This is a genomic window from Cupriavidus metallidurans CH34, from assembly GCF_000196015.1.
Taxonomy (GTDB): domain Bacteria; phylum Pseudomonadota; class Gammaproteobacteria; order Burkholderiales; family Burkholderiaceae; genus Cupriavidus; species Cupriavidus metallidurans.
The window spans coordinates 2,516,738-2,573,432 of record NC_007974.2 but is presented as its reverse complement, the minus strand read 5'-3'; the positions used below and the strand labels follow the sequence as shown (position 1 = coordinate 2,573,432).

At 64.6% G+C, this 56,695-nt stretch carries 54 protein-coding genes (1 of these 54 only partly in view); 30 read left to right on the top strand and 24 right to left on the bottom strand.

Translation table 11 applies throughout. From position 1 onward, the window contains the following. The first annotated feature begins 134 nt into the window (after nt 1-134). Together RMET_RS29615 and RMET_RS29610 are read left to right on the top strand one after the other, a co-directional pair. Entirely contained in the window at nt 135-1,100 is a 966-nt protein-coding gene (locus RMET_RS29615; protein WP_011520204.1) for a YihY/virulence factor BrkB family protein, read from the top strand. Nucleotides 1,101-1,196: 96 nt separating this feature from the next. Further along, entirely contained in the window at nt 1,197-2,789 is a 1,593-nt protein-coding gene (locus tag RMET_RS29610) for a peptide chain release factor 3 (protein ID WP_011520203.1), read from the top strand. Nucleotides 2,790-2,863: 74 nt separating this feature from the next. Here the strand turns inward: RMET_RS29610 and RMET_RS29605 are convergent, their stop codons facing one another. Both RMET_RS29605 and RMET_RS29600 read right to left on the bottom strand, forming a co-directional pair. Further along, complete coding sequence (locus tag RMET_RS29605) at nt 2,864-5,008, bottom strand: TonB-dependent receptor family protein (protein WP_412854333.1); 2,145 nt, start codon at nt 5,006-5,008, stop codon at nt 2,864-2,866. Nucleotides 5,009-5,278: 270 nt separating this feature from the next. After that, nucleotides 5,279-7,432 (bottom strand): TonB-dependent receptor family protein, encoded by a 2,154-nt coding sequence (locus RMET_RS29600; protein ID WP_041240729.1) that lies wholly within the window; start codon nt 7,430-7,432, stop codon nt 5,279-5,281. A 316-nt stretch (nt 7,433-7,748) separates the two neighbouring features. Here RMET_RS29600 and RMET_RS29595 point away from each other — a divergent pair, with 316 nt between their 5' ends. The 3 genes from RMET_RS29595 to RMET_RS29585 all read left to right on the top strand — a co-directional run bounded on the left by RMET_RS29595 (nt 7,749) and on the right by RMET_RS29585 (nt 10,982). Continuing rightward, nucleotides 7,749-9,008, top strand: coding sequence for an MFS transporter (locus tag RMET_RS29595; protein WP_011520200.1), 1,260 nt, complete (start codon nt 7,749-7,751; stop codon nt 9,006-9,008). Nucleotides 9,009-9,079: 71 nt separating this feature from the next. Further along, nucleotides 9,080-9,997, top strand: a complete 918-nt coding sequence (locus RMET_RS29590) for a helix-turn-helix domain-containing protein (protein ID WP_011520199.1) — start codon at nt 9,080-9,082, stop codon at nt 9,995-9,997. A gap of 130 nt (nt 9,998-10,127) precedes the next feature. Further along, on the top strand, nt 10,128-10,982 hold the full coding sequence (locus RMET_RS29585; protein WP_011520198.1) for a mechanosensitive ion channel family protein: 855 nt from the start codon (nt 10,128-10,130) through the stop codon (nt 10,980-10,982). A 113-nt stretch (nt 10,983-11,095) separates the two neighbouring features. Here the strand turns inward: RMET_RS29585 and edd are convergent, their stop codons facing one another. Continuing rightward, complete coding sequence (gene edd, locus RMET_RS29580) at nt 11,096-12,922, bottom strand: phosphogluconate dehydratase (protein ID WP_029310203.1); 1,827 nt, start codon at nt 12,920-12,922, stop codon at nt 11,096-11,098. A 321-nt stretch (nt 12,923-13,243) separates the two neighbouring features. On the opposite strand from edd, the gene zwf reads away from it, so the two are divergent. The 5 genes from zwf to RMET_RS29555 all read left to right on the top strand — a co-directional run bounded on the left by zwf (nt 13,244) and on the right by RMET_RS29555 (nt 18,535). Continuing rightward, a complete protein-coding gene (gene zwf, locus RMET_RS29575) occupies nt 13,244-14,692 on the top strand; it encodes a glucose-6-phosphate dehydrogenase (RefSeq protein WP_024570298.1) in 1,449 nt (482 codons plus the stop codon). Nucleotides 14,693-14,773: 81 nt separating this feature from the next. Beyond that, nucleotides 14,774-15,454 carry a 6-phosphogluconolactonase gene (gene pgl, locus RMET_RS29570; protein WP_011520195.1) on the top strand — a complete coding sequence of 227 codons (681 nt, stop codon included), beginning with the start codon at nt 14,774-14,776 and terminating at the stop codon, nt 15,452-15,454. Between the two features lie 4 nt (nt 15,455-15,458). Further along, nucleotides 15,459-16,469 carry a glucokinase gene (locus RMET_RS29565; RefSeq protein WP_011520194.1) on the top strand — a complete coding sequence of 337 codons (1,011 nt, stop codon included), beginning with the start codon at nt 15,459-15,461 and terminating at the stop codon, nt 16,467-16,469. 6 nt (nt 16,470-16,475) lie between these two features. Next, entirely contained in the window at nt 16,476-17,204 is a 729-nt protein-coding gene (locus RMET_RS29560) for a response regulator transcription factor (protein WP_008646337.1), read from the top strand. After that, nucleotides 17,204-18,535 (top strand): HAMP domain-containing histidine kinase, encoded by a 1,332-nt coding sequence (locus RMET_RS29555; RefSeq protein WP_011520193.1) that lies wholly within the window; start codon nt 17,204-17,206, stop codon nt 18,533-18,535. The genes RMET_RS29560 and RMET_RS29555 overlap by 1 nt, the downstream gene beginning before the upstream one ends. A gap of 12 nt (nt 18,536-18,547) precedes the next feature. Here the strand turns inward: RMET_RS29555 and RMET_RS29550 are convergent, their stop codons facing one another. Then, nucleotides 18,548-19,483, bottom strand: a complete 936-nt coding sequence (locus RMET_RS29550; protein ID WP_029310204.1) for a 2-hydroxyacid dehydrogenase — start codon at nt 19,481-19,483, stop codon at nt 18,548-18,550. Between the two features lie 226 nt (nt 19,484-19,709). On the opposite strand from RMET_RS29550, the gene RMET_RS29545 reads away from it, so the two are divergent. After that, complete coding sequence (locus tag RMET_RS29545; RefSeq protein WP_029310205.1) at nt 19,710-21,470, top strand: OPT/YSL family transporter; 1,761 nt, start codon at nt 19,710-19,712, stop codon at nt 21,468-21,470. 9 nt (nt 21,471-21,479) lie between these two features. On the opposite strand, the gene RMET_RS29540 is transcribed toward RMET_RS29545, so the two are convergent. Beyond that, nucleotides 21,480-22,877 (bottom strand): aminotransferase-like domain-containing protein, encoded by a 1,398-nt coding sequence (locus tag RMET_RS29540; RefSeq protein ID WP_011520190.1) that lies wholly within the window; start codon nt 22,875-22,877, stop codon nt 21,480-21,482. 111 nt (nt 22,878-22,988) lie between these two features. Between RMET_RS29540 and cyoA the strand changes: the two genes are divergently transcribed. The 4 genes from cyoA to cyoD are packed head-to-tail and all read left to right on the top strand — an operon-like array spanning nt 22,989 to nt 26,973. Continuing rightward, complete coding sequence (gene cyoA / locus RMET_RS29535; protein WP_011520189.1) at nt 22,989-23,948, top strand: ubiquinol oxidase subunit II; 960 nt, start codon at nt 22,989-22,991, stop codon at nt 23,946-23,948. A gap of 3 nt (nt 23,949-23,951) precedes the next feature. Continuing rightward, complete coding sequence (cyoB, locus tag RMET_RS29530; RefSeq protein WP_011520188.1) at nt 23,952-25,928, top strand: cytochrome o ubiquinol oxidase subunit I; 1,977 nt, start codon at nt 23,952-23,954, stop codon at nt 25,926-25,928. Between the two features lie 2 nt (nt 25,929-25,930). Next, nucleotides 25,931-26,611 (top strand): cytochrome o ubiquinol oxidase subunit III, encoded by a 681-nt coding sequence (cyoC, locus tag RMET_RS29525; protein ID WP_011520187.1) that lies wholly within the window; start codon nt 25,931-25,933, stop codon nt 26,609-26,611. Next, nucleotides 26,608-26,973 (top strand): cytochrome o ubiquinol oxidase subunit IV, encoded by a 366-nt coding sequence (cyoD, locus tag RMET_RS29520; RefSeq protein WP_011520186.1) that lies wholly within the window; start codon nt 26,608-26,610, stop codon nt 26,971-26,973. Before cyoC ends, cyoD begins: the two co-directional genes overlap by 4 nt. Before the next feature lie 81 nt (nt 26,974-27,054). Here cyoD and RMET_RS29515 read toward each other — a convergent pair whose 3' ends face one another. Beyond that, on the bottom strand, nt 27,055-27,249 hold the full coding sequence (locus tag RMET_RS29515) for a DUF1059 domain-containing protein (protein ID WP_008648807.1): 195 nt from the start codon (nt 27,247-27,249) through the stop codon (nt 27,055-27,057). A gap of 238 nt (nt 27,250-27,487) precedes the next feature. Here RMET_RS29515 and RMET_RS29510 point away from each other — a divergent pair, with 238 nt between their 5' ends. Next, nucleotides 27,488-28,135, top strand: coding sequence for a DsbA family oxidoreductase (locus RMET_RS29510; protein WP_008648808.1), 648 nt, complete (start codon nt 27,488-27,490; stop codon nt 28,133-28,135). 82 nt (nt 28,136-28,217) lie between these two features. Here RMET_RS29510 and RMET_RS29505 read toward each other — a convergent pair whose 3' ends face one another. From RMET_RS29505 to RMET_RS29495, 3 genes are all read right to left on the bottom strand, one after another. Further along, the gene (locus RMET_RS29505) at nt 28,218-28,466 is read right to left on the bottom strand and encodes a hypothetical protein (RefSeq protein ID WP_011520185.1); all 249 of its coding nucleotides are present in this window, start codon (nt 28,464-28,466) and stop codon (nt 28,218-28,220) included. Nucleotides 28,467-28,528: 62 nt separating this feature from the next. After that, nucleotides 28,529-29,791 (bottom strand): serine hydrolase domain-containing protein, encoded by a 1,263-nt coding sequence (locus RMET_RS29500; protein WP_011520184.1) that lies wholly within the window; start codon nt 29,789-29,791, stop codon nt 28,529-28,531. Nucleotides 29,792-29,873: 82 nt separating this feature from the next. Then, nucleotides 29,874-30,062: a hypothetical protein gene (locus RMET_RS29495; protein ID WP_029308717.1), complete on the bottom strand. Its 189-nt coding sequence runs from the start codon at nt 30,060-30,062 to the stop codon at nt 29,874-29,876. Between the two features lie 160 nt (nt 30,063-30,222). Here RMET_RS29495 and RMET_RS29490 point away from each other — a divergent pair, with 160 nt between their 5' ends. Next, the gene (locus RMET_RS29490; RefSeq protein WP_011520182.1) at nt 30,223-30,501 is read left to right on the top strand and encodes a hypothetical protein; all 279 of its coding nucleotides are present in this window, start codon (nt 30,223-30,225) and stop codon (nt 30,499-30,501) included. A 28-nt stretch (nt 30,502-30,529) separates the two neighbouring features. Here RMET_RS29490 and RMET_RS29485 read toward each other — a convergent pair whose 3' ends face one another. From RMET_RS29485 to RMET_RS29460, 6 genes are all read right to left on the bottom strand, one after another. Beyond that, on the bottom strand, nt 30,530-32,191 hold the full coding sequence (locus RMET_RS29485; protein WP_011520181.1) for a cation acetate symporter: 1,662 nt from the start codon (nt 32,189-32,191) through the stop codon (nt 30,530-30,532). After that, a complete protein-coding gene (locus tag RMET_RS29480; RefSeq protein WP_011520180.1) occupies nt 32,188-32,493 on the bottom strand; it encodes a DUF485 domain-containing protein in 306 nt (101 codons plus the stop codon). The genes RMET_RS29485 and RMET_RS29480 overlap by 4 nt, the downstream gene beginning before the upstream one ends. A gap of 228 nt (nt 32,494-32,721) precedes the next feature. Beyond that, a complete protein-coding gene (locus tag RMET_RS29475) occupies nt 32,722-33,369 on the bottom strand; it encodes a hypothetical protein (RefSeq protein ID WP_011520179.1) in 648 nt (215 codons plus the stop codon). Nucleotide 33,370: 1 nt separating this feature from the next. Next, nucleotides 33,371-34,048, bottom strand: coding sequence for a VIT1/CCC1 transporter family protein (locus RMET_RS29470; RefSeq protein WP_029308719.1), 678 nt, complete (start codon nt 34,046-34,048; stop codon nt 33,371-33,373). Between the two features lie 105 nt (nt 34,049-34,153). After that, the gene (locus RMET_RS29465) at nt 34,154-34,519 is read right to left on the bottom strand and encodes a hypothetical protein (protein ID WP_008652207.1); all 366 of its coding nucleotides are present in this window, start codon (nt 34,517-34,519) and stop codon (nt 34,154-34,156) included. A gap of 135 nt (nt 34,520-34,654) precedes the next feature. Beyond that, complete coding sequence (locus RMET_RS29460) at nt 34,655-35,731, bottom strand: porin (RefSeq protein WP_011520176.1); 1,077 nt, start codon at nt 35,729-35,731, stop codon at nt 34,655-34,657. A gap of 509 nt (nt 35,732-36,240) precedes the next feature. On the opposite strand from RMET_RS29460, the gene RMET_RS29455 reads away from it, so the two are divergent. Together RMET_RS29455 and RMET_RS29450 are read left to right on the top strand one after the other, a co-directional pair. Beyond that, the gene (locus RMET_RS29455; RefSeq protein ID WP_011520175.1) at nt 36,241-36,576 is read left to right on the top strand and encodes a cupin domain-containing protein; all 336 of its coding nucleotides are present in this window, start codon (nt 36,241-36,243) and stop codon (nt 36,574-36,576) included. A gap of 23 nt (nt 36,577-36,599) precedes the next feature. Continuing rightward, nucleotides 36,600-37,625 carry a hypothetical protein gene (locus tag RMET_RS29450; protein WP_011520174.1) on the top strand — a complete coding sequence of 342 codons (1,026 nt, stop codon included), beginning with the start codon at nt 36,600-36,602 and terminating at the stop codon, nt 37,623-37,625. A gap of 39 nt (nt 37,626-37,664) precedes the next feature. On the opposite strand, the gene RMET_RS29445 is transcribed toward RMET_RS29450, so the two are convergent. Both RMET_RS29445 and RMET_RS29440 read right to left on the bottom strand, forming a co-directional pair. Continuing rightward, complete coding sequence (locus RMET_RS29445; protein ID WP_011520173.1) at nt 37,665-38,372, bottom strand: HAD-IA family hydrolase; 708 nt, start codon at nt 38,370-38,372, stop codon at nt 37,665-37,667. A 93-nt stretch (nt 38,373-38,465) separates the two neighbouring features. Continuing rightward, complete coding sequence (locus RMET_RS29440; protein WP_224444700.1) at nt 38,466-39,338, bottom strand: hypothetical protein; 873 nt, start codon at nt 39,336-39,338, stop codon at nt 38,466-38,468. Nucleotides 39,339-39,875: 537 nt separating this feature from the next. Between RMET_RS29440 and RMET_RS29435 the strand changes: the two genes are divergently transcribed. Both RMET_RS29435 and RMET_RS29430 read left to right on the top strand, forming a co-directional pair. Next, complete coding sequence (locus tag RMET_RS29435; protein WP_008652587.1) at nt 39,876-40,205, top strand: EF-hand domain-containing protein; 330 nt, start codon at nt 39,876-39,878, stop codon at nt 40,203-40,205. 157 nt (nt 40,206-40,362) lie between these two features. Then, nucleotides 40,363-40,791, top strand: coding sequence for a MarR family winged helix-turn-helix transcriptional regulator (locus RMET_RS29430; RefSeq protein ID WP_008652586.1), 429 nt, complete (start codon nt 40,363-40,365; stop codon nt 40,789-40,791). Nucleotides 40,792-40,848: 57 nt separating this feature from the next. On the opposite strand, the gene RMET_RS29425 is transcribed toward RMET_RS29430, so the two are convergent. Continuing rightward, the gene (locus RMET_RS29425; protein WP_011520170.1) at nt 40,849-41,625 is read right to left on the bottom strand and encodes an enoyl-CoA hydratase; all 777 of its coding nucleotides are present in this window, start codon (nt 41,623-41,625) and stop codon (nt 40,849-40,851) included. Between the two features lie 566 nt (nt 41,626-42,191). Here RMET_RS29425 and panE point away from each other — a divergent pair. Both panE and RMET_RS29415 read left to right on the top strand, forming a co-directional pair. Next, nucleotides 42,192-43,115, top strand: coding sequence for a 2-dehydropantoate 2-reductase (gene panE / locus RMET_RS29420; RefSeq protein WP_011520169.1), 924 nt, complete (start codon nt 42,192-42,194; stop codon nt 43,113-43,115). 169 nt (nt 43,116-43,284) lie between these two features. Next, nucleotides 43,285-44,868 (top strand): alpha/beta hydrolase family protein, encoded by a 1,584-nt coding sequence (locus RMET_RS29415; RefSeq protein WP_011520168.1) that lies wholly within the window; start codon nt 43,285-43,287, stop codon nt 44,866-44,868. An 87-nt stretch (nt 44,869-44,955) separates the two neighbouring features. Here the strand turns inward: RMET_RS29415 and RMET_RS29410 are convergent, their stop codons facing one another. Continuing rightward, nucleotides 44,956-46,590 carry an acyl-CoA synthetase gene (locus tag RMET_RS29410; RefSeq protein WP_011520167.1) on the bottom strand — a complete coding sequence of 545 codons (1,635 nt, stop codon included), beginning with the start codon at nt 46,588-46,590 and terminating at the stop codon, nt 44,956-44,958. Nucleotides 46,591-46,745: 155 nt separating this feature from the next. On the opposite strand from RMET_RS29410, the gene RMET_RS29405 reads away from it, so the two are divergent. Together RMET_RS29405 and RMET_RS29400 are read left to right on the top strand one after the other, a co-directional pair. Further along, entirely contained in the window at nt 46,746-47,441 is a 696-nt protein-coding gene (locus RMET_RS29405) for a Crp/Fnr family transcriptional regulator (RefSeq protein ID WP_029308725.1), read from the top strand. Between the two features lie 206 nt (nt 47,442-47,647). Continuing rightward, nucleotides 47,648-47,866, top strand: a complete 219-nt coding sequence (locus tag RMET_RS29400) for a hypothetical protein (protein ID WP_011520164.1) — start codon at nt 47,648-47,650, stop codon at nt 47,864-47,866. 50 nt (nt 47,867-47,916) lie between these two features. Here RMET_RS29400 and RMET_RS29395 read toward each other — a convergent pair whose 3' ends face one another. Continuing rightward, nucleotides 47,917-48,159 carry a hypothetical protein gene (locus RMET_RS29395; RefSeq protein WP_008643961.1) on the bottom strand — a complete coding sequence of 81 codons (243 nt, stop codon included), beginning with the start codon at nt 48,157-48,159 and terminating at the stop codon, nt 47,917-47,919. Between the two features lie 472 nt (nt 48,160-48,631). Between RMET_RS29395 and RMET_RS29390 the strand changes: the two genes are divergently transcribed. Continuing rightward, nucleotides 48,632-48,907: a hypothetical protein gene (locus RMET_RS29390; RefSeq protein WP_231138539.1), complete on the top strand. Its 276-nt coding sequence runs from the start codon at nt 48,632-48,634 to the stop codon at nt 48,905-48,907. 31 nt (nt 48,908-48,938) lie between these two features. Here RMET_RS29390 and RMET_RS29385 read toward each other — a convergent pair whose 3' ends face one another. The 3 genes from RMET_RS29385 to RMET_RS29375 all read right to left on the bottom strand — a co-directional run bounded on the left by RMET_RS29385 (nt 48,939) and on the right by RMET_RS29375 (nt 51,079). Further along, a complete protein-coding gene (locus RMET_RS29385) occupies nt 48,939-49,358 on the bottom strand; it encodes a hypothetical protein (RefSeq protein WP_227874013.1) in 420 nt (139 codons plus the stop codon). An 83-nt stretch (nt 49,359-49,441) separates the two neighbouring features. After that, nucleotides 49,442-49,957, bottom strand: coding sequence for a hypothetical protein (locus RMET_RS29380; protein WP_029310207.1), 516 nt, complete (start codon nt 49,955-49,957; stop codon nt 49,442-49,444). A 174-nt stretch (nt 49,958-50,131) separates the two neighbouring features. Further along, a complete protein-coding gene (locus RMET_RS29375; protein WP_011520159.1) occupies nt 50,132-51,079 on the bottom strand; it encodes a LysR family transcriptional regulator in 948 nt (315 codons plus the stop codon). A 116-nt stretch (nt 51,080-51,195) separates the two neighbouring features. Between RMET_RS29375 and RMET_RS29370 the strand changes: the two genes are divergently transcribed. From RMET_RS29370 to RMET_RS29355, 4 genes are all read left to right on the top strand, one after another. Further along, the gene (locus RMET_RS29370) at nt 51,196-51,999 is read left to right on the top strand and encodes a gamma-glutamyl-gamma-aminobutyrate hydrolase family protein (RefSeq protein ID WP_011520158.1); all 804 of its coding nucleotides are present in this window, start codon (nt 51,196-51,198) and stop codon (nt 51,997-51,999) included. A 12-nt stretch (nt 52,000-52,011) separates the two neighbouring features. Next, on the top strand, nt 52,012-53,121 hold the full coding sequence (locus RMET_RS29365) for a M14 family metallopeptidase (protein ID WP_011520157.1): 1,110 nt from the start codon (nt 52,012-52,014) through the stop codon (nt 53,119-53,121). A 49-nt stretch (nt 53,122-53,170) separates the two neighbouring features. Beyond that, the gene (locus RMET_RS29360; RefSeq protein WP_011520156.1) at nt 53,171-54,502 is read left to right on the top strand and encodes an MFS transporter; all 1,332 of its coding nucleotides are present in this window, start codon (nt 53,171-53,173) and stop codon (nt 54,500-54,502) included. Between the two features lie 226 nt (nt 54,503-54,728). After that, nucleotides 54,729-55,892 carry a porin gene (locus RMET_RS29355; RefSeq protein WP_011520155.1) on the top strand — a complete coding sequence of 388 codons (1,164 nt, stop codon included), beginning with the start codon at nt 54,729-54,731 and terminating at the stop codon, nt 55,890-55,892. Nucleotides 55,893-56,007: 115 nt separating this feature from the next. Here the strand turns inward: RMET_RS29355 and RMET_RS29350 are convergent, their stop codons facing one another. Next, on the bottom strand, nt 56,008-56,695 hold the 3' portion of the coding sequence (locus RMET_RS29350) for a class II fumarate hydratase (protein WP_231138541.1). It continues 488 nt past the right edge of the window; only the last 688 of its 1,176 coding nucleotides appear in the window; the start codon falls outside the window, past its right edge; the stop codon is at nt 56,008-56,010.

Sequence of the window (56,695 nt, the reverse complement as noted above, 5' to 3'; positions counted from 1 at the left end):
GACCGCGCGCACTATGATGAACTCACGCCCGGATGCCGATGACGGCGGTCGTATTCATCGTGGCGCGGCCGCACGACTTTGACGGTGCCGATCTCTCCACTTATGCTTGGCGAAGTTACCCAAGGATGAACGCCATGCCCCCTGAACACGCCCCAAACAACCCGGAGCAGGCTTCCTCGCAACGGGCGCCCAGGCGCTGGCTTCCAGACCGGCACACCGGTGGGCGCACCGTGCGCGTGGTGTCGGCCTCAATCAATTCGTGGCTGGACCATCGCGCCGCCAGCAAGGGCGCGGCGTTGTCCTTCTACATGCTGTTCTCGCTGGCGCCTATCCTGGTGCTGGTCATTTCCATCGCCGGACTGTTCTTCGGCGCCGAGGCGGCGCGCGGTGAGATCTTCGCGCAGATTCAGGATCTGGTCGGTGCCAAGGGCGCCGCCGCGATCGAGGGCATTCTGGCCGCCACGCATCGCGCTGGCGGCAGCGGTGTGGCGGCAGTCATTGCCACCGGCATCCTGTTCGTCGGCGCCACCAGCGCGTTCGCAGAGCTCAAGAGCAGCCTGGACGACATCTGGCATGCGCCGCCGCCGGCCGGCGCTGGCTGGCAGAAGCTGCTGCGGGCCCGGCTGCTGTCCTTCAGCATCGTTCTGGTACTGGCTTTCATGCTGCTGGTGTCGCTAATCGTGAACGCCGCGCTGGCCGTGATCGACCGTTTCTGGGGGCAGCTCTGGACGGCCACATGGTTCGCGCCGGTGGCTGAGGGCATCTCGACGCTGTTTTCGTTCGCCGTCGTTACCGCGCTGTTCGCAGTGATCTTCAAGATGCTGCCGAATGCGCGCATCGCGTGGCGCGACGTGATGATGGGCTCCGTCATCACGGCCTTGTTGTTTGCCGTGGGCAAGCGCCTGATCGGCCTGTACCTGGGCAACAGTGCGGTGGCATCGTCGTACGGGGCGGCCGGATCGGTCGTGGCGCTGATGCTCTGGATCTATTATTCGGCACAAATCTTCTTCTTCGGTGCCGAACTGACGCGCCAATACGCACTGCAATTCGGTAGTCTGCGCGGTCATGATCCCGCGCAGGAGCGCGAAACGGTAAAATAGCGCCCCTGTCCGCCCTCGGGCCAGCCGCGCCCCGGTGCCGCTGCGCCGTTCGGGCCTTTGCCATCACCAGATATCACCTGCCAGGTTCCCCCAGCCGTGAGTTCGCTCGTTTCCGAAATTGCGCGTCGGCGCACATTTGCCATCATCTCCCACCCGGACGCGGGTAAGACCACACTGACCGAGAAGCTGCTCTGGTTCGGCGGCGCAATTCAGGTGGCCGGCGAGGTGCGCGCGCGCAAGGCCGATCGCCATGCCACCTCGGACTGGATGGAGCTGGAGAAGCAGCGCGGCATCTCGGTGACGTCGTCGGTGATGCAGTTCCCGTATCAGGCGCGTCCGGAGTTGCCCGAGAACATCGTGAACCTGCTCGACACGCCGGGCCACGAGGACTTCTCCGAAGACACCTACCGCACGCTGACCGCCGTGGATTCGGCCGTGATGGTGATCGACTCGGTCAACGGCGTGGAAGCGCAGACGATCAAGTTGCTCAACGTCTGCCGTTTGCGCGCCACGCCGATCCTCACGTTCATCAACAAGCTGGACCGAGAAGGCCGCTCGCCGATCGAACTGCTCGATGAAATCGAGGACGTGCTCCAGATTCAGTGCGCGCCGATGACCTGGCCGATCGGCATGGGCAAGGCGTTCCGTGGCGTGTATCACCTGATCGACGACAAGGTGCAGCTGTTCGACCCCAAGGGCGAGAAGGGCACGGCGGCGATCATCGACGGCATCGACAACCCGGAACTCGACCGTCTCCTGGGCTCGCAGGCCGAGGAGCTCCGCATCGAGGTGGAACTGGTGCGCGGCGCGTCGCACACGTTCGACAAGGAAGCGTTCCTGGCCGGCAAGCAGTCGCCGGTCTACTTCGGCTCGGCCATCAACAACTTCGGTGTGCAGTCGCTGCTCGACGCGCTGTGCGAGCTGTCGCCCCCGCCGCTGGCGCGCCAGACCGAAAGCCGCACCGTGGAGCCCGAGGAGGCCAAGTTCACCGGCTTCGTATTCAAGATCCAGGCGAACATGGACCCGCGTCACCGCGACCGCATTGCGTTCGTGCGCGTCTGCTCGGGCCGCTTCGATCGCGGCATGAAGCTGCTGCACGTGTCGCAGGGCAAGACTGTCGCGATCAACAACGCCATCACCTTCATGGCGCAGGACCGTAACACGACTGAGGAAGCCTTCGCGGGCGACATCATCGGCGTGCCGAACCACGGCACGATCCGTCTCGGCGACGTGTTCACGGAAGGCGAGCCGCTGCGCTTCACGGGCATCCCGTCGTTCGCGCCCGAGTTCTTCCGCCGCGCGCGACTGAACAACCCGCTCAAGGTCAAGCAGCTGCAGAAGGGTTTGCAGCAGCTTGCCGAAGAAGGCGCGACGCAGATGTTCCGTCCGCTGGCTTCGAACGATCTGGTGTTGGGCGCGGTCGGCATGCTGCAGTTCGATGTGGTGGCGCACCGCCTGGAGCACGAGTACGGTGTGGACGCGATCTTTGAATCGCACGAATGCGCCACGGCCCGCTGGCTGAAGGGCGATCCGGCCGAAATCGAGAAGCTGATCGACAAGGCCGGGCACAACGTGGCGCTCGATGGTGCGGGCGACCATGTCTACCTGGCCCCAAGCATGGTCAACCTGCGTCTGACGCAGGAGCGCTTCCCGAATATCCGGTTCCTGGAAACGCGCGAGATCGTCTGATCCCCAGCGTAGTTCGAGAACGGAAACGGCCCGCAGAAGCGGGCCGTTTCCGTTGGTGCGTGAGGCGTGACCTGTCAGTACGCCAGCGATGCCTGGATATAGAACGTGCGCGGCATGCCGACGTACATGCCACGGTTGTTGTCGACAGAACGCGTGAAGTAGCGGCGATCGAACAGGTTCTTGATGCCGACTGCCAGCTTCAGGTTCTGCGCGGCCTTGCCGAAGTCGTAGCCCATGCGCATGTTCAGCAGCGCATAGCCGGGAATGTCGCCGAGCGTGCCATCCGCCGATTGCTGCGTCTGGTACATGGGGTTGTTTTTGGCCGGGTCGCCTGACGAGTGTTGCTTCGACTGCGCGAAGCCGTCCACATTGAAAGCCCAGCGGTTGCGCACGTATCGCATCCCCAGCGTGGCCACGTGGCGCGAATAGAAGGGCAGGTCGCGGCCAGCGAACGCGCCTTGCTGGTAGGTGGCGTCCGTGAACGTGTACGTGGCGTAGGCGGTCAGGCCGGCCAGCTTTTTCGTCAGCGAGCCGAAGTCGAAGCGCAGGCCCGATTCCATACCGCGGTGCTTCGTCGCGCCAAGGTTCGTCCACGCATCCTGCAAGCCGTTCCGGCCGGCGCGCAGCTGCAGTTCGTCATCGAAGTTGATGTTGAACAGCGTCAACTCACCGCCCCAGCCGTTCACGTCATGAAAGTGCGTGCCGATTTCATAGGTCTTCGCCTTCTCGGGCGTCAGACCGTTAGTGGTGCGGTTGATCTGCGAGTACTGGACGGGCCCGAACGAAACGCCCGCATTGGCGAAGGCGGTCCAGTTGTCGGTGACGTGGTACATCACCGAGACCGACGGCAGCGGCTCGTTCGCCGAGTTGTCGGTTCGCTTGCCGATCATGTTGTCCGTGATGTTCGAGCGGATGAACTCGTAGCGCAGGCCCGGCGTGATCGTCCACTTGCCCCAGTTGATGGTGTCGTCGATGTAGATCGCGTTGGCCGTGGTGCTGCCGTCGCTGGACTGGTACAGGTTGCCAGGCAGGTTGGGCGCGTACACGCTGCCCGGCGTGTAGAAGGCCGTGCGTGTTGTCCGTTCGGAACTGGCCTCGCGCAAATAGCGATAGCCGACGCTAACCTCGTTGCTGACGCTGCCGGTGCGGAACAGCTGCGAGTAGCGCGGCTCGATCGCGAACACGTGATAGCCGCGCGGCGATTTGGTCAGCAGCATCCGGCCGCCGTTTTGCCGCTCGAGTGTGCTGCCGCGAAAGCTGTCGGTGTAGTACGTCAGGACTTCGAACTTGCGGTTGTTGTCGTTGTGCGCGTACTTGAGCGAGAAGTCCGTACGGCGGCCTGTGAAATCGTCATACGGGCGCGTGGACTGGAACGGGTTAGCCGCGAATTGCTCCGGCGTGAGGCCCCCCGGCATTCCGGCGTGCGCTTCGTAGTAGTGGAAGGCGGCCGAGAGCTCGTCGGTCTTGGAGATCCGGTAGGCGCCCTTGAGCATCAGGTCGTCGATATCGACGTTGTCATTGCTCTCGCGGTAGCCATTGCCATGCACGCCCGAGTAGAGCAGGGCGCCACCGAGACCGTTGTCGTTGGTGCCGCCGATGAAGGCCGTGGGGTTGGCCTTGATGTTGCTGCCGTGGCTGTAGATGTCGGTGGAGACCGACGCGTCAGCCGCGAAGGTTCTGGGGATCGGGCGCGTCACGAAGTTGATGATGCCGCCCACGTTCTGCGGGCCGTATCGCACTGAACCCGCGCCACGCACCACGTCGACTGCCGCGAGGTTGCCCAGCGACGTAGGAGCCATTGACAGTTGTGGCTGTCCATAAGGCGCTGCGGCCACAGGCACGCCATCCATCAGGATCGTCGAACGGGGGGAGAGCCGCGAGGTCAGCCCGCGCACGCCCACGTTTAGCGAGATATCGCTGCCGCCTGTGCCATTGTTGTCCTGCACTTGCACGCCGGGCACGCGTTTCAGCACGTCGCGCACGTTATTGGCGCCCGTCTCGACAATGGCCTTCCGGTCGACGATGGTCCGTGCACCGGGATGCTCCAACACCTTTTCCTCGCTGGGGGCCTCGAGCCAGTTGCCCACCACGGTCATGGTGTTGAGCGTGGTCTCATTGGCCGGGGTGGCGGTCGGTGCGGTCTGGGAGCGGGAGGAGAGAGGAAGGGCGAGTAGGGCGACGCCGGTGGCGCAAAGGGTCAGGCGAAAAGCTGGCAGCACAGTGAACATCCGAGGTAGGTAAATGCAAGGGCCTGATGGTGCGCAGCGCAGCGCGTCGCGAAACGCACGAACTGCGTCATAAGGCCTTTAAGTCTTAAATAGGAATGATTTGCAATTACACATCCAGCGGCGAATGTTGTCGAACATGTATCGTGATTGGATCAATGTTGATACATATAAGATTGCAGGCGGCCCGGCTTGCCTCCGTTGTCGCTCGACATGGTTCGCGGCGCCAACCGCATGCGTTGCCAATCCGGTGCTCGGGAATCGTCAGTACGCCAGCGACGCCTGCAAATAGACCGTGCGGGGCATACCCACGTACATACCCAGGTTGTTGTCGTTGGAGCGCGTGTAATAGCGGCGATCGAAGACGTTCTTGATGCCGAGCACCAGCTTCAGGTTCTGCGCGGTCTTGCCGAAGTCGTATCCCACGCGCACGTTCATCAGCGCATAGCCGGGGATGTCGCCGAGTGCGCCGTCTGACGATTCCTGGGTTTGATACACAGTCGATTGCGCCGGATTGCCTGGCGAGCGTTGTTTCGACTGCGCGAAGCCGTCCACATTGAAAGCCCAGCGGTTGCGCACATATCGCATTCCCAGCGTGGCCACATGGCGCGAATAGAAGGGGAGATCGCGTCCAGCGAATGCGCCTTGCTGGTAGGTGGCGTCCGTGAACGTGTAGGTGGCATAGGCGGTCAGGCCGGCCAGCGTATTCGTCAGCGAGCCGAAGTCGAAGCGCAGGCCCGATTCGACACCGCGATGGGTGGTGGCGCCGAGGTTCGTCCACGCATCGAGCGCGCCGCCGCGGCCTCCCTGAAGCTGCAGTTCGTCATCGAAGTCGATATTGAATAGCGTTAGCTCCCCGCCCCAGCCGTTGACGCCATCGAAGTGCGTGCCAATTTCATAGGTCTTCGCCTTCTCGGGCTTCAGACCGTTCGTGGTCGACGCGATCTGGAAGTACTGCAGCGGACCGAACGATACGCCTGCGTTGGCAAATGCCGTCCATTTGTCGCTGAGGTGGTAGAGCATGGACAACGATGGCAGCGGTTCGTCGGCCGATACGTCCCGCCTGACGCCAGTGAAGTGGTCAGTCAGGTTCGTGCGGATGAATTCGTAGCGCAGACCCGGCGTGATGGTCCAGTTGCCGACATTGATCGTATCGTCGACGTAGAACGCATTGGCCGTAGTGCCGCCCGTGCGCCACTGATACACGGGTGCCGGCAAATCGGGCGCATAGACGCTGCCCGGGGCGTAAAAGGCGGTACGCGTGGCTTTTTCCTCGCTGCCCTCGCGCAGGTAACGGTAGCCGACGCTTATCTCGTTGCTGATGCTCCCGGTGCGGAACAATTGCGAGTAGCGCGGCTCGATGGCGAACACATGGTAGTTCCGTGGCGAGGTGGTCAGGCGGAGACGCTGTGGCGTGGTGTTTCTGCGCGGTTGCTCCAGCGCGCTCCCGCGGAAGCTGCTGGTGTAGTACATCAGCACTTCGAAATTGCGGTTGTTGTCGTTGTGCGCGTACTTGAAGGAGTAATCAGAGCGCCGGCCCGAGAAACTGTCGTACGGACGTGTGGACTGGAAGGGATCGTCCGCGAACTGCTGCGGTGTCAGGCCGCCCGGCATACCGGCGTGTGCGTCGTAGTAGTGGAACGCAGCCGAGAGTTCGTCGGTCTTGGAGATCCGGTAGGCGCCCTTGAGCATCAGGTCATCGATATCAACGTTGTCATTGTTCTCGCGATAGCCGCTGCCGTGCACGCCCGAGTAGAGCAGGGCGCCACCGAGGCCATTGTCATTGGTGCCGCCGATGAAGGCGGTGGGGTTGGCCTTGATGCTGCTGCCGTAGCTGTAGATGTCGGTGGAGACAGACGCGTCGGCCGCGAAGGTCTTGGGGATCGCCCGTGTCACGAAGCTGATGATGCCGCCGACGTTCTGCGGACCGTATCGCACCGAACCCGCGCCACGGACCACGTCCACCGCTTCCAGATTGCCCAGGGACAGCGGCGCCATGGACAGTTGCGGCTGCCCGTAGGGCGCCACGGCCACCGGCACGCCATCCATCAGGATCGTCGAACGGGGGGAGAGCCGCGAGGTCAACCCGCGCACGCCCACGTTCAGCGAGATATCGCTGCCGCCTGTGCCGTTGTTGTCCCGTACCTGGACACCAGGCACCTGGCGCAGCACATCGCGCACATTGTTGGCCCCTGTCTCGGCGATGGCTTCCCGGGCGATGATGGTCCGGGCGCCGGGGTGCTCGAGGACCTTTTCCTCATTTGGGGCCTCAAGCCAGTTGCCCACCACGGTCACGGTCTTGAGCGTGGCTTCGTTGCCCGCGCTCGCGGCTGGTGGGGTTTGGGATTGGGAGGAGAGGGGGAGGGTGAGAAGCGCGACGCTGGTCGCGCAGAAGGCAAGGCGGAATGCTGGCAGCACAATGGATATCCGGGAAGCATTGACATGTGCCCGGTGCGACATTGGCGTGGCAAAAAGCGAGCCATAAGGCACAAGGCTGGGCGAGTATAAATGCGAATGGTTCGCATTTACTTTGTGCTTTCTCAAGTTCCTGCCCGAAGGCACTACATCAATGCATCAACGTTGATACATGAAGCGTCAGCACTTCCCGACCGCCTCGTTTAGAATCACCACCTTTGTGTCCAAGTGCACGCATTCGTGCGCTTCCCGCCTCGCAGCACACCAAATATGCTGCCGAAACATCTCCGACGTGCTCCTTCGAGCGCCGATACACCCAATGTCCACCGCCCCCGCGCAAGCGGCTGACGAGCCGCAAACCGTTTTTCGTGATCCTGCTTTCCGGCATTTCTGGTTCGCCCGGCTTTGCACCACCATCGCCTATCAAATCTTCACTGTCGCCGTCGGCTGGCAGATGTATGACCTGACGCGCGATCCGTTCATGCTCGGCATGGTCGGGCTGGTGCAGTTTCTGCCGTCGATCGTCCTGCTGCTGATGTCGGGTCATGTGGCGGACCGGTTCGATCGCCGCATCGTGGTGCGTACCTGTCAGGTGCTGGAAGCGCTGATCGCGGCATTGATGGCCGCGGCGAGTTTCTCGGGCTGGGTCACGAGCGAGCACATCTTCCTGTTCGTTGCAGCGATCGGCGGATGCCGCGCCTTTGAAACCCCCACGCTCCAGGCATTGCTGCCCAGCGTGGTGACGTCACGCCAGTTGCCGCGCGCCGTGGCGTTGTCGAGTTCGGCGGGGCAGACCGCGATCATCATCGGGCCGGCGCTGGGTGGCTTTGCCTACGTAGCGGGGCCCGGTGTGGTCTATTCGATCAGCGCCGCGCTGTTCGCGATTGCCGCGATCCTGGTCACAACGCTGAAGCTCCGGCAGGCCGCGCAGCGGATGACCGCGCAGGCCAGCCTCAAGACCCTGTTCGCCGGATTTGCCTATATCCGAAGCCATCAGGTGCTGCTGGGCGCGGTGTCGCTGGACCTGTTCGCGGTGCTGCTCGGCGGCGCCACGGCGCTGCTGCCGATCTACGCGCGCGACATCCTGCATACCGGTCCGTGGGGTCTTGGCCTGCTGCGCTCGGCGCCCGCGATCGGCGCGTTGACCACCGCGCTCTGGCTGGCCCGCAACCCGCTCAACCGTCGCGTTGGGCGCGTGATGTTCACGGCCGTGGCGATCTTTGGTCTGGCGACGATGGTGTTCGGCGTTTCCAAATGGCTGCCGTTGTCGATGGCAGCGCTCGTGGTGCTCGGTGCTTCAGACATGATCAGCGTCGTGGTGCGCCAGACGCTGGTGCAGCTCGACACCCCCGATGACATGCGCGGACGCGTGGGCGCGGTGAATTCGGTGTTCATCGGCGCTTCCAACCAGCTTGGCGAGTTCGAATCCGGGGTGACCGCCGCGCTGCTCGGGCCGGTTGGCGCGGTCCTGCTGGGTGGTGTCGGCACGCTGATCGTGGTGGTGGCGTGGATGCGCCTGTTCCCGAACCTCACCGAGCGTGATCGCCTGCACGACCATCATCCGGCCAAGGCAAGCTGAGCGGCATGGCCGCTCGCCGGCAGAAAAGCGTACCCGTTTCTGCGCGCCGGTGATCGCGCTATAGTCGCCCAATGTCCGCCCCCTCCACACCCCTCCATGACAACGCGGTGTTCTCCGCGCTCACGCAATCGCGTGCGTCGCTGGAGCGTGCCTGCGCGCTGGGTGACGGGTTTGGCCTCGCGCTCTGGCGCAACCGGATGGACGACACCGCGTATGCGCGGCCCGGCCATCACACGATGTCGGTCTACCTCGAAGGCGGCTTCTCGACGTACCGGCGCGACGCACCCGACCGCAAGGGCGCGCCCGACCGCCTGTGCCTGCTGCCTGCCGACCATGAGTCTCGCTGGCACGTCGGCGGCACGCAGCGCTTCATGCATCTCTACTTCCAGCCCGAGCATCTGGCCTGGCACTGCGTGCGTGTGCTGGACATGGAGCCACGCGCGCTGCAGTTGCAGGACCGTCTGTTTGCCGAGGACGATGCGCTGGTCGCGCTGACCCGCCAGATGGTTGCGCTCGACTGGGAAGCGCCCGACATGCGCATGGCCGCCAATGCGATGGCGCACGAGGCAGTGACGCGGATGCTGCTGTCACACGGTACGCGCCAGCCTTCGGTCGACTGGCGCGGCGGTCTTTCCGCCGCCGCGCGTCGGCGTGTGACGGAGTGGGTTCACGCCCATCCGGCCGCTAATCCCACGCTCGGAGACCTGGCCGCGCTGGCGGATCTGTCTGAGTACCACTTCGCGCGCATGTTCCGCATTTCATTCGGAATGCCCCCGCATGTCTGGATCATGCGCGCGCGGCTGTCACGGGCGTGCGGGCTGCTGGGCGACCGGCGGCTCTCGTTGCAACAGGTAGCCGACCAGGCTGGCTTTGCCTCCGCCAGCCATTTCAACAACAGGTTCCGCGCCGCCTATGGGGTGACGCCGGGACAAGCGCGTGCGTCTGGAATGGGCGCACTACCGTCTATTTCGGCCTCTCAGGGATCGTAAGGCGCACATTTAGGCCGCTTCGCTGCACTGCGTCACGCAGAAATGGGTACGCTTTTGCTGAAGACCGATCCGGAACGTCTCGGTCCGACGGGTGTCTACGAGCTTTGCCCTGAAAGGAAGGAGCCGACGGATGGACCTGAAATTCATTGATGCCGCCAAAGTCGAGGCCACCTGGACCTATCTCGCGCAATTCGCGGTTAGCCAGGGGCTGAACCTGCTGGCTGCGCTGGCGATACTGGTTGGCGGGTGGTGGTTGTCCGGCCGCGTCAGCCGGGCGTTGACGCGGGCGCTGCAGCGCACCTACATCGACGACACCCTGAGGCCGATGCTGACCGCGGTGGCGCAATGGATCATCCGGATCCTGACCATCGTGCTGGTGCTGTCGCAGTTTGGTGTGCAGACCGCCAGCATCATCGCGATGCTGGGTGCCGCCGGCCTGGCGATCGGGCTGGCGTTGCAAGGCACGCTGCAGAACATCGCGGCCGGCATCATGCTGGTGCTGCTGCGGCCGTTCCGCGTCGGGCAGTACATCGACGCGCAGGGCGTGGCGGGCACGGTGCGCGAAACCGGCCTCTTCATGACCGAGTTGACGACGGCCGATGGCGTTTGCATGCGCGTGCCGAACGGCAAGATCTGGGGCAGCGCCATCACCAACTACAGCGAGAACCCGACGCGCCGCCTGGACATCGAGGCCATCGTCACGTTCGACAGCGACATTCAGGCGGGCCTCGATGCGCTCAAGGCCATGATGGCCGAGGAGTCACGCCTGCTGCCCGAGCCGAGGCCCGAAGTCATGGTGACCCGCTACACCGACCGGGGCATCACGCTGAACGCGCGCTACTGGACGAACAGCGGCGACTTCTGGAACGTCCAATATGGCTTCTTCGGCCGGCTGCAACAGCGGCTAGAGGATGCCGGTTGCCGCCTGGCCGTACCCGTGCAGGAGGTACGCAGGCCAGAGAGCGGCGACGCCGCCCGGGCGTAACCCACACGCACGCGAAACGCGGGCAAAACGCGTACAAAACGCGCGCAAGAATCGTACGCAGAAACGGGTACGCTTTCGCGGCCGCCGCCCCGGCGGCCGTCCCCCCAATTCCATTAATGCTCTTCCGCGAACAGCGAACACGCGCCGGCTTCGGCTGTGCTCACGTGCGCGCGAAAGCCGCCGAAGAGGTCGCGGCCCACGCCATGCCGATTGCGTGTCAGATCGGGCGTGTCCATGGGCCGGGACGCCCATTCCGCCTCGTCGACCCTGACCGTGAGCACGCCTGCCGGGGCATCCACGCGCACGATATCGCCCGTGCGGACCTTGCCGATCTCTCCGCCCGAATGCGCTTCGGGGCAGACGTGGATGGCAGCCGGTACTTTGCCCGATGCGCCCGACATGCGGCCATCCGTCACCAGCGCCACGTGGAAGCCGCGATCCTGCAGCAACGTCAGCGTCGGCGTGAGCTTGTGCAGCTCGGGCATCCCGCACGCGGACGGGCCTTGCCACGGGAGCACGGCCACGAAATCACGCTCCAGCTCGCCACGCTTGAAGGCAGCCAGCAGATCGTCCTGGCGATGGAACACGATGGCGGGTGCTTCCACGACCTGATGCTCGGGTTTGACGGCCGATGTCTTGATGACGCAGCGGCCGAGCTTGCCATCGAGCAGCTTGATACCGCCGTCGGGGGCGAACGGGCTGTCGGCGGTGCGCACGATGGTGTCGTCCAGGGACTTCACCGGGCCGTCGATCCAGCTCAGCTTGCCGTCTCGCAGCACCGGCTCGCGCGTGTAATCGGCCAGACCGGTGCCGGCGATCGTATTGACGTCGTCATGCAGCAGTCCCAGCGACAGCAGCCCACGTATCACCACCGGCAGCCCGCCGGCCGCCTGGAACTGGTTCACGTCGGCCTTGCCGTTCGGGTACACGCGCGCCAGCAAGGGCACGGCGGCGGACAGTTCGTCGAAATCGTCCCAGGTCAGGAGAATGCCGGCCACGCGGGCCATGGCGATCAGGTGCAACGTGTGGTTGGTGGACCCACCAGTGGCCAGCAACCCGACGATACCGTTAACAAAGGCGCGTTCGTCCAGGACTTCGGCAATCGGCATGTAGCGCGTGCCGCCGTGGACGAGCCGCAGCGCCTGGCGCGCGGATTCGCGGGTCAGGGCCTCGCGGAGCGGCGTGTTCGGATTGATGAAGGCCGTGCCCGGCAGATGGAGGCCCATGATCTCCATGAGCATCTGGTTCGAATTGGCGGTGCCGTAGAACGTGCAGGTGCCCGGGCCGTGGTACGACCGTGTCTCGGCTTCCAGCAGTTCCTCGCGCCCGATCTTGCCTTCCGCGTAGAGCTGGCGGATGTGCGCCTTTTCCTCGTTGCCCATGCCGGTCGTCATCGGGCCACCCGGCACGAACACGGCGGGCAGGTGTCCGAACGACAGCGCGCCCATCACCAGGCCTGGCACGATCTTGTCGCACACGCCGAGGCAGAGCACGCCGTCGAACATCTGGTGCGATAGCGCGACCGCGGTGGCCATCGCGATCACGTCACGCGAGAACAGCGACAGGTCCATGCCGTCCTGGCCCTGCGTGACCCCATCGCACATGGCCGGCGTGCCACCGGCGAACTGCGCGGTACCGCCGGCTTCCAGCGCGGCTTCCTTGATCCACTGCGGAAAGGCGTTCAGCGGCTGGTGTGCGGACAGCATCTCGTTGTAGGCCGACACGATCGCGAGATTCGGCCGCTCCTGCGCCTTGAGCCGGATCTTCGCGTCATCGGGCATCGCCGCCACACCGTGTGCGAGATTGGTGCACGACAGGTTGGCGCGTTCGACCTTCTGGCCCGCCATGGCGCGGGTGCGTTGCAGGTAGGCCTGGCGGGTAGGGGCACTGCGGGCCACGATGCGGGCCGTGACCGCATCCAGTACGGGGTGGCGGGGCATGGAAGTCTCCTGTAGGGCGCTATCAGCGTAGTCGAAATTCCTGGGCATCATCGGAATGCCGTCCCGATCGACGACATGTCCGTCTGCATGGGGCGTCTGCATGTGGGATTGACGCGGCTCACGGATGTTCCGCCACGGTGACCCGGGCCACGCAGAAACGGGTACGCTTTGGGTCCGATGTGCGGCGCGGGTCATGCTCGTGGCCACTTCCCCCTGCCCAAGCGGCGGCGAGTGACGTACCATGGCCGGAACCAATGCGCCGCGCGGCGGACTCAATAGTTGCCGGGGCGCCCCATCCCCCGCAAGGAGCCCAGGGTGAGCTTGCCCGATTTCGACATGGTGCTGTTCGGCGGCACCGGAGACCTGGCGCGGCGCAAGCTGCTGCCAGCCCTTTTCGACGCGCACCGCACGGGGTGTCTCCACCCGTCCTCGCGCATTCTCGCTACCGGAAGTCATCCGCACACCACCGAGCAATACAAGGCGATGCTCGAGGAAAGCGTGCGTCCTGGCCTCGAACATGCGCCACCCGAAGCGTGGACCTCGTTCATGGATCGTATCGGCTACGTGCAGGCCGACGCGCGCCAGCCGGCGCACTTCGACGCGCTGGCCGAGCAGGTGCTGGCCCGCAAGCCCGAAGTGGTCGTGTGCTATCTGGCCACGGCGCCGCATATCTTCGTGCCGATCTGCGAGCAACTGGGGCGAACCGGCCTCAATGCACCCAACGTGCGCGTGGTGCTTGAGAAGCCGCTCGGCCATGATCTCGACTCGTCGGAGGCGATCAACAACGCCGTGTCGCGGTATTTCGGCGAGGAACAGATCTACCGGATCGACCATTACCTGGGCAAGGAATCGGTCCAGAACCTGATGGCGATCCGCTTCGCCAACGCGCTGTTCGAGCCGCTGTGGCGGCGCGAGTGGGTGCAGGACGTGCAGATCACCATCGCCGAGGAACTGGGCGTGGAGACACGCGGTGATTTCTACGATCGCACCGGCGCGCTGCGAGACATGGTGCAGAACCACCTGGTGCAACTGCTGTGCATGGTGGCGATGGAACCGCCGGCCAGCCTGTCCGAAGACGCGATTCGCGACGAGAAGATCAAGATCCTCAAGGCGCTCAAGCCAATCCTGCCGCAGGACGTTGCCGAGAAGACCGTGCGCGGCCAGTATCGCGCCGGCGCCGTCGGCGGCAAGCCCGTGGTCAGCTACGTCGACGAGCAGGGCATCGCCGCCGACAGCACGACCGAGACCTTTGTTGCCATCAAGGCCGAAATCGCCAACTGGCGCTGGGAAGGGGTGCCGTTCTACCTGCGCACGGGCAAGCGGATGCAATCGCGCGTGGCCGAGATCGTGGTCCATTTCCGCGACGTGCCCCATGCGATCTTTCCCCGGCCGCTGACCCTGTCGCCGCAGAACCGGCTCGTGATACGGCTGCAGCCCGAAGAGAGCATCCGCCTGTATTTCCTGGTCAAGCAACCGGGCGATACCGTGGAGCTGACGCCGACCTCGCTCGATCTCGACTTCGCCAACTCGTTCAAGATGCGCCGTGCGGGCGCATACGAGCGGCTGTTGCTCGACGTGATCCGCGGCAAGCTTGGCCTGTTCGTGCGACGCGACGAGCAGGTGCAGGCGTGGCGCTGGGTCGAGCCGATTCTCGATACGTGGGACCAGAGCACCGTGCCGCCCAAACCGTACACGGCCGGCACCTGGGGACCGGCGGCATCGTCGGCCCTGATGTCGCGCGACGGCGCGTTATGGCATGAGGAGGCCTGACGCGCCACCGAAGGATCGGAGACATCGGAAACATCGGATTCACCACGACACGAGAACCATAAGGAGTAGAAGGAGCAGCCCATGCGCCAATTCGAACATGCGACGTTGATGGACCAGGCTGAATCACTGGCCATCTCGATCGGTCACGCGCTTGATCTCGCGATCAAGGCCAAAGGCTGGGCCGTGCTGGCCGTGTCGGGCGGCAAGTCGCCACAAGCCATGTTCGAACGACTGCGCTACCGCCCCGTTCGCTGGGAAGCCGTGACGGTCACGCTGGTCGACGAGCGCGCGGTGCCGCCCGATGACGCCGACAGCAACGGAGCCATGGTGCGCAGCCACTTGCTGCGCGAAGGCGCGGGCGTGGCGGCCTGGGCGCCGTTGATCCGCGATGAGGCCGAGGCCGCGCATCCGCAAAGCGCGGTGGCGCGCCTGAATCAGGCCTTCCTGCAACCGGATGTAGTAGTGCTGGGCATGGGCGAAGATGGTCACACGGCCTCGCTGTTTCCGGATGCGCCTGAGCTTCAGACCGCCCTGTCCGAACCGACTCCGGGCTATATCGTTACCCATCCGTCCGTCGCGCCCCATGCGCGCGTCACGCTGAACCTGGCCGCGTTGCTGGCGGCGGACCGCATGTTCCTGGCAATCAGCGGCGAGAAGAAGGCCGCCGTGCTGGAGCAGGCGCTGAAGACGCCGACGCCCTCGTTGCCGGTCAGTGTCGTGCTGGCACGGCACCGCCACGGCGTCGATGTCTTCCGGGTCTAAGCCGATGACGGATCGCGCGATGTCCTATCCCCGGATCCTGGCCGACGTGGGCGGCACCAACGTGCGCTTTGCCATGGAGACGGCGCCGATGCGGATCGGCGAGATCACCGCATACAAGGTGGCCGAGCACGCCTCGCTCGAAGCCGCGATGCGGCTCTACATGCTGACGCGTAGCGGCGCGGCCCGGCCGCGCCATGCGGCCATCGGCCTGGCCAATCCGGTCACTGGTGACCAGGTCAAGCTGACCAACCACAACTGGGCGTTCTCCGTCGAGGCCATGCGCCGCGCGCTCGATCTCGACACGCTGGTGGCCATCAACGACTTCACCTCGCTGGCGCTGGCGCTGCCGTATCTGCCCGACGCCAGCCTTGTGCAGGTACGCGACGGCACGGCGGTGGCCACGGCGCCCCGGGCCTTGATCGGGCCGGGAACCGGCCTTGGCGTATCCGGCCTGATTCCCGCGCCGGGTGGCGCGGTGGCGCTGGCGGGCGAGGGCGGACACATCGAGATCATGCCGGTCACCGACGACGAGTGGATCGCCTGGCGCGCCGCCCACGATCAGTTTGGGCGCGTGTCGGCGGAGCGGCTGCTGTCGGGTATGGGTCTCTCGCATATTCATGCCGCGCTGTCCGCAGAAATGGGTACGCCTCTGGAGGTGCCGCTGGCACCGGCGCAGGTGACGGACGGCGCGATGCGCGCGGGCGACCCGGTATGCCGCCGCGCTTTCGACGCGTTCTGCGGGATGCTCGGCTCGGTTGCCGCCGATGTCGCGCTGGTGCTCGGCGCACGTGGTGGCGTCTATCTCGGCGGTGGTATCGTTCCACGCTTTGTCGATGCCCTACGGGCGTCGACGTTCGCGGAGCGCTTTGTCGCCAAGGGCCGCATGGGCAGTTTCCTTGCCGATGTGCCGGTGTACGTGATCACGGCCGAGTATCCGGCGCTGCCGGGCCTGGCTCGCGCACTGGCGGATCGGCTTGAAGCCGACGCGCGCCGCGCCGAGACCTCTCAATCCTGAAAGACGATGCGTGTATTGCTGGTAGAAGATGACGCCATGATCGGCGAAAGCGTGAAGGTGGCGCTGCGCCAGGAGGGTTTTACGGTCGACTGGGTGCGCGATGGCGATGCCGGGCTCGACGCCGCATCGGACCAGCACGGTCCCCGGGCCGACGGCGGCTACGACGTGGTGCTGCTAGACCTGGGTTTGCCGCGCCGCCCGGGGCTCGACGTCCTGAAGACGCTACGGGCCCGCAACGTACGCACGCCGGTGCTGATCCTGACCGCGCGCGACGCGGTGGCCGACCGCGTGGCAGGACTCAACGCTGGCGCCGACGACTACCTGATCAAGCCGTTCGACCTGCAGGAGCTGGCGGCCCGTATGCACGCGCTGGTGCGCCGTGCCGAGGGGCGCGCGGAACCGGTGCTGCGCTACGGCGACATCATGCTCAACCCCGCCACCCGCGAAGCCACCCAGGCCGGCGCGTCCGTCCGGCTGTCGGCGCGTGAATTCGCACTGCTGTCGGCGCTGATGGCTCGACCCGGCAAGGTGTGGTCGGTGCCGCAGCTTCAGGAGCGGTTGTATGGCTGGGATGATGAAGTCGGCAGCAATACGGTGGAGGTCTATATCCATGCGCTGCGCCGCAAGTTCGGCGCGGCGCTGATTCGCAATATCCGCGGGGTGGGCTATGTGATCCCCGCCGAAAGCGGCGCGGAACAAGACACCAAGGGTGGTCCCGAGGGAGCCATGCATTGATGCGCTCGATTCAACGTACGCTGCTCTGGTGGCTGGCGGCGGGGCTTGCCGTGGGGATCGCCGTGGCCACCGCGCTGATCTATGGGCAGGCGCGGCAGGAAGCCAACGCGCTGTTCGACTACCAGATGAAGCAACTGGCGGCCGCGTTGCCGAGCCAGTTTTCCGCGCCGGCGCCGCCGCCGTTCGATTCCGGCAGCGCCACCGGCGCCGACCTGCTGCATGCCGACGAGGACGTCGTGATCCATATCTGGGATGGATCGGGACGCAGCCTCTATCTGTCGCACTCGCATCCGGCGTTGCCCCCGCAGGCGGAGCTGGGTTTCTCGAATGCGCAGACCAACTCTGGCGAGTGGCGCATCTACAGCGTGCAGCTCGGGCCGGCGGTCGTGCAGATCGCCCAGCCGATGAGCGCGCGTCGCACGCTGGCCGCGCATATGGCGCTGCGCACGGTGGCGCCGCTGCTGCTGTTGTTGCCGCTGCTTGGCTGGCTGGTGTGGCTGGCGGTGGGGCGTGGCCTGCGGCCGCTGCGCGAGATTGCCAGCGAGGTGAGCGCGCGCGATGCCAACACGCTGGCGCCGCTGTCCGTGCGCAATATGCCCGTGGAGATCGCGCCGTTATCCGATGCCTTGAATCAGTTGCTGGGGCGGCTGGCGCATGCCATCGACACGCAACGCGCGTTCGTGGCCGATGCCGCTCATGCGTTGCGCACGCCGCTGGCCGCGCTGCAGTTGCAGGCTCAACTCGTCGAACGCGCCGAAAATGCCGAGGCCCGGCAGGAGGCCGTGGGCCAGCTACGGCAGGGGCTTGAGCGGTTGACCCACCTCGTGGCGCAGTTGCTCACGCTGGCGCGGCAGGAGCCAGGTGCCGTGCCGCCGCCACATGAACCGATCGACCTGCGCGAACTGGCCGTCGGCGTGGTGGCGGATATGTCCCAGGCCGCCATCAATCGCGATATCGACCTCGGTCTGGATGACAAGGCCGGGAGTCAGGCCACCGTGCGTGGCGATGCCGATGCCTTGCGCATCCTGCTGACCAATCTGGTCGACAACGCGCTGCAATACATTCCGCGTGGCGGTTGCATCGATGTGCGGGTGAGCGAGATCGCGGCGGGTGTGGAACTGGCCGTGATCGACAACGGCCCGGGCATCTCAGCCGCCGAGCGCGAGCGCGTATTCGATCGCTTCTATCGCGTTCCAGATGCGCCCACCGGCGGCAGCGGGCTGGGTCTGGCCATCGTGGCCGAGATCGCACAGTCGCACGGCGCGCGCGTCTTTCTGGAAGATGCGGCGCCGGGGCTGTGTGTGCGGGTGGTGTTTCCTGTGACCGCCTGATCTGTCGGCTGATCAGAGTACCGGCGCCACCAGCGGCTCGCCGGCAAAGTGCCGCCGCGCGTTCTCGACGAACTGGCTGACCGAGGCGAAGATTGCTTCGGGCGACCAGCCGGCCACGTGCGGCGTCAGCACGACGTTGGGGCAATCGAACAGTTCGACGGGCGGTGCCGGCTCGCTTTCGTAGACATCGAGCCCCGCGCCGCCTAGTTCGCCTGCCCGAAGCGCGGCCGCCAGCGCCGCCGTGTCTACCACGCTGCCACGCGCGATATTCACCAGATAGCCCGCCGGGCCCAGCGCGCGCAGCACGGGCGTGTCGACCATATGGCGCGTCTCTGCGCCGCCCGGCGTGGCGATGATCAGGTAGTCGGCCCATTCGGCCAGGGACATCACGCTGTCGAAGTAGCGATGCGGCACGTCCGTGCGCGGGCGGCGGTTGTGATAGCCGATTTCCAGATCGAACCCGAGACCACGTTGCGCGATTCGCCGGCCGATCGTGCCCAGCCCGACGATGCCCATCCGCTTGCCCGACAAATTCGGGGCCAGCGGCAGCGCATTGCGCCAGATGCCTTCGCGCGTGGCGCGATCGTACGCGGGTACGCGGCGTACCGACGCCAGCAGCAACGCCATCGCATGGTCTGCCACGCAACTGTCATTGGTGCCGGCGCCGTTGCCGACGGCAATGCCGCGTTCGCGGCATTTGGCGGTGTCAATGTTCTCGTAGCCGGCACCCATCGCGCAGACCAGCTCCAGCGCGGGCATGGCGTCGATTTCTTTCGCGGTCAAGCCAATGCTGCCGATGGTGAGCACCGCGCGGAAGGTCTTGCCATTGGTAGCGACCTCGGTAGCGCGTTCGGCGGCAGTCGGCGCATAGCGAACGTCGTAGTGTTCGGCGATAAGGGCGAGGTGGGCAGGTTCGAGATGGTTGAGGATGAGCAGAGCGGGCTTCATGACTTCAGGACGTAACGGCAAGGCGAGGGAGAGACTGCTTCTGGATGTCGGCTTCAGCGGCCGAAGCGCCATTTTATGCCTGATGCTCGATGGCTGCCGGCCCTCGCCCACGCTCGCAGAAACGGGTACGCTTCGGGCATTTGGCGTGCGCAGAAATGGGTACGCTTTGGCGGTCGAGGATGGTGGAGATGTCCGGCATCCTCCCGCAGCCGCTCGCAATCACCCGATGCCCACTACCCTCACCCGAGAATCCCCAACCTGGCTGCCCGCCCCCGATAGCTGGCAATACCACCTGCTGCTCGGCGCGGCCGGGATGCTGATCCTGGGGCCGCTCGGCGGCATCGCCGCGGCCTACATGAACTTTTCGCTCGGGTTCTTCGTGGGGGGACAGGTACTGGCCGGCATTCTCGGGTCGGCCGTGACGGCGGGCTACGGCGCATCCGGGCGTCACGGCGCGAACTACATCCAGACCGCCGCCGCGTCCGTGGCTGGCATGAGCGGCATGGCCGTCGTGATCCAGGCGATGGGCTGGATGGGCATGACGCCGCCGCCGATGTGGCAGTTGATCAGCTATATGCTCTGCATCGGCATGTATGGGGTGGGCGTGGGAATGCTCTATACCCCGCTGCTGGTGGACCGGATGCAGCTCACGTTCCCGTCCGGGCTCGCGGTGGCCAATATCCTGCGCGCGCTGACCGATCCCGTGCTGCTGCGGCGCTCGGTTGCCCGCCTGGCGGGCGGCACCGGGCTTGGCGTGCTGGCGAGCATCGGTGCCACACGCGTGGTATGGCTTGGCGCGATCGACCTGTCGGCTTCCACGTTTGGCGCGGGCATGATCGTCGGTGCCCGCATTGGCATCGCGGCGCTGGTCGGCGGGCTCGCGAGCTGGGCGTTGACGCCGTACTTTGTTTCCATCGGCTGGCTGGCACCGGGCGACCCCTATCGCAAGATCACGTTCCTGATCGCGCTGGGCATGATCATGGGCGCGGCGGCCGTCGATGTGTCGCTGCTCCTGATGCGCGCGGCGCAACGCACGCGTGCCATTGCCTCGGGCGGCAGGGCGCCGCAGCGCTGGATCGTCGCATGGGTAGCGGTCTGGGGCGCGGCGGTCGTGGCCACCGGCGTGGCCTGGTTCGGCCAACCGGTCGGCTATCAACTGATGGCCGTGGCACTGGTGCTGATATTCGCGCTAGTCAACGGCATCTCGGTCGGCATGGTCGACCAGAATCCGATTTCGTCCGCGTTCGTGCTGACGGTGATCCTGATGGCGGCGGTGGGTTTGCGTCAGCCGCATGTCGGCTTGATTGCCGCAACCGTGCTGCTGGTCTCCACCGCGGAGGCGTGTGACATGCAGCAAGACCGTTCCACCGGCTGGCGCCTTGGCACCAATCGCATGATCCAGTTCGGCTATCAGGTCGCCGGTATCGTCGTGGGCGCGATCCTGGCGGTGCTGCTCGCGCGTCTGTTCATGGAAGCTTATCCGGTTCTGCGACTGGATCAGACCACGCTGCCCGCCGATGCGCAGCCCGCGCGCTGGACGTCGGCCATGACCTACAAGATTGTCGGTGCGCTGCGCAGCATGACTGAGGACAAGCCGTATCTGCGTCTGGCGGTATGGATCGGCCTGGGCATTGGGCTCGTCACCGAAGTCCTGCGCAAGCTGATAAGGGCGTCGGCGCGTTATCGCCGGTTCGCGGAGCAGAGCCGTGTTGGCAAGGGCTGCGATTTCCTTCTGGATGCCGTGCTGCTGCCGTCGCCGTATGCGTCGTCCTTCGGCGGCTTCGTCAACTTGCCCGCCGCCGCGTGGATGGCGGCCGGTGGCGTGGTCGCCAGCCTGGTCGACAGCCGGGTGCAATCGTCATCAAAGGATGCGGCGTTGCCCGATGACATGAGCACGACATCGCTGGTCGGTGGCGGACTGATCGCCGGCGATGCGCTGGCCGCGCTGGGGTTCGGCATCGCGGGCCTGCTGGCGGTCGTGCACTGATACGGCGGACTAGATCACCTGCAGCATTGCGTGTGGCGGCTTGCGTGCGAGCAACCCCGACAGTTTCTTGAGCGCCATCGAAAGCTGCGCGCGCTCCGCCACGCCGCCGAGCGATATACGAATGGCGTTGGGCGCATCGGCTCCATCGGAAAACGCATCCGATGCGGTCACCCGCAGGTGCTCGTCGCTGGCCGCGCGGCTGAATCCGCTCGACGTCCAGTAACTTGGCAACGGGTGCCACACATGGATGCCAGATTGCGGCGACTGGTCTGCACCGATCAGCCATTGCCGCGCCATCTGCTGCCGCGCCGCCGCTTCGCTGCGAATGCCGTTCAGCAATGCCTCGGCGGACCCATCGCGAATCCACTGCGTGGCAAGCGCGGTGGCAATCGGCGACGCCATGAGGGTGATCGCGCGTAGCGCGGCCAGAATCAATTCCTGCGTGTCGACATCGGGCGCCACCACGTATGCGGTGCGCAATCCGGGGCTCAGGCATTTCGACAGGGTCGCGATATGAATCGTTTGCGCCGGCGCGAGTGCGGCCACCGGGGGCGGCGCGTCGGGCGTGAGCAGCCAGTACGGGTCGTCCTCGATGATCCGCGCGCCGCACCGGGCGGCCACCCGTGCGATGTCACGCCGACGGTGCTCGGGCATCGTGTGCGTGGTGGGATTCTGCAGCGTCGGGTTCAGGTAGATGAGCCGAATCGCGTGCGCGCGGCAAGCGGCCTCGAGCGCGTCGGGGCGCATTCCGTCGTCATCTGTCGCCACCGTCACCACGCGCCGCCCCGTTTGCGCCGCCGCCGCGCGCAGCCCCGGATAGATCAGCGGCTCCGCCGCGATGACTGACCGGGGGTCGCTGAGGCTGAGGATCACTGCCGACAACGCCGATTGGGCGCCGGGACTGGCGATCACGCGTGAGGACGCTACCGTTCCAAGCATCGGTCCGAGCCACCGCGCACCGGCTTCGCGATCCGGCTGGGTGCCGCCGCCCAACTGGTAGGTCATTAACAGGCTGGCGTCCGCGTGCAGCGTCACCTGCGCCAACCCGCGCCGGAGCATGTCGTCGAAGTCGATGCTCTCCGGCGGTGGTGGCACGTTCATGCTCAGGTCCACAGTCTGGGCCAGTTCGAAGACCGGCGCGGCGACGAAGGTGCCGAGCGAGCCGCGTGGTTCGACCAGCCGGCGGCGCCGCGCCTCGGCCAGCGCCCGCGTCACCGTGGTCAGGTCCACGCCAAGCATTGCTGCCAGTTCTCGCTGAGGCGCCAGCCGGTCCCCGGGAGAGAGCCGCCCGTCCGCCACCGCGTGTTCGAGGAATCCCGCGATCTGCAGATAGCGCGGCCCGCCGGTCGGGCTGAACTCGCCGATCCAGGCCGGCTTGCCTGTAAGCGCGGATGTCTTTGTACGCACCGAAAAATCCGTCTTGTATGGATGTTGTCTTACCTTAGCATCCCGCGCACCTCAGGCCAATCCATACAAATACCCGGAATACGCCTGTGCCCCCATCAATAGGTGTCTGAAATGCGTGAGCGAGTTACCGCCCCGGAGCATGTCCGCCGGCGGATACCCATCCCCCCCAAAGTCCGCGCGTGGCTCTACGTCGCGGCTCCCCTGATCCTCAGCGGTTGTTCCTACGATCTGCTCTCCCCGAGCGGCGCCGTAGGTGTACAAACGCGCAACCTGATCGTGTTGTCCACCGCGCTGATGCTGTTGGTGGTCATCCCGGTCATCATCCTGACGCTGGTGTTCGCGTGGCGGTATCGCGAGACCAACACCAAGGCCGAGTACGCGCCGCGCTGGTCGCATTCGACCAAGATCGAGGTCGTCGTCTGGGGCATCCCGTGCGTGATCGTGGCGCTGCTCGGCATCATCATCTGGGACACCACGCACAAGCTCGACCCGTTCCGGCCGCTCGAGTCGAAGGTGGCGCCGATAGAGGTGGACGTCGTCGCGCTCGACTGGAAGTGGCTGTTCATCTATCCGCAGTACGGCGTGGCATCGCTGAACGAGCTACCTGTGCCGGTCGGCACGCCCATCAACTTCCGCATCACGGCCGAATCGACGATGAATGCACTGTTCATCCCGAAGCTCGGCAGCATGGTCTATGCGATGAGCGGGATGCAAACCAAGCTGCATCTGATCGCCGATGAAACTGGCGTGTTCGACGGCCGCTCCGCGGCCTACAGCGGCGCCGGCTTCTCGGACATGCATTTCCGGACGGTTGCCACCTCGCGCGAGGATTTCGATGCGTGGATCGCCCGCGCCCGCGCGTCCGGCAACGTGCTCGACGAACAGACCTACCGCGCGCTGAAGCAGCCCAGCAGCAAGGACCCGGTCACCATCTACGCAAACGTTTCGCCACGCCTGTTCCAGGGTGTCGTCGATCAATACATGGCCAGCAATGGCGACATCTGCCGCGCGGACAGCCCCGAGACGCTGCGCGCCGCTCTGCCGCCGCTGCCCGACACCGTGGAGCAATAACCCATGTTCGGAAAACTGACTCTCGATGCCATCCCCATGCACGAACCCATCATCATGGGCACGCTGGTGGTGGTACTGCTGGGCGGCGCCGCCCTGTTCGGCGCGATCACGTATCACCGCAAGTGGACCTACCTCTGGCGCGAGTGGATCTGCTCGGTGGACCACAAGCGCGTTGGCGTGATGTACATCATCATGGCGCTGGTCATGCTGCTGCGCGGCTTTGCCGACGCCATCATGATGCGCACGCAGCAGGCCATTGCCGTCGGCGAGACCGCCGGTTACCTGCCGCCGCACCACTACGACCAGATCTTCACGGCGCACGGCGTGATCATGATCTTCTTCGTGGCCACGCCGTTCATCCTGGGCTTGATGAACGTGATCGTGCCGCTGCAGATCGGCGCGCGCGACGTGGCCTATCCGTTCGTCAACTCGCTGAGCTTCTGGCTCTCGGCCATTGGCGCGGTGCTGGTGATGATCTCGATGTTCGTTGGCGATTTCGCCGCCACCGGATGGGTGGCCTACCCACCGCTCAGTGGTCTTGAGTACAGTCCGACCGTTGGGGTGGATTACTACATCTGGGCGCTACAGATATCAGGGCTTGGCACCACGCTGACAGGCATCAACTTCATCGTCACGATCCTGCGGATGCGCGCGCCGGGCCTGACGCTGATGAAGATGCCGGTGTTCACGTGGACCGCGCTGATCACGAACATCCTGATCGTCGCGATCTTCCCTGTGCTCACCGCCACGCTGGCGCTGCTTACCGCCGACCGCTATCTGGACATGCATTTCTTCACCAGCGAGCTTGGCGGGAACGCGATGATGTACGTGAACCTGATCTGGATCTGGGGCCACCCCGAGGTCTACGTGCTGATCCTGCCGTGCTTCGGCGCGTTCTCGGAGATCATTGCCACGTTCTCGCGCAAGCCGCTGTTCGGCTACAAGTCGATGGTCTACGCGACGTCGTCGATTGGTGTGCTGTCGTTCTTCGTCTGGCTGCACCACTTCTTCACGATGGGCTCGGGCGCCAGCGTCAACGCGTTCTTCGGCATCATGACGTCGATCATCTCGATTCCGACCGGCGTGAAGCTGTTCAATTGGCTGTTCACGATGTATCGCGGCCGCATCCGCTTCCATTCGTCGACGCTGTGGACCATCGGCTTCATGGTGACGTTCGCGGTGGGCGGCATGACCGGCGTGCTGCTGGCCGTGCCGGGCGCGGACTTCGTGCTGCATAACAGCCTGTTCCTGATCGCCCACTTCCACAACGTGATCATCGGTGGCGTGGTCTTCGGTTGTCTGGCGGCCATGTCGTTCTGGTTCCCGAAGGTGTTCGGCTTCACGCTCAACGAGTTCTGGGGCAAGGTCGCGTTCTGGTGCTGGCTGATCGGCTTCTACCTGGCCTTCATGCCGCTGTACGCGCTGGGCCTGATGGGTATGACCCGCCGCATGAACCACTACACCAACCCCGAGTGGCAGCCGTACCTGATCGTCGCGCTGGTTGGCGCGTGCATCATCGGCGCCGGCATCCTGGCAATCCTGTGGCAGCTCTACGTCAGCGTGCGTGACCGCAACCAGAACCGTGACTTGACCGGCGATCCGTGGGATGGCCGCAGCCTGGAGTGGGCCACCGCCTCGCCCGCGCCGTTCTACAACTTCGCGCACGTGCCGAACATCACGTCGCTGGAGCAGCACTGGGAAGACAAGGATACCGGCCGCGCCTACGCGCAGCCCGCCAGGTACGAGGACATCCATATGCCGCGCAATACATCGGCTGGCTTCCTCGTCTCCGTGTTTGGCCTTGTGTTCTGTTTCGGCTTTGTCTGGCACATCTGGTGGATGGTGGGCTTCGGCCTGGCCGCGATGATCTTCACCTTCATCGCCCGCGCGTATGACCGCGACGTGGACTACTACGTCCCCGCCGCCGAAGTGGAACGCATCGAACGCGCGCGCTTCCAGCAACTGCAAGGCTCCAACTGATCATGACGACATCCCTGAAACTCCGGGCCGACGCAGCGCCCGGCATCCATGCGCCGGGCCATGCGTCCGACGCCCACGGCCATGACGCTGCCCACGGTCACGACGGACACGACGATCACGTGGTGCAGTCGCGCACCACGCTGGGCTTCTGGCTCTATCTGATGAGCGACTGCCTGATCTTCGCGGTGCTGTTCGCGACGTTCGGCGTGCTGGTCAACAACACCGCGGGCGGCCCGGGCGGGCGCGAACTGTTCGACCTGCGCTTCGTGCTCGGTGAAACGATGCTGCTGCTGACCAGCAGCCTGACCTTCGGCGTGGCGATGATCAAGTTGGAGGACGGCAAGGCCAATCCGAACCAGGTGATCCGCTGGATAGTGCTGACGTTCGCGCTCGGCGCGGCGTTCGTCGGCATGGAGATCTTCGAGTTCATGGAACTGATTCACGAAGGGGCGGGCCCGGGCCGCAGCGCCTATCTGTCGGCGTTCTTCATGCTGGTGGGCACGCACGGCCTGCACGTCACGGCCGGGCTGCTCTGGATCATCGTGATGGTGCACCAGATCCAGGTGTTCGGCCTCGACGGCATCGTGCGTCGACGCCTGGCCTGCCTGAGCCTGTTCTGGCACTTCCTGGATCTCGTGTGGATCTGCGTTTTCTCCATCGTCTACCTGAGGACCTTCCTGTGAAGCCCACCAGCGCTACCGCTCATGAATCGTCGCACGGCAGCATTCGCAGCCACCTGATCGGCTACGGGCTGTCGGTGGTGCTGACCCTGGTGTCCTTCGGTGCCGTGATGAGTGGGGTACTGCCGCCGGGCTACGGGCTCGCGGTCATCGTCCTGCTCTGCATCGCGCAGTTGCTGGTGCAACTGGTCTTCTTCCTGCATCTGGGCCCGCGCAAGGGGCAGCGTGGCAACACGGCGATCTTCGCCTGCACGGTGTTCCTGATTGCCATCGTGGTGTCTGGCTCGCTGTGGGTCATGCACAACGCCAATCTGAACATGATGCCGATGCAGTCCATGCCGCTGCAGGCCAGCCCGAAGGGCTGAGCGAATCGAACCGATCCGGTTTGGGGAAGGCGTGGCGGCACAATGGGCGTTGTGCCGCCGCGCCCCTTTTTTATCCAGGCTTCAACTCGGCGGCGAGCCGTCCTTGAAGCACGCCTTGAGCTGGCTGCGCAACTCTGGCGTGTCCTGATGCTCGTGCACCTGTACAGCGTGCTGGACCGCGGCTTCCAGCAGTTCCTCTTCGGTATCAGCACTGAGTGCCACCGTGCAATGCATCTGGCTGGGATAGTCGCGGCAATCGATGAATTTGCGTCCCATCGTTGCCTCCTGGCGCGAATGGTTCGTCGGGATGGGAACCTCGGGGGCTCCCAGTGCGGAGGCCGGCTGCGCAGCATCCGCGAGTTCGGCTCCTCCTGCAGGCGTGGTCGTTGACGGGACACCGGCGCGGTTGGCCGATGTCATGTCCAGTATAGAGCGTGGCACGCATCGCCAAGCACGGCCCGGCGATTCACGCTAACCTGTCGCGGTTCCCATATTCCGCAGATCAGGAAAAGTCATGACTCAAGCACTCAGGATCGATTTTGTTTCCGATATCGCATGCCCATGGTGCGCCATTGGCCTGACGTCGCTCAAGCAGGCGCTGGAGCGTCTCGGGGACGAAGTGGAAGCCGAGATCGTCGTGCATCCGTTCGAACTGAATCCGGACATGCCGCCGGAAGGCCGCACCATCCTCGACTACGTCAGCACGAAGTACGGCAGCACCGCCGAGCAGCTTGCCGAGCGCCAGGTACAGATCCGCGAGCGCGGCGAGGCGGTCGGATTCGAGTTTGGCCCCCGGACGCATATCTACAACACGTTCGACGCGCATCGCGTGTTGCAGTGGGCCGGCACGCAGGGCAAGAAGCTGCCGCTCAAGCTGGCCTTGCTGAAGGCCTATCACGGCGCGGGCAAGGACCCGAGCAATCACGACGTGATTGTGGAGGCCGCGCAATCGGCGGGTCTCGATGGCGCGGAGGCGCGCCGCATTCTGGAAAGCGATGCCTATGCCGATGAAGTGCGCGCTGAGGTGGCGCAGTTCCAGTCGATGGGTATCAACTCGGTGCCATCGGTCATTTTCGACAACCGCTACCTCCTCACGGGCGGGCAACCGCCGGAAGCCTTCGAGCAGGTGATTCGCGAAGTGCTGGAAAAACGGCAGTCATGAAGTGATCGTGGCCGCGTGCGGGTCTCCACCCGCACGCGGCCACGTTGCCTGCTGGACGTCGGGGCGACTTTACTCGTGCCCCTTACTCATGCCCCGTTACGAACTTCTTCGTCGAGTGATAGCCACGCTTGCTGGCATCGGCGACGGCATGGCCGGCAGCCTTGGCGCCGTCGCCAATCGCAATCGCGGTCTCGTGCACCGCGTGTCCGGTCTTCTTGCCTGCCGCCTTGACGTCGGCCTTGAATTCACGGGCGCCTTCGGCCACGCTGGCGTTGGCCAGCGTACTGAAGGCGATCAGCACGATCGCAACGAGGGAAGTTGCTTTCTTCATCAACGGTATCCCGACTCGGTCTCTGATGCGTGCATTGTAGTACCGTCCGATGCGTGTGACGTTCAGCGCGCACCGGCGCCCGGCTCCGTGATCGCGCTGTAGACCATCGTGCGCAATTGGCGGCGCACGGGATAGGCCGACGACGGCAGGAGCTGGGTCAGGAAGAGGCCGATCAGGTCTTCCTCAGGATCGACCCAGAAGAAGGTGCTGGCCGCGCCGCCCCAGAAGAAGTCTCCGGCGCTGCCGGGAATCAGCGTGGTGGCTGGCGTGAGCGTCGTGGCGAAGCCGAGTCCGAATCCGACGCCTTCGTAGGTGGCCTCGCTGAACATCGAGCGGGACATGCGCGGCAGATCCACACCGCCCGGCAGATGGTTGGCGGTCATCAGCGCCAGGGTCTTCGGACTCAGCAGGCGCGCGCCATCGAGTTCGCCACCCTGCAGCAACATGCGTGCGAAGCACATGTAGTCCGCCGCCGTCGACACCAGACCACCGCCACCCGAGACAAAGCTGGGCGGCTTCAGGTAGGTGCTGGCCAGAGGATCGTCCTGGAGCATCGGCCCACGCGGCGAAATGACCTTCGAACCCAGCGCGCCGATGGCGTAGCACGCGCAGAAGCGCGATACCTTGTCCTCGGGTACGTGGAACGCGGTATCGACCATGCCCAGCGGATCGAAGATGCGTTCCTTCAGGAAGGTCTCGAACGGCATGCCGCTGATCTTGCCGACCAGGTAGCCCAGCACGTCGGTCGATACCGAGTAGTTCCAGGCCTCGCCCGGCGAGAACTCTAGCGGCAGCGTGGCCAGCTTCTCGATCATGTCGTCGAGCGTGCCGTCCGTGGCGATGTCGCCCAGCTTCAGCCTGCGATAGGCGGCATCGACATTGGTGTTCTGCTGGAAGCCGTAGGTCAGTCCAGAGGTGTGGCGCAGCAGGTCGACCACCTGCATCGGTCGTGCTGGCGCGCGCGTCTGGAAGCTCTCCATGAAGCCGCCGGTGAAGACGCCGAGGTTTTCCCATGCGGGAATGTACTTGCTGACCGGATCGTCAAGCGCGATCTTGCATTCCTCGAGCAGCATCATGATCGCCACCGAGGTGATCGGCTTGGTCATCGAGTAGATGCGGAAGATCGAGTCCTCGGCCAGCGGCACCTGCCGCTCGCGGTCGGCCTGGCCCAGCACCGAGTTCAACACCAGCTCGCCACGCCGCCACACCTGGGTCAGCGCGCACGGTAGCTTGCCGTTGGCGATATACGCTTCATTGATGAAACGATCGATCCGCCCCAGCCGCTCCCGGGACATCCCCTGCGTTTCCCTGCCTTGCATATCCATGGCTTCTCCTCGATCCGGCGTTCAGTCCAGTGCTGCATGTGCCGTGAAGGGTCAAGGATACCCCGGGAGACGCGGATCCCGCTCAGTCGCCAGCCTTCTCCGGCGGCACGGCCTTGCCGAGCAGCTTGCCGAGCAGGCCGGTCTTGCCGGTCTCCGCGCGGCGGCTGCCCTTAGGCAGCGAGCCAGCCCGGTTGGCACCGTACTGTTTCATGCTGTTGTTGATCTTCAGGCCCTTGTTCTTTTCCAGATCGGTTTTCTTCACGGACGTCATCCCACTAGTTGAGCCCGGCATTGTACGCAGGTGGGCCGGCAAGCGGCCGGTTCGGGCCGTCTGGTGGCCTTGCGCGGGGGCATAACAATTCATTACAACGCCAGCATCCCGCCCGCATTATGCTCGCCGACCGTGACGATAAGGGATACGGAAGGATCGAATGAAAAGGGATTGCGGCGTTCGTGTGATGACGGCGGCATGGCTGCTTGCGGCAGCCAGTTCCGGTAACGCGCTGGCCCAGCATGTGGTGGGCGGCATGGGCGAACCGGTGCGGATGGGGGCGTTCGACGCGCGCGGCCAGTTCGAGGGCCAGGCCATTCTGGCTGCGCCGGTGTCAGGCAAGGAGAAGGCGCGCGCCAGACCGACCGGCACGCGCCGTGTGCCCGCCGCAGGCACGCGTGGCGTGACACCCACGCTGCCCGGCAAGCAGTTGCCGTAGGCGCCGCGGGAGGGCGACGCCGGGCGGATCAGTGGCTTGCGGCCCCGACGGCGCCGATGCCGGTCTCGGAACGCAGTTCCTGTGCCTCGAAGCCGGCACGGTCGATACGTGCCCGGGGTGACCTGTCGGTGATCGAGAAGAACCAGATGCCGACGAAGCCGATCGTCATTGAGAACAGCGCCGGAGACGTGTACGGGAATGGCGCATTCTTGAAGTGGAACACGTCGACCCACACCGCCTGGGACAGGACCGTCAGAATCACGGCTGACAGCAGGCCGAGGAAGCCGCCAACCATCGCGCCGCGCGTGGTGCAGTTCTTCCACAGCACCGACATGAACAGGACCGGGAAGTTGGCCGATGCCGCCACGGCGAACGCCAGCGACACCATGAACGCGATGTTCTGCTTCTCGAAGACGATGCCGAGCACCACGGCGATGATGCCGAGGATGATCGTGGTGATGCGCGACACGCGCAGTTCCATCGAACTGGTTGCCTTGCCGTGCATGAAGACCGTGGAGTACAGGTCGTGCGACACCGCCGACGCGCCGGCCAGCGTGAGGCCGGCCACCACGGCCAGGATTGTCGCGAACGCCACCGCCGAGATGAACCCGAGGAACACGTTGCCGCCCACTGCAGTGGCCAGGTGAACGGCCGCCATGTTGAGGCCGCCGAGCAGCTTGCCGCTACCGTCCTGGAACGTCGGGTTGGTGCTCACCAGCACGATGGCGCCGAAGCCGATGATGAACGTCAGGATGTAGAAGTAGCCGATCCACGTGGTGGCCCAGAACACGGACTTGCGCGCTTCCTTGGCATTGGGCACGGTGAAGAATCGCATCAGGACGTGCGGCAGGCCGGCCGTGCCGAACATCAGCGCGATGCCGAATGAGATCGCCGAAATCGGGTCCTTGATGAATGTGCCCGGGCCCATGATCGCGTCCTTCTTGGCATGGACTTCAACGGCCTTGGCGAACAGTGCTTCGGGGCTGAAGTGGAACTGCGCCATGACCATGAAGGCCATGAATGATGCGCCGCCCAGCAGCAGGCCAGCCTTGATGATCTGCACCCAGGTGGTTGCCGTCATGCCGCCGAACAGCACGTACACCATCATCAGCGCGCCAACGATCACCACCGCGATCCAGTACTCGAGCCCGAACAGCAGCTTGATCAGTTGCCCGGCGCCCACCATCTGCGCGATCAGGTAGAACGCCACCACCACCAGCGTGCCCGACGCCGCGAACGCGCGGATCGGGCCCTGCTTGAAGCGGTAGGCGGCCACATCGGCAAACGTGAAACGGCCGAGGTTGCGCAGGCGCTCCGCCATCAGGAACGTGATGATTGGCCAGCCGACCAGGAAGCCGATCGAGTAGATCAGGCCGTCGTAGCCGTTTGCGAACACGGCGGCGGAAATGCCGAGGAACGATGCTGCCGACATGTAGTCGCCAGCGATGGCCAGGCCGTTCTGGAAGCCGGTGATGCCACCACCGCCCGTATAGAACGCCGCCGCGGACGTGGTCCGCTTGGCCGCCCATTTGGTGATGAACAGCGTGCCGATGACGAACACGACGAACATGCCGATGGCCGTCCAGTTGGTGGGCTGTTTGACGGCCTGTCCAAGATCACCACCCGCGGCCAGCGCGGCCGTCGACAACAGCAATGCGCCGCCTGCGGCGATAACGTGATGCGTTTTCATGCGACCTCCCGCTTGATCTGCTCGGTGAGCTCGTCATAGGTGTTGTTGGCATGACGCACGTAGAGCCCCGTGATGACGACGGTGAAGACGATCACGAACAGCCCGATCGGCATGCCCCAAGTGGTCACGCCGTCTCCGACCTTCTTGGCCATCAGGTCCTTGTCGAAGGCAATCAGCAGCACGTAGCCGTAATACACCACGAGCATGACGAGCGTGAGTATCCAGCCAAGCCGCGAGCGCTTGTGGACGAGTCGTTGATACCGTGGGTTGGTCTTCAGTCTTTCGACCAGATCGTCATTCATCTCTGTCTCCTGCGTACTTGTGCGCTTTGCATGGCCGAGTGCCGCCCGCGCGCCACGCCAGCGGGGTGCGCAATATGAGCGTCATCAGGGAACCATGCCGACAAGGTACGGTGCTCGGCTTACCTGCTTCTTACACGGGTCAGAGAATTTCCCGGGGGTAAACGCGGAGTGGTGCGTCGGGATGGGCTTGGGGCGTCACGACATTGCGTGCTGCCGCGCGCGGGAGAACTAGAACGAGACGGTGAGGTTCGTCATGACCACCTGTTCGGACGAGCCGGGATTGAACCAGTAGCAGCCGACCGTCACGTTCTTGAACGTGAGTTGCACCAGGCCGCCACGCTGGAACTCACGATCGCCGCCGTAGATCCGCGTTCGTTGCATCACGAAGCCAAGCCGCAGCCAATCGACCGGACGATACCCAAGCTCGCTCCAGGCATAGAGATAACTTGGCGTTTGCGTGCCGGAGCCGGTCAGGTACTCGGCTTCGATGTAGTAGTCGAACTTGTACGCGGCGAGACTCGCCTCCAGCCCCGGAATCACGCCGTGGATGCTTCCCATGGCGAAGCCGATGATCGGCGTCACCTTGTAGGTGAATGTTTCGCCGCCGGCGAAGGACCAGCCAACGAAGGCCGATTGCGCGTGCATGGCCTCGTAGTTGGCACGCGCTTCGAGATGCAGCTTGTCGCGCTCCGCGATCGCGATGGCGGAAAGGTAACTCTGTTCCTGACGCGGCATGTTCCAGTAGCCGGCGAGCGAGAAATTCCAGGCGGGTGGCTGCGCTTCCTGCGATGCGTTGGCCGCAGGCGCGGCAGCCTCCTGCGCGTGCGCGCTGGATACGGCCAGCGCGATACCCAATGCGGCGACCGGGTGGCGCATCTCATCCCCCCAGGGCGATGACGGCCATCGTCAGGACGACACCGAGCGCAGTCATGCCAAGGCCGGTGGCCCAGCCATTGAATCCCGCGTGGCGACCGAGCGCCATGCCGCCGACGAACAGCATGATGAGGGTCAGGATGCGGGAAACGATCAGGGCCGTCGGCACATCGCTCAGCAACACGAATGGCAGCGCGACGGGAAACGTGGACAGCACGACGATGAAGAAGATGCGGATGGACCCCAGCAAGTCGCGGGCATTGAGCTTCGCCCGCTCAGGGAGTTCTACGGCATTGGCCATCCGCTGACGCAACATGTCGATCTCGGCGTCACTCAGCAGCAACTGCGCGCTGGGTGACAGCGCGGTGCGGATGGCACGCACGGCCTCGGTTGCGGTTGGCGCCTCCCGGGCGGCCGTTGCGACCTTGAATCGCATCCCGCGATCCGCCAGGGTACGTACCAGGAACATGATCGCGTCGACGAGCCCCCAGGCCAGATTACAGCCAAGCGCCGTGACGAGCATCGTGTGGCCCGCGTCGGCCCCGGAAGTCGGGGAGGCTGCAGAAGTTGCCGAAGATACCGCGCCGACGAACGTCAGGGCCATGAACAGCCCAAAGCACATCTCCGCGACACGATCGACGACATTAAGGGCTGGATCGCGCCCTTCGTCCGCCTGCTCCATCGCATCGGACTCCGATTGGCTTCCTGGCATGGCTGTTCACCTGGCGAGTAAGTTGGAGTGGTTCGAGTTGGTTCCGGGCGGACGGCTGTGTTCAGGACTGCGGCGCTACTGGCCGTCGCACGCCAGGCTCGATGCGCCCGTGTCCTTGAAGGTCACCACTACCTTGCTGTCCTTGGCGATGGTGATGGTCTGGCCATAGCTCACGGTCGGCATGAAGGCGATATCCGGCGCGACGGCCACGGGCGGATTCCGCGCGCCGTCGACACTCAGCGCCAGCTCGACGCGATAGGTATCCACCGCCACGCCCTGGCCCTGTGCCTTCTGCGCGAACTTCTGCTTGAACGCGCACAGGTCGGTGGTGATCTTTTCCAGCGCAGTGGAGATATCGACGGGTTTGCCGGGCGGGATTGGCGCGGTGTTGCAGGCCGCCAGCCAGCAGGGGCCCAGCACTGCAATCAAGGCGGTACGCATCAGTGGCTTCAAGATGTTCTCCTGCGAGGCGGCTGTCCGTTGTGCTCGATCCACTTTATCTCTGCCGCTGTATGGTCTCCATTGGTCCAAAGCCCTAGGGACCCCCCAAGGGACCAATGGAAACCAGCCGGATGCTCAGAACTGATGGCGCATGCCGACCATGACGCCCACGCGTGTGGTGCTGTCGATGTCGGTCACCGGCGTGCCAGCCCAATACTCGGTCTCGCGGCCGACGGTGCCGCCGCGCGCGTAGACGACATCGGCCTCTACGTACAGGCTGGTGCGCTTGGAGAGCGCGTAGTCGCCGACCAGGGCGACGCTGTCGGCGTTGCCGCTGCCCAGCAGGATGGGTGTCTCCTGGAACTGCGTGGTCACGGCCCCGCGTTGCTGGTAGCGGTAATAGGCGCCAGACAGATGCAGCGCAGGGGTGAGCTGATAGCCGAGGCCGATGAACGAGGTGGCGAATGAGGCATCGCTGGCTGTTTCGCGACGTCCCATGTGGCCCAGGTAGGCCGTGGCCTTGCCGAACGCGTAGGACCCGCCCACCGAGTAATTGCGGATCGTGTTCGTGCCATCGGTGCTGCTGCGCTGGTCGTAGGCTACGCCCAGCGCCAGCGGTCCCTGCTGGTATTTCACGCCGCCGCCGAGCGTGGTGCCGCGGCTCTGGTTGCCGGGTTGCTCGCCCGCGCCGTAGTCGAGCTGGACGGAGAACGGGCCGACCGTGTTTTGATAGACCACGCTGTTGTTGATGCGGTAGTCCTGGAAGAAGATGTCGCCGCCGACGTACAGCGGGTCGGACCAGAAGTTGCCCCAGCCCTGATCGAGCGGATTGAACGCCCAGCCGATGTTGTTGAGCGCGTTGTACTGGCGCCCGAAGGTCAGACTGCCCCAGTTGCCGGAGAGACCGGCCCAGGCCTGGCGGCCGAAAAATGCGTTGTAGGCCGCGCGGCCATCGTCGCTGCCGATGCCGGCCTCGAGCTGGAAGATGGCCCTGTTGCCGCCCCCAAGGTCCTCGGAGCCCCGCAGGCCGAAGCGGCTGCCTACCATGCCGCCCGATACGAGCGCGACCTGGTCATGATGCCGGCCATCGAGGTTCGAGGTATAGCGCACCGCCGAACTGACGATGCCGTACAGGTTCACACCGGATTCGGCGTAAGTGGTGCCGGGCACGACGGTGGCGGCAAGCAGCCAGAGGCTGGCTGACTTCTTCATGGATTGTCCTCCGGAATTCGGTCCCGCCCGGCGCAAGAGCGCGTCCAGGGGCAGACCGGCCAGGCAGTTGCCTGGGGGGTTCCAGTCCCGTGCGGCGGTCCCGTCAGGGCGCGCGGGGCGTTATCCAGACCGTGCGCGGCAAACGGCGCGTAGGCCCGGATCGAGGGTCGAAGCGGCAGGCAAAGCCTGGAGGGGGCGCAAGCCGGACCGCTCGTTGGCAGGTTCGGGCAGGCTGGTGGGGCGGGCGCGAGGGCCCAGGGATGTGTTCGCCGGATACCCACTTCGACGTTCGTGACGGCGGCTCGTGTGCGGATAAAGACATGCACGATGGGCCGCGTCCGGCGTGGCGAACGATGCGTAGTTTACTGCATTCGCCCCGACGCCCCGAAATGCGCGTCTTTTGACGCACGTCCCTTTCTGACAGGCCGGTTCTGGCAATAGACTGAAAGCGGCCACATGCGGCGTGCGTCGCGCCGCCCGGCGTTCATCCAATCAGCGAGCCCCTATCCATGTCACTGCCCCATCTTTCGTCTGGCCAGACCGCGAGCGTCCTGCCGCTCGGCACGGACCTGGCGCAAACACCGAGTAGCGCGCTGTTCAAGGCCCCCCACCTCGAAGTTGCCCGGCTCGTCATGCTGGCCGGCAAGCGGCTGCCACAGCACGCGGTACCCGGCCCGGTCACGATTCAATGTCTCGAAGGCGAAATCGAGGTAACGCTCGGCAGCGTTGCCCAACGGCTTCGACACGGCGATCTGCTCTACCTCGCTGGCGGGGAGCCGCACGACGTGGCGGCGCTCAGCGATGCGTCGCTGCTGTTGACGATCGTGCTGCTGAATCACGGCTGACACACGACTGACAAGAGGATCCGATGGGTATCAGCAGATGGTTCAGGCGTCGCGGGACCGAGGCATCCGGTGGGGGCGCCAGAGGCGGACGTGACGTCGAAGACACAATCGAGCGCATGACGGCGTTGAATCCGCGCCTGCGGTTGGCCACGCGCTACCAGCAGAGGCTGGCGCCCGATACCGCCGCGGCGCTCGAATACGTCAGGGGGCTGGTGGCCCAACTGCCCGCCGTTCATGAGGCATGTGCGGCCGACTGGTCCACGGATGCCTGCATCCATGCCTGCTTTGCGACGGCGGACGACGTATCCCGCGCGCTGAATGGGGCCGCGACACTGCGCAAGTTCTTCGACAACAACCTGGCGGCCGATGAGGCGTACGCGGTGCTCGGCATGACCATGGTGGAGCGCCACACGCTCGGCGTGGCCACGGAAGGCGATACCGTGCGCTCCGATGTGCCGCAGACGACATTCAGCTTCAGCGATCACCAACTCACGATGTGCGAGCCGACCGAGGCAGCGCTGCGCGAGGAGATCGTGCGCCGAATGCTCGACCAACTGGCGATCCAGGGGATGGCGCGCATTGCCAGCAGGCTGACGAAGCGCGATGCGCTCAAGCAGGAGATCGCACTGCTCAAGACGCGGCAGCGCCTGCTCGAGTCGCAAGGCAAGGGGATGGGCGCGGTAGTGGGCGGCGCGGTGGAACCGGCAATCGGTGAGGTGGCGAAACTGGACGCCGAAATCGCGCGCAACGATGCCGAACTGGCCAAGCTGTCCGAGGCCACCGGCACGCTCGATCGCCAACTGGACATCCTGATCAAGGTGATCGGGGATGTCAGGCAATTGCTCCGGGTGGATTACCGGCACGTGCGGCTGAGCCGCATGAATGTCCTGCTGACGAATGACGACGTGGGTGGCGATGACGTCGAGCTGTCGTCGGCGACCATCCCCGGTGACCCGCCGCTGGTCCGGGCGTTCATGCTGGTGCGGGTGAAGCGCAGTGCGATAGTCCCGGTGCGCAATATGCTGGACGAAGCGGAGCGCTTCCTCTAAGAGCCGTTTCGTTTTCTTTCGATAACGTCTCTACGCGCTTCAGGCGTCCAGTGCCTGACACAGCGCCCGCAGATCGCGAACGATCAGGTGCGGAGGCGGGCTGCTGCGTGACCATTGCGCGGCGGACGCCTCTTCGGAGCGCACCACCCATGCGGCCTGTGCGCCGGCGGCGATCGCGCCGGCTACGTCGAGGTCGGGATCGTCACCGACGTGAAGCATTCGGCCGGGCGCGCATCCGGCTGCATCGGCTGCCGCGTGGAAAATCGCGGCGCCGGGTTTGCCGCTGCCGAAGCTCTGCGGGTTCAGCGATGCCCGGAAGAACTGGTGCCCGCCAGTCAGCTTGAGATTCGCATTGCCATTCGATACCGCGACGAGTGGAAACCGCTGGCTCAGCCATTCCAGCGCGGGCAGCGCATCGTCGAAGAAATCGACCTGCTGGCGCGCAGCGTAGAAAGCGTCGTAGGCGGCCTCGGCAAGGCCGGGGTCTTCGTTCGACATGTCGAGCACCAGCCGGATCGAGCCCAGCCGCAGCGCGCGCATGTTGCCAGCCAGTTCGGGGCGCATGGCCTCGAACTGGACGCGGAGGTCACGCAGCACCTGGGGCGATGAAAGGATCGGTGCGGATTTGGGCGCTTGCTGCAGCAACCAGTCATGCAGGACCTGTTCCGCGCGCACGACGGCAGGTTCGAAAGCCCAAAGGGTGTCGTCGAGATCGAGAGATATTGCGGAGATACCGGCCAGACGCATGGTGGGGAACGTGAAAAAGCGGAGTTGCGGGGGACTCCGCCGAATTTACCATCTTCGTTCGCATCGCCCCCGCAGGCCGTGTCGACCGCAAGGTCACTTCAGGCTGAGCGTGAATGGCAATAGCAACACGTTGACCAGCAGCAGCGCATACACGATCACGATGGCCGCAGGGATGACCACGGGCGGCCGATAAGGCGGGTAGGCGTGTCGACGGCGCCAGAGGACTCCAGCCGTGGTTCCTGTGATGACCAGTGCCAGCAAGGCGCTGGCCCACGCCAGTGATGCAGGTCCGGACTCGTCGGCATTGGTCGCCGTGTCCGAATCGGTCAGCGAGATGTCGACAGCGGTTGTCGAAGTGATGGGGGCGCGGGCGACAGACATGGCAACGGGTGTTTCAAACGATGTCGTGCGAACCGGCTGCGCGATGGCAGCGGTGGCTGTCGCGCGGACAGGTGCCGTTATGGTTGTCACGCGTTGCGCTGGCGCGGCGGGTGTCGGCGGCGCGTCATGACGTCCGGTCGATGGCGCGCTCGCTGCGACGTGCGGCGCGGCGGCCGCTGTGCTGTGCATCGAACTGCGGTCCCGCCAGAACAGGTGGAACAGGCCATCGAGGCAGCGTGCCGAATCACAGGCATCCCGCCGGGCGCGCCAGGCGACGATATCGGCGTTCTGGATCGTGCCCTTGTGCAGCATCCTTTGCTGCTCGGCATAGATGCGTTCGTAACGCTCGGACAGTCCCGGTGAATCGCACACCAGGCGATTGCGCGTGCCACTTGCGCGTGAGCTGCTGGTGTTCAGTGAGCAGCGCATCCCGTTGCCGCTGGGGTCATCGCAAATCACAGGGGCGTTGGTTCCGCGCGAATGGCAGATGATGTCCGATGCGCTCACGTTGCCTGCCGCGAGCAGGCCGGTTGCGAGGCAGATGGCCATACGAATGGCCCAGCGCACAGTGACCCTCTTCATCATGCCCCCCTCATTGAAGCGGCCTGGTTTTATAACGTAGACGAAAGCCCGGGCGATGCCCAAGCACGCAATGCGATGGGCGGGTCATGATGCACTTGCCGCCAGATCGGGTTTCCCATACGCGCGACGTTCCGATCATTCGTCCGCCGTCGTAATTCCTGAGACGGAAAGCCTCCATCGTGGCGGCGCCGTTACTGGGTGATTGCGTGTGCATCCTCAGAACGCTCGTGACGCAGCGTGCCGTGATCAATGGGACGCCGCGCCCGGTATGTGGCGAACGGGCGTTTGAAGCCTGGGGCTGGCTCCTTGCACCCTATTGCGCCACGAGGGGCGGCCGCAGCCGCGTCGAGTCGTGGCTGTCACGAGATGAAGACAACCTGATGTGAAGCCTTTGCGCTGCGGAATTGAATTCTTTCGATGCGTCGGCCGAACGCAAGCGGTGCCCATAGAATGCGTCTGGATTGGGTCCATTGCAGTACCGCTGCTGTGGGGAGGCCCGCGGTGGCATCACAATAACCTGAGTTACCCGAGGAGACTGATATGAGCCATCGTTTCGCCGCTGCCGGCGCAGTGTTCGCGTTGTTGTTGCTGTCCGCCACCGCTGGCGCACAGACACAACCGCAGCCGCAACCACCCGCGAACGCGCAGGAAGCCAAGGCGAAGTTCACGGAGAAGTTCAACGAGGCGGATGCCAACCACGATGGCAAGCTGACGCGCGAGGAAGCCGAGGCAGGAATGCCGCACGTGGCGAAGGACTTCGACAAGATCGATGCCAAGAAGAAGGGCTACGTCACGCAGAAGCAGGTTGGCGCGTACTACGCCGCCAAGGCGAAGCAGCGCCGCGCTCAGGACCCGGGCAACCTGAACTGATCCGAGCCGCATCCGCCAGGGCGGTCGCCACCGGCGCCGCCTTGTGCGCGTCTGAGCGTATCTCCAGACCGGTCCCCCCGGTTGTCGAAAGTCCCGTGTGACGTGCGTGATAACATTTAAAAAATTCGCGCGCGAACTAAATCACCCGGGTGCCGTCTTGAATCCTCGACTTGTCTACCTCCTGAATGTCGGTCAGCGTCGGCTGCATCGATGGACACAGGCGCGCACCGCCGCCGGTGGCGTCACCGCATCGCAGGCCGGAATGCTGTTCTTCCTCGGCAAGAACGATGGCGCGTTGATGAGCGAGGCAGGCGCGGCGCTCGACCTTGGCGCGCCGGGCGTGAGCGGGCTGGTGGATCGCATGGAGCGGGCGGGGCTGGTCGAACGCGGCCTGGACGAGCACGATCGCCGGGCCTTCCGCATCTGGCTGACCGATGCCGGACGCACCGCGCTCAAGCGCTCCCGGTCGAATCTCACCGAACTGAATGCCCGATTGACCGAGGGGTTCACGGCCGCCGAGATCGATGTGGTGGCGCGCTGGCTGACGAGCCTGCAGGACAAGTTCCCGGCCAGCGACGACGAGTGATGCAGGGGATGAACGAAGGCGCCGAAGCAGACGACGCGGACGACGCCTTCTGACCCATCACTGCTTGGCGATCCTGCTGAAGTCCGGCTGGCGCTTCTGGACAAACGCCGCGAAGGCTTCCTTCGCTTCCGCGCTGCGCAGCCGCTCCACGAACGTCGAACTCTCGGCGTCCATCTGCGCGACCAGTTTCTCGGCCTCCCGCATCAGACGCTTCATTGCCGTCAGAGAGCCGGACGGCTTGGTGGCGATCTTTTCCGCGATGCGTCGGCCTTCCGCGCGCAGCTGGTCGCCCGGAACCGTCCGGTTCGCGATGCCCCATGCCACGGCGGTGTCCGCCGGCAACGGATCGCCCAGCGAGAACATTTCAAACGCGCGCGCGTGGCCGATGCGCAACGGCAGCAGGTAGCTCGACGCTGCCTCGGGCACAAGCGCGAGGTTCACGAACGGCGTGATCAACTGCGCATCGTCGGCCAGAACCACATAGTCACAATGCAGCAGCATGGTCGTGCCGACGCCGACGGCCTTGCCCTGGACTGCCGCGACGATCGGCACTGTGGCATTCGCCAGGCTATGCAGGAATCGCACGACATGGCGCTCCTTGGGTGCGTTCCCGGTGGCCTGGGCCGCGAACTCCCCGATGTCGTTGCCGGCCGTGAAGGAATCACCGTCAGCCTGAATCAGCACGACCCGGACCGATGCGTCGGTCGATGCATTCTCGATGGCGTCCGCCAGGGCGCCGTACATGTCGTTGGTCAGCGCGTTCTTCTTGTCCGCTCGCGAAATCGTGAGGGTCAGCACGCCACGTTCAAGTCCTGCTTGGATTTCCGGAATCACGGCTTTGTCTCCTGCAATGGAAGGGGTAGGGGCAATGAAGATGTTCGTATGCGAAGTAGATGCAAAGTATAGTTGATTCGCGTGCGAAGTAAACCGGCGCGAGCATCACCCTTTCCTCCGGAGCCGCGGCAGGCGCGTGACCTGTATGCCATCAGCAATCACCCCATGAGGGTTTGTGCCGACTTTTCCGCTTGGCGGCGTTGCAGTCTACTGAACCCAGGTTGTGCAGTGTGGCCGGGGGGCGCGCGGCGTCTCCCGGGGTTTGGAAACCTTTCTGGAGACAACACCATGGTGACCAAGCAGGACGATGCCTTCATTCTGAGAAACCTGATCGCGCTGGCTGCCGTGGAGACACTGGGCGGCGCCATTGCACTCGGGCTGGTGTTCAATCTACTGACATGACCTGATGCTCGTGGCGCTGCGTGCGGCTGATCCGCGCGCAACGCCACGAGACCCGGATTCCGGGCCATTCGGCGACCGGCATTTCGCTTCCAGCAGACTTTCCAGGCCATCACTACAATGGCGCATTGCCCGGCTCGTTGCCGGGCCAGATCTGGGAGTGGAGGATGCGAATTCTGGTTGTCGGAGTGGGAGCCACGGGTGGCTACTTTGGCGCGCGGCTGCTGCAGGCCGGGCGTGATGTGACGTTCCTGGTGCGCCCCCGCCGCGCCGCGCAACTGGCCGAACACGGCCTGCGAGTTAAGAGCCCGCACGGCGACCTGCATTTCCCGAATCCCCCTGTGGTGTTGTCCGAGCAGATCACGCAGCCTTATGACGTGGTGTTGCTGAGCTGCAAGGCGTACGACCTCGAAAGCGCCATGGATGGCTTCGCGCCCGCCATGGGGCCGAACACGGTCATCATCCCGTTGCTCAACGGCATGCAGCATCTGGATCGCCTCGATGCGCGTTTCGGCGCCGGGCGTGTCATGGGGGGCCGCTGCCTGATCTCCAGCACGCTCGATGACCAGGGCACCATTCTTCATCTGTCGAGCTTCCACGTTCTGTCGTTTGGCGAGCGCCCTTCGGGCAGCAGTGAGCGCGCGCTGGCCTTGGCCGCCGCTTTCAGCGATGCCGGCTTCGACGTCCAACGCAGCGACGCCATGCTGCAGGACATGTGGGAGAAATGGCTGTTCCTTGCCACGCTGGCATCGGCTACCTGCCTGATGCGAGCGACCATCGGCGATATTCTCGCCGCGCCACGCGGGCGCGAGACCATCGCGGCGTTGCTTGGCGAATGCGCCGGCGTTGCGGCCGCCAATGGCTATCCGGCCCGGGGCCCCGTACTGGAGCAGGCGAAGACCACGCTGTTTGCCGAAGGATCGCCGCTGACGGCCTCGATGCTGCGCGACCTAGAGCGCGGCGGGGCGATCGAATCGGACCAGATCGTGGGTGACATGCTGGCCCGCCGTGGCCAGACCGCAGCGCCCACGCTGGAGATGGCGCTGACCAGCCTGAAAGCCTACGAAGCGCGCCGCGCGCGCGGAGGCTGAAGCCGCTGGCGTCCGATTCGCCCGCATCGCAGAATTTGTCAGGACAGAATCAAGCCTGATACACGCGATTTCGATTGGGCGAACGACGCCGTTTACCTACACTCCGCACATTACAAGCAGCGCCCGGTACGAGCCATGCCGGGTAAAACAAGAGCGGAGGAGGTCGTAAATGCGGGAAATCCTGTTCAAGGTGGGCCTTGCCTCGCTGGCGGCCTGCACCACGCTGGGCGCCAGCGCTCAGAGCACCACGGCATGCAATGGGGCCGGTTGCGGCTTTGGCGGAGGTGGTCTGCTGAACCAGCAGACCACCTTGCGCCTGAGCGCGGCCCAACTGGCGGCACTGCTCGGATCCACTGACGATGGACGCCAGCTCATGCAGGTTGCGGGCGTGCCACGGTGCGACATCGAGATCGTGACGCTGCGCTACCGCACGGTGGGCGGCGCCGGGGAACCGGCGAACGCCAGCGCCGCGCTGATGATTCCCGGTGGCGCGGCCTGCAGTGGTCCGCGCCCGACGCTGCTGTACGCACACGGCACCACGACATACAAGAAGTACAACCTCGCCGATATCACGCAGACCGACCCGCGTAACGGCGACGGCGCGTCGGAGGGCATCAGCGTGGCTGCGATGTACGCGGCGCAGGGCTATATCGTCGTGGCCAGCAACTATGCCGGCTATGCGGGCTCGGATCTCGACTATCACCCGTACCTGAATGGGGCGCAGCAATCGGCCGACATGGTGGGCGCGCTTGCCGCCGCGCGTGTCGTCATGCGGGCGCCGGGTGGCGGGCGCAACGTGCAGGAGAGCGGCAAGCTCTTCGTCACCGGATATTCGCAGGGTGGCTACGTGGCGATGGCCACGCACCGGCTGCTGCAGGCTGCCGGGATTCCGGTGACCGCGTCGGCGCCGGGGTCGGGGCCGTATGCACTGGCGGCAATGGGCGACGCACTGGTGGCCGGACAGGTGGGTATCGGTTCCACGGTGTTCGCCGTGCTCGTCACCACGAGCTACCAGCGGTCCTACCAGAATCTCTACCGCAAGCCGTCCGACTTCTACGAGTCGGCCTATGCGCCAGGCATCGCCAGCCTGCTGCCGAGCATGAATTCGCTCGACAAGATCTTCACGCAGGGCAAGTTGCCGCCTACTCAGCTCTTCAACAGTACGCCGCCGGCCTCGCAGTTCGCATCGCTGACGCCGCCGAAGGCGCCGCCGCTGGCATCGCCAGACCTGACGCCGGTGTTCGCGCTCGGTTTCGGCAACGCTGACCTCGTGCGCAACGACTACCGGCTGGCCATGCTTGAAGATGCGCTGGTCAATCCGGACGGCGCGTTCCCGAGTTCGACCGTGTCGATGGCGCCGGCAACGCGGCCCGTGCAACCGCTGCGCGTGGACTTCAAGATCAACGATCTACGCAACTGGCAGCCACGCGCGCCGGTCCAGCTATGCGGCGGGCATGACGACCCCACCGTGTTCTTCTTCAACGCCACGGTGCAGCAGGCGTACTGGAGCAGCGCGAAGGTGCCGGCGGGCCTGACCAGCGTGCTGGATGTGGATGCGCCCATCGCCGGCCCAAGCGACCCCTATGCGGCGCTCAAACAAGGCTTCTCGTTGGCGAAGATGAATGTTGCCGCACAGGCGGTGGCGGCGGGTGCGCAGGATGGCGGCGCGTCGGCGGTCATCCAGGCGTATCACGGCACGCTGGTGGCACCGTTCTGCATGGTCGCCGCGCGAGCGTTCTTCGGACAGTTTTGAGCGGGAATGTCGATAAAAAACGCGCGGCGGGGCGACCCGCCGCGCGTTTTTTCCATCAAGCGATTGGTCGATTGGTCGATCGGTCGATCAGACGTCGATGGCAGCGTTCGACTGCATCTTCTTGCGCAGTTCGAACTTCTGGATCTTGCCGGTAGAGGTCTTGGGCAGCGGCCCGAAGTAGACCGCCTTCGGCACCTTGAAGCCGGCCAGCAGCGTGCGGCAATGTGCAATCAGTTCTTCGGCCGTGACGCTTGCGCCATCCTTCAGTTCGACGAACGCGCACGGCGTCTCGCCCCACTTGGCATCCGGCTGCGCCACCACGGCGGCGGCCAGCACCGCGGGGTGGCGGTAGAGCGCGTCTTCCACCTCGACGCTGGAAATGTTCTCCCCGCCGGAGATGATGATGTCCTTGCTGCGGTCCTTGATCTTGATGTAGCCGTCAGGCATGCACACGCCAAGGTCGCCCGTATGGAACCAGCCGCCCGCGAACGCCTCGCGCGTGGCCTTGTCGTTCTTGAGGTAACCCTTCATGCAGATGTTGCCGCGGAACATGATTTCGCCGATGGTCTCGCCGTCGCGCGGTACGGGCTGCATCGTATCCGGGTCCAGCACCGTGACGCCGGACTGCAGGTGATAGCGCACGCCCTGGCGCGCCTTCAGCACCGCGCGTTCTTCCTGCGACACCGTGTGCCAGGCGTCCTGCTCCGCGCAGACCGCGGCCGGGCCGTAGACCTCGGTCAGGCCGTAGACATGCGACAGGTCGAAACCCATCGCTTCCATCTGCGCCAGCACCGCCGCCGGGGGCGGGGCGCCCGCCACCATGCCGCGCACCGGCCCGCGCAGCCCTTCGCGCCACGACGGCGGCGCGTTGACCAGCGCGGTGTGGACGATCGGCGCGGCGCAGTAGTGCGTCACACCTTCGTCGCGCATCAGGTCGAAGACGAGCTTCGGCTCGAACTTGCGCAGGCAGACGTTCACGCCGGCGCGGGCCGCGACTGTCCACGGGAAGCACCAGCCGTTGCAGTGGAACATCGGCAGCGTCCACAGGTAGACCGGATGCTTGGCCATGTCCCACTCCAGGATGTTGGAGATGGCGTTCATGGCCGCGCCGCGATGGTGATAGACCACGCCCTTCGGGTCGCCGGTAGTGCCCGACGTGTAGTTCAGGGCAATGGCGTCCCACTCGTCGCCGGGCATCTTCCAGTCGAATTCCGGATCGCCGCTGGCCAGGAAGGACTCGTAATCGGTGTCACCGAACCGCTCGGCGTCGGGCCCGAGCACGTCTTCCACCGCGATCACCTTGAGTCCACGCACCTCGCGCGCCATCTGACGGGCGGCATCGGCGAACTCGGTGTCCGCCAGCAGCACCTTGGCTTCGCCGTGGCGCAGCATGAAGACCAGGTTGGCGGCGTCCAGGCGGATGTTGAGTGCATTCAGCACCGCACCGGCCATCGGCACGCCGAAGTGCGCCTCGACCATCGCCGGGGTGTTGGGCAGCAGCGCCGCCACGGTATCGCCCTTGCCCACGCCCGCGCGGGTCAGCGCGCTGGCCAGGCGCCGGCAGCGCGCGTAGGTGTCGCGCCAGTTCTGGCGCACCGTGCCATGCACGATGGCCAGGCGATCGCCGTAGACCTCGGCCGCGCGGGCGATGAAGTCGAGCGGGGTGATCGGAACGTAGTTGGCGGGGTTGCGGGCCAGTCCGGTGTCGTAGTCGGTCGGCATGGCGTGTCTCCTATGGTGATCCTTGGGGATTCGTCGAATGAAATCCGGCGCAAGCTATCATCTCGCCTCCGGCGGACTCTGTCGTCCGGATGACAGATCTGGCGTTTTCGATGCGTTGCAGCATTGTGAATGCCCAGAAAATTGATTCTTATCAAATGTCTTCGTCCCTTGATCAGGTTAACGCCCTGCTGGCCCAGCATGACTGGTTTTGTGCGCTGTCCCCGGCGCATCAGGCGCTGGCGGCGTCCGAAACCGTTGTCCGCGAATACCCCGCAGGCGGCTATATCGCCCGGCGCGGCGAGTTCTCGCGCTACTGGATCGGGGTGGATACGGGGCTGATCAAGCTCGCGGTCTATACGCCGGACGGGCGCGGTTGCACGTTTTCCGGCGTGCCCGCCGGAGGCTGGTGCGGCGAAGGCAGCGTGATCAAGCGCGAGGATCGCCGCTACGACGTGATCGCGATCCGCGACTCGCGCGTGCTGCTGGTGCCGGAGGCGGTTTTCAACATGCTGCTGTCGGACAGCCTGCCGTTCGCGGGTTTCGTGGTGCGGCAGCTCAACGAGCGCATGGGCCAGTTCATTGCCACGGTGCAGAACGATCGGCTGCTTGGCGCCGATGCGCGCGTCGCACAGGCCGTCGCGCAATTGTTCCATCCGGCGCTGTACCCGAAAACCACGGAAGTGCTGGAACTCTCACAGGAAGAGATTGGCCTGCTGACCGGTCTGTCGCGCCAGCGTGTGAATCAGGCGTTGCGCCGGCTGGAGGCTGGCGGCATGGTCAGCCTCGCCTACCAGACCATCAGGGTGACCGATCTCGAGGGATTGCGACGCTTCGGCTTGTCGGAGTTGTAAGGGCGAGAGGCTGACGGCGTCGAAATTGCGGCGCAGTGTGCGCAATCTGGTGCCGCGAGTCACGTGTCGGACACTTGCGGCTAGCGCTTTCCCTTAATGCCTTTCCCTTAATGCCTTTCCCCAAGTGCTACTGGTTGCGGATGTTCCCATACTGAGGGCTCGCCACGTTCGCGCGGCGATCACTTTGACTCATGGGATCTGCCACCATGCTCGCGATTTCTGTCTGGTTTCTCGCTTCCCTCGGTGTCGGCATGTTTGCCACTGCATTGGGACGCTCCAGCCCTGCCTGGATTCTCTTCTCGCTGATCCTGAGCCCGTCTCTTGGGCTGATCGTTGTTGCCGTGCTCGACAAGAAGCGCGTGCGGTCCGCTCGCGTGCTGGCCACTTCCTCCTCGCCCGCGGCGGCGATCTCCGTGCCCGCATAACGCTGCGGGTAGCGCAGGTGGGCCAGGGCCCACCTGATTGCTGTCGTGGCTTAGCTGTGCGCACCGTCGGTGTACGGGTCGCGCCGGTCCGTGACATTCGCGGTGTCTGCATAGACATCGAACCTGCTTGCCTTGCCGCCATCGGTGTACGGATCACGTGGTCCGATGGCATGTGCGTGACCTTCCGGCATCGCCGTCGTAGTAGGGGTGAGTCCGGCGGCGGACGTCACCGTGGCGAAAGATGCAAGCGAGGCAATGGCGGCAACGGCTGCCGCCGCGATACGGGCTTTCATGATCATCTCCTGAGGCAGTAGAAAGGGTGCCCAGCGCCTGTGGCCACAACGGGCCGCAACGGGCCGCAGCGGGTCGCAATGGATCGCATGGCCACCAACGGTCGCGCATGGGCTTGCATGCCGACCACGCGCCCGAGAATCGTTCGATCCTGTCGTTCCGGCTCTACGCGCCGCGGTGCCATGCACCTGTAGAACTGCCCGGCCCGGCGCCTTATTCCCGAAAGAAGACGAAAATATTCCTGGGAATAAATGCCGGATTCCGGCGGTAAATGCCGCTTTGAAGTGACCAGGGCGCTGCTACGCTGTGTTGATATGGCTGTCAGGCAGCCATGCTCGAGCCGGTTGCAGCGGTGCAGTTCGCCCCTGGTGGTCACCGGCATTCCCATATCAAGACGGAACGCTCATGTTCACAGGGTCGATTCATTGGTTGAGAGGCGTCGCGATCGTTGTGCTGCTTGGCGCAGCGTCTGACATGGCATTCGCCGCATCGCAGGCGAAGTCGCTCGATACGCAACGCGGTATCCGTGATGGCAGCAGCGGCGGCACCGAGCTGAGCACCGCGCCGCTTTCGCAGCGGGGCGTGACCGGCACCCAGTCGATGGGGTCAACCGACGGATCGGGGCAGTACCCGTACATCGTCGCCCCGTATATCCAGGTGGGGCCCGGCGGCGGGCCGATTCCCTATCCGCCGAATCCACCTCACCCGCCGCAGCCGCCTCGCCCCAGGCCCACGCCGCACGCACCGTAAGCCACGAGCGTCAAGGGGGAGTGGCAGGTGGCTATTGCAGGTTGCCCCAGCGTGCAACCGCTGGCTCGGCATTGGCCCATTTCCACTGGCCATGCTGCTGGCAGGCCGTGACGAAGAACCATTGGGAAGTCTTGGAGGGCTGCCCGTTCGTCCCCGACTCGACAGTGGAGAACAAGGCTTCCTTGCAGAGAGCGAGCGGACTGTCGATGACGCGGATTACCTGTAGCACGCCGCGTTGATTGCCATAGGCGACGGCATGCCGGACCTCCCACGGCTGCTCGAAGCCGATGGGCGTATCACCGATGACCGCTGCGATGCTGTCCTGCTCCTCGCGTTGCCAGTACCGGTAGACGTACTTGCCAGCCGCATCGGCCGCCGCGCTGACGCCGACCGCAACACCGTATCCCACAACAGGATTTGCCGTGACGGCACCGGTGGTAATTCCGGCCACGGCCCCCGAAATTTCGCCGACGGAACTGCACGCGCAGAGACTCGCGATCGCCGCCGACAAGACCAACCTCGCGCAGAGCGGCCTCACTGAAGCGAACCCCACCGCTCGGTAGCGGGCTCGGCGGAAGCCCACTTCCATACCGACCCGTCGCGGCAAACCGCGGCGATATAGAAGCCGTTGCCCTTGTTCGCATCGTCGACGGAGAAAATGATCTCCTTGCAGGCAAGGTAGGTATTGCCCAGCAATCGGGTCACGGTCACCCGTCCCTTCTCATCGGGCTCGAGCGGCACGGTGTGAGCCACTTCCCAGGTCGCCACCGCGCCGACATCGAGGTTGCCGGCCACCTGCGCGATCTGATGCTGCGTTTCGGCGTGTACCTTGCGCTGACTGGCCTGCAGGGCGGCCTTGGCGCCAGCCTGCACACCGAGGCCAATGCCCGTGGCAATGGCTGCGTTGTCCGTGACCGCGCCGGCAATGGCGGCGCCGCCCATGCCAGCGACAGCCGTCGTGCCCTCATTCATCAGTGAACTGCAGCCGGTCAGCATCCCCGCCGACATCGCCGTCAGCAGGAGGGTGGTGACACAGACAAGCTTATGCATGGGGCACATCCAGGCAGGCATTGAAACAACCTGCGGAAACTATCACGTTGCCGCAACGCCCGCAGCCATGGCCCTTTGCCATGGGTCATGAATCAGACCGTTCTGGGCATCGTCGCGGAAGTCGTCCTGGAGGCGGCCCACTGATCGAACTGCCCATACGCGGATCGAGTGCGATCACCGATCCGCCGCAAGTCCTTTGATGGTGGCAATCTCGCTTGCCGCCATGGCGAAGCGCTGGCGGATGATCTCGAAGGCCATCATGGTCGCGGGCGCCATGGTGCGGTTGCCATGCCGGACGATACCGAGCGTCAAGTCCAGTTCCAGTGCGGGCCGTACGGCAAGTTCGACAATGAGCTGTGATTTGAGCGCGGAGATCGCGGCAAGGTCCGTCAGCGGGACAACTGCATCGGTGGATGCCACGATCTCCAGTACGGTGCCGATGTCGTCCGAGATCAGCGCGAACTGGTCCTGCACGGGCGCGGGCAGTTCGTAGAGTTGCGCAAGCCGCTGTCCCAGCGATGGTTCGAAGTAGCCGGGCGCGATCAGAGGGTACTCGCGGATCTGCGCGGCGCTGACATTTTCGTTGTTTGCGAGCGGGTGATCGCGCCGCGCATACCAGCCAAATGTGCAAGGAAAGATGGATTCGATCGCCAGCCCATCGTGCAGCTTTGCCACGCGGGTGTCGCCGACGAAGAAGTCGATGCGTTCGGCATGCAGGGCATCGAGGAGTCGCTCGGACGTGTCGATCAGGCTGCGCAGCCGCAGTCCAGGCGATGTGCGCAGCAGTTCGGCCAGCATTGGGCGCAGGATTGGCGTGGCAAGCGAAGAGCCCATGCCTACCGAGAACGTGCCGAGATCACCGGACTGCATCAGGCCGAGTGTCCGCAGGCCTTCTTTTTCGTCGGAAAGCATGCTGCGCGCGCGGGGCGCATAGGCGATGGCATAGGTGGTCGGGCGCAGCCGCCGGTCATTCCTGTCGAACAGCGGCACGCCAAGCATGTCTTCAAGCGCGCGGATGCTGCGAGATAGCGCTGGCTGGCTCAGATGAACCGATTCGGCCGCCGCGGCCAATGAGCCAGTATCGAGAAGGGCCAGAAAGTGGCGTAGTTGACGCGTATTCATGACGATGACAGTCCACTTGCATAAATTGCATTCTAACCAGAATTTAGTTGCAATTTACACAAGTAGTGGATGTCTCCAAACTGCGGCCAGATCCATTCCGACTGCCACATCGTTCCATGTCATCCGCCCCAATTCAAAAGTCACTTCTTCCGGTCGTGGCGATCATCACGGATCGTATCGACCTCCACAGGCATCCGGCTTACTCGGTTCTCGGTGGCTATGTGCGGGCTGTTAGCGAGATTGCCGGTGCGCAGCCGCTGCTGCTCCCGGCGTGCGCCGACGCCATCGATGCCGACACGTTGATCGACACGCTGGACGGCATCGTCCTGACCGGCAGTCCGTCCAACATCGCGGCGGAAAGGTATGGAGCCACGCCCCTGCCGGCAATGACATGCCAGGACCCCCACCGTGACGCCGCGGTTTTTGGTCTGCTGCCAGCCCTGATCGATGCCGGGGTCCCAATACTGGGGATTTGCCGTGGCTTTCAGGAGTTGAACGTCTTGCATGGCGGCACGCTCGAGCGCGCGGTGCACGCCCAGCCTGGCCGACTGGATCATCGGGAGGGCGACCACGACCGACCGATCCAGCAGTGGTACGACGATAGCCACGATATTCACATCGTGCCTGGCGGCTGGCTGGCAGGGATCGCCGGGCGTTCGGCCGCGGTCAATTCGCTGCATCACCAGGGCGTCGAGCGGCTCGGTGCCGGACTGCGTATCGAAGCGACGGCGCCCGATGGACTCGTGGAGGCGTTCTCGCTTGCCAACGCAGCGCAATTCACGCTTGCCGTCCAGTGGCATCCGGAGATGCGTATCGACGATTGCGGCCTGGCCAAAGCGATCTTTTCCGAGTTTGGACGCGCATGTGGCGAACGTCGCGCCACTCGGACGCGCGCATCCAGACCGACATTCCCTGCCTGAGGTCATCGACATATGGAATCAGCGCTGCATCATCGAGGAGTCAAGGTGCAACCAGAAGTTCGTAACCTGTTCAGTCGAACCTACGCGGAGGCCCGGCAGAAGTTCCTGCAGGCCGCCGCATCGCGCGGGCTCGACGTCGAGTCCCATGAACTGCCGCTCGATGGCGCACATGGCGAGACGCTGGCCACGGACGTCGTGCGCGACGGGCCGCTGCATGCTTCGAAGCTGGTCATCATCATCAGCGGCGTGCACGGCGTGGAAGGTTATTGTGGCTCCGCCATTCAGACCGGGTTGCTTGGCCTTGGCCCGGTAGCTGCGCCGGACACGGCGGTGCTGTATATCCATGCGGTCAATCCCCACGGGTTTTCGTACTCGCGCCGGGAGACGCAGGAGAACGTCGACCTGAACCGCAACTTCGTCGACTTCTCGGCTCCGCTGCCGGACAACAAGCCCTATGCGGAGATCCACGAGCTCTTGCTCCCCAGGGAGTGGCCGCCCGGCGATGACAACGAGCTGGCGCTGTTCATGTTGCGCAAGGAGTGGGGCGTGAAGGGGTTTCAGCGTGCCGTCTCGCTGGGTCAATACCGCTTCGAGGATGGCATGCATTTCGGCGGGCGCGAGCCAGCCTGGAGCAACACCACATTTCGTCGGATCCTCCAACGCCATGCGCGCAACTGCCAGCATCTGGGCTCCATTGACGTTCACACCGGGCTTGGACCTTATGGCGTGGGGGAGCGCATCTTCGCTTGCCTCGACGAAGGGCGTTCGCTGGAGCGAGCGCGTCGTTGGTGGGGGGATGTGACGTCCGTTCATGCCGGGACTTCGAACAGCATCCCCATGACCGGGCCGATCCAGTTCGCACTCTTCGACGAGTGCGCGCAGGCCGAGCAGACCAACCTCTGCCTGGAGTTCGGCACGTATCCGATGCCACAAGTCATTGGCGCCAGCCGTGCCGAACACTGGCTGCACCGCCACGGTTCGTCTGACCCGCTGCAGGCGGCGGCCATCCGCCAGACCCTCAAGGATGCGTTCTATCCCCAGGCGGACGACTGGCAACAGGCTGTCTGGCAACAGGGCCGCGACGTGTTCCTGCAGACCCTGAATGGACTGCGGGAAGACTGATCGTCTGAGCAGGCCCTCAGCCCATTCATAACGATTCCAAGGAGACAAAATGCGCGCCACCAGTCCGGCGTCTGCCCAGACGCTTGCGGTTCACACGGCGAGGGATGTCGGCGAGCCCGACGTTCGGCCAGTTATTGGTCGGGCCGCGGTTGCCGCCGCCGTTGCAGGCAACGCCCTCGAGTTCTACGACTTCGTCATCTACGCTTACTTTGCCGTCTACATCGGTCGCGCATTTTTTCCGGTCGGTGGCGAGTTCGGCAGCCTGCTGCTCGCGGCCGCCACCTTCGGAGTGGGATTCTTCACTCGCCCACTCGGCGCCGTACTGATCGGCGCGCTGGCTGACAGGGCCGGTCGCAAGCCTGCAATGATCCTGACCGTGGCGTTGATCACCTTTGGCACGCTTGGCATGGCCGCCACGCCAAGCTATGCGTCTATCGGTATCGCCGCTCCCATCATCGTGGTGGCTTGCCGTCTGCTACAGGGCCTTGCGCTCGGCGGAGAGGTGGGGCCAGCAACCGCGCTACTCGTCGAGGCCGCACCGCCGCATCGCCGTGCACTTTACGCGAGTTGGCAATTGGCCAGCCAGGGTATTGCCGTGGCGGTTGGTGGACTGCTGGGCGTTGCGGTGTCGATGTTGCTTCCGGCGGAAGACCTGGCCGCCTGGGGGTGGCGTATCCCCTTCGTGATCAGCATCGCGCTCGTGCCGGTCGCCCTGAAGATTCGCCGCAGCCTGCCCGAAACCTTCGAAGCCCGGACCGAGCGCAGCACCGCCGAGGTGGTCGGTGGCCTGATGAAGTCGCACCGGCGCTATGTTGTTCTGGGTGTGCTGATGGTGCTGTCTGCCTCCGTCGCGTCTCAGATTGGCAACTACATGACCACTTACGCGATCCAGACGTTGCACCTGCCCGCAACACTTGCGCAGACCAGTGCGCTGGTTGGTGGCGTGATGACGTTCGCGTTCGGCCTGGTGGGAGGCTGGCTATGCGATTGGCGCGGCCGGAAGATTGTCCTGATTGCGCCGCGCGTCGCGCTGATGCTGTTGATCGTGCCAATGTTCTGGTGGCTGGGCGCAATGCCCGGTGCCATCAGCTTCCTGACCGTGACAGCGGTACTCGCAGCGCTCACCGCCATGAGTGCCGCGGCATCGATCGTCGTGATTCCCGAGTTGTTGCCGGCTGGCTTTCGCAGTATCGGCGTCTCTCTGGTCTACGCGATCGGTACCACGCTATTCGGAGGGACCACGCAGTTCGTGGTGACAGGCTTGCTGGCCTGGACGCACAACCCTAATGCGCCGGCCTGGTACCTCGCCGCCACCAGCATCGTCAGCCTTGTGGCGATCTGGCTCCTGCCGGAAACGCGCGGCACCGACATCTCCGAATAGCACACACCTGTTCGCCAGTGGGACGCAGTGCCGTCCCAGTGTTCCCAATCAGCAGTGCGAGCCAAAGCCGGGGTAATTCGCTGGCGGGGGGCAATTGCGCCCATTTTCCTGACCAGCAACCTGTCTGGGCCATGTCGGCTTGAAGTTTTGTGGGAGTGGTCGTGTTTTCGCGCCGTTCCGGCAGGAGTGGAAGGTCTTTCAGACCGATGAGAGGAGAAACATAACGATGAAGAAGATTTTGTTTGCGACGGCGGTGCTTGGCGCCATGGGTACTGCACACGCTCAGTCGAGCGTGACACTCTATGGTGTCGCGGATGCCAACATCGAGTACGTGAGTCATCTTGGCTCTCAGCCGCCAACACCTGCTAATGGCTTCAATGCCGGGCAGGGTGGGAACACATGGCGACTGACTTCGGGTGGCCTGTCCAGTTCACGCTGGGGTTTGCGCGGCGTGGAGGACCTCGGCAGCGGCACCAAGGCCGTGTACGTGCTGGAAAGCGGGTTCAGCATTGACAATGGTGTGCAGTCGCAAGGCCGGTTGTTCGGTCGCCAGGCATACGTTGGGGTCGACAGCCGCTATGGCCAGTTCCTGTTCGGGCGCCAGTACACGTCGCTGTTCCACATCATGGCGAACTACTCGCCCACGGCTTATGCGGTGCAGTACGAACCCGTCGTGGCGTTCGCAGGTGCGAACCTTCGCGAAGACAACACGGCCAAATACATCGGCACCTTCGGCCCGGTGACGGCCATCGCGCACTGGTCATTCGGCACGGGAGTCGCGCTGCCGGGCACGAGCCAGGGTGCGCCAAGCGTGGGCGGCAATGGCGAAGTGCCGGGCCAGTTCCGTCGCGACTCCGCCTATGGCCTCGGTGCGGAATATGCAGCCGGCCCCTTCGGTGTGGCCGTGGCCTATGACCAGTACAACCCGAGCCTTAGCTCAGCCGCGGGCGCTTTCGTCGGTACCGGCTCATTCAAGAAAGCGACGATCGGTGCCAGCTATACGCTGGGTGCCACCGCCAAGATCATGGGCGGCTATCGCTGGGGTCAGAACAAGGCGCAAGACGGCTCCACGCTGATTCTGCGGGACGACTTCTTCTGGATTGGCGGCAACTACCAGGTCACCCCAGCCCTGGGTCTGACGCTGGAGTACAACTACGACAACGTGAAGAACCTGCTGGGCCAGACGCATTTGGCCAACCCATGGCAGGTGTCCTTCATCGCTGACTACACGCTGTCCAAACGCACCGACCTGTACCTGACAACGGCGTTCTCGAAGAACGCGGGCCTCAACTTCGATACGTCGGCCATCAGCTTCGCGAACGGATACTTCCTCGCCAGCGGCCAGAGCACGATGCTCGGCGTTGCGCTCGGCGTACGTCACAAGTTCTGAGCGTCTGGGCCCCGGCCTGCCGGTGGCTAAAAAGGCCAGGCAAGTGAATCCCTTCACTTGCCTGGCCTTGTCGTTTCAACCAGATCAATAGCGCGTTCGCTTTCCTGATCGCCTCTCAGACTTCCTTCGTCATTGCCTTGAAGTCGATCCACTGATCGAACTGTTCGTTGGTGACGTGGCCTGATGCGATGGCGGCCTCGCGCAACGAGAGGTTCTTCTTCACCGCGAGCTTCGCGATCTCGGCAGCCTTGTCGTAGCCGATATGCGGGTTGAGCGCGGTCACAGACATCAGCGAGCGCTCAAGCAGTTCCTGAATGCGCGCGCGGTCGGGTTCCACGCCTTCAACCATGTGTTCGGCGAAGCTCGATGCGGCGTCGGCCAGCAGTGTGACGGACTGCATCAGGCTGTAGATGATCACTGGCTTGTACGCATTGAGTTCCAGCGTGCCGAGGCTGTTTGCCAGTGTCACCGTCGTGTGATTGCCGATGACGCGGCAACAGACCATCGCCAAGGCCTCAGCCTGCGTCGGATTGACCTTGCCGGGCATGATCGACGAGCCGGGCTCGTTGGCGGGCAATTGCAGTTCGGCAACGCCGGCACGGGGCCCCGAGCCCAGCAGCATGAAATCGCGGGCGATCTTCAGGAATGACGAAGCCGTGGTGTTCAGCGCGCCGGACAGGTCGGCCAGCGCGTCGTGGGCGGCTTGCAGTGCGTAGCGGTTTGGCGCGGGCTCGAACGGCAGGCTGGTGTAGGTGGCCAGCGCGCGGGCAAAGGCGACGGCGAATCCCGGCGGCGCGTTGAGT

Coding starts and splice junctions, on each gene's coding strand:
- RMET_RS29615 (WP_011520204.1), top strand. CDS start 135: ATGCCCCCTGAACACGCCCCAAACAACCCGGAGCAGGCTTCCTCGCAA.
- RMET_RS29470 (WP_029308719.1), bottom strand. CDS start 34,048: ATGGAGCAGGCGGACGAAGGGCGCGATCCAGCCCTTAATGTCGTCGAT.
- RMET_RS29410 (WP_011520167.1), bottom strand. CDS start 46,590: ATGCCGACCGACTACGACACCGGACTGGCCCGCAACCCCGCCAACTAC.
- pgl (WP_011520195.1), top strand. CDS start 14,774: ATGCGCCAATTCGAACATGCGACGTTGATGGACCAGGCTGAATCACTG.
- panE (WP_011520169.1), top strand. CDS start 42,192: ATGCGAATTCTGGTTGTCGGAGTGGGAGCCACGGGTGGCTACTTTGGC.
- RMET_RS29505 (WP_011520185.1), bottom strand. CDS start 28,466: ATGAAGAAAGCAACTTCCCTCGTTGCGATCGTGCTGATCGCCTTCAGT.
- cyoB (WP_011520188.1), top strand. CDS start 23,952: ATGTTCGGAAAACTGACTCTCGATGCCATCCCCATGCACGAACCCATC.
- edd (WP_029310203.1), bottom strand. CDS start 12,922: ATGCCCCGCCACCCCGTACTGGATGCGGTCACGGCCCGCATCGTGGCC.
- RMET_RS29375 (WP_011520159.1), bottom strand. CDS start 51,079: ATGAATACGCGTCAACTACGCCACTTTCTGGCCCTTCTCGATACTGGC.
- cyoA (WP_011520189.1), top strand. CDS start 22,989: ATGCGTGAGCGAGTTACCGCCCCGGAGCATGTCCGCCGGCGGATACCC.
- RMET_RS29455 (WP_011520175.1), top strand. CDS start 36,241: ATGTCACTGCCCCATCTTTCGTCTGGCCAGACCGCGAGCGTCCTGCCG.
- RMET_RS29415 (WP_011520168.1), top strand. CDS start 43,285: ATGCGGGAAATCCTGTTCAAGGTGGGCCTTGCCTCGCTGGCGGCCTGC.
- RMET_RS29465 (WP_008652207.1), bottom strand. CDS start 34,519: ATGCGTACCGCCTTGATTGCAGTGCTGGGCCCCTGCTGGCTGGCGGCC.
- RMET_RS29590 (WP_011520199.1), top strand. CDS start 9,080: ATGTCCGCCCCCTCCACACCCCTCCATGACAACGCGGTGTTCTCCGCG.
- RMET_RS29595 (WP_011520200.1), top strand. CDS start 7,749: ATGTCCACCGCCCCCGCGCAAGCGGCTGACGAGCCGCAAACCGTTTTT.
- RMET_RS29560 (WP_008646337.1), top strand. CDS start 16,476: ATGCGTGTATTGCTGGTAGAAGATGACGCCATGATCGGCGAAAGCGTG.
- RMET_RS29485 (WP_011520181.1), bottom strand. CDS start 32,191: ATGAAAACGCATCACGTTATCGCCGCAGGCGGCGCATTGCTGTTGTCG.
- RMET_RS29370 (WP_011520158.1), top strand. CDS start 51,196: ATGTCATCCGCCCCAATTCAAAAGTCACTTCTTCCGGTCGTGGCGATC.
- RMET_RS29395 (WP_008643961.1), bottom strand. CDS start 48,159: ATGAAAGCCCGTATCGCGGCGGCAGCCGTTGCCGCCATTGCCTCGCTT.
- RMET_RS29555 (WP_011520193.1), top strand. CDS start 17,204: ATGCGCTCGATTCAACGTACGCTGCTCTGGTGGCTGGCGGCGGGGCTT.
- RMET_RS29515 (WP_008648807.1), bottom strand. CDS start 27,249: ATGGGACGCAAATTCATCGATTGCCGCGACTATCCCAGCCAGATGCAT.
- RMET_RS29510 (WP_008648808.1), top strand. CDS start 27,488: ATGACTCAAGCACTCAGGATCGATTTTGTTTCCGATATCGCATGCCCA.
- RMET_RS29495 (WP_029308717.1), bottom strand. CDS start 30,062: ATGACGTCCGTGAAGAAAACCGATCTGGAAAAGAACAAGGGCCTGAAG.
- RMET_RS29545 (WP_029310205.1), top strand. CDS start 19,710: ATGCCCACTACCCTCACCCGAGAATCCCCAACCTGGCTGCCCGCCCCC.
- RMET_RS29405 (WP_029308725.1), top strand. CDS start 46,746: ATGTCTTCGTCCCTTGATCAGGTTAACGCCCTGCTGGCCCAGCATGAC.
- RMET_RS29490 (WP_011520182.1), top strand. CDS start 30,223: ATGAAAAGGGATTGCGGCGTTCGTGTGATGACGGCGGCATGGCTGCTT.
- RMET_RS29445 (WP_011520173.1), bottom strand. CDS start 38,372: ATGCGTCTGGCCGGTATCTCCGCAATATCTCTCGATCTCGACGACACC.
- RMET_RS29365 (WP_011520157.1), top strand. CDS start 52,012: ATGGAATCAGCGCTGCATCATCGAGGAGTCAAGGTGCAACCAGAAGTT.
- RMET_RS29460 (WP_011520176.1), bottom strand. CDS start 35,731: ATGAAGAAGTCAGCCAGCCTCTGGCTGCTTGCCGCCACCGTCGTGCCC.
- RMET_RS29390 (WP_231138539.1), top strand. CDS start 48,632: ATGGCATTCGCCGCATCGCAGGCGAAGTCGCTCGATACGCAACGCGGT.
- RMET_RS29550 (WP_029310204.1), bottom strand. CDS start 19,483: ATGAAGCCCGCTCTGCTCATCCTCAACCATCTCGAACCTGCCCACCTC.
- RMET_RS29440 (WP_224444700.1), bottom strand. CDS start 39,338: ATGATGAAGAGGGTCACTGTGCGCTGGGCCATTCGTATGGCCATCTGC.
- RMET_RS29565 (WP_011520194.1), top strand. CDS start 15,459: ATGACGGATCGCGCGATGTCCTATCCCCGGATCCTGGCCGACGTGGGC.
- RMET_RS29355 (WP_011520155.1), top strand. CDS start 54,729: ATGAAGAAGATTTTGTTTGCGACGGCGGTGCTTGGCGCCATGGGTACT.
- RMET_RS29400 (WP_011520164.1), top strand. CDS start 47,648: ATGCTCGCGATTTCTGTCTGGTTTCTCGCTTCCCTCGGTGTCGGCATG.
- cyoC (WP_011520187.1), top strand. CDS start 25,931: ATGACGACATCCCTGAAACTCCGGGCCGACGCAGCGCCCGGCATCCAT.
- RMET_RS29585 (WP_011520198.1), top strand. CDS start 10,128: ATGGACCTGAAATTCATTGATGCCGCCAAAGTCGAGGCCACCTGGACC.
- RMET_RS29500 (WP_011520184.1), bottom strand. CDS start 29,791: ATGGATATGCAAGGCAGGGAAACGCAGGGGATGTCCCGGGAGCGGCTG.
- RMET_RS29480 (WP_011520180.1), bottom strand. CDS start 32,493: ATGAATGACGATCTGGTCGAAAGACTGAAGACCAACCCACGGTATCAA.
- RMET_RS29435 (WP_008652587.1), top strand. CDS start 39,876: ATGAGCCATCGTTTCGCCGCTGCCGGCGCAGTGTTCGCGTTGTTGTTG.
- RMET_RS29450 (WP_011520174.1), top strand. CDS start 36,600: ATGGGTATCAGCAGATGGTTCAGGCGTCGCGGGACCGAGGCATCCGGT.
- RMET_RS29380 (WP_029310207.1), bottom strand. CDS start 49,957: ATGCATAAGCTTGTCTGTGTCACCACCCTCCTGCTGACGGCGATGTCG.
- RMET_RS29475 (WP_011520179.1), bottom strand. CDS start 33,369: ATGCGCCACCCGGTCGCCGCATTGGGTATCGCGCTGGCCGTATCCAGC.
- RMET_RS29360 (WP_011520156.1), top strand. CDS start 53,171: ATGCGCGCCACCAGTCCGGCGTCTGCCCAGACGCTTGCGGTTCACACG.